Below are 47,791 nucleotides of genomic sequence, written 5' to 3'. Positions count from 1 at the left end.
CCCCCTCTCTTTTCTTATGCTTTTCAGCCACCCCCTCAATCAGAGCGCACCTACTTCTTTCAGAGCAGCGTTAGTCTTGTGAACGGCAGCGGCGCTGGCAGCAAATTTAGCCTTTTCGTCAGCATTCAGTTCCAGTTCTACAATCTTCTCGATACCATTCTTGCCAAGGATTACGGGAACACCGATGCAAATGTCCGATTCGCCATATTCGCCTTCCAGATATACCGAGCAGGGAATCATCTTCTTCTGGTTGTGGATGATAGACTCTACAACGTATGCGCCTGCCGCACCCGGAGCATACCATGCGGAAGTGCCCAGCAACTTAGTGAGCGTAGCGCCGCCTACCATTGTGGAAGCCACCACTTCGTCCAACTTCTCTGCGCTCAACAGCGTGCTTACCGGCTGACCTTTGTAAGTGGCAAGGCGAGCCAAAGGAATCATGGTAGTATCGCCGTGGCCGCCGATAACCATGCCTTCCACTTCGTTGGCATTGCAGCCCAAAGCCTGAGACAGGAAGTATTTGAAACGTGAGCTGTCCAAAGCGCCACCCATACCGATGATGCGGTTCTTGGGAACACCCAAAGACTTCAGAGCCAGGTAAGTCATCGTATCCATCGGGTTGGAGATAACTACGAGGATAGCGTTGGGAGAATATTTCAGAATGTTCTGTGCAACCGACTTGACGATACCTGCATTCACGCCGATCAGCTCTTCGCGGGTCATGCCCGGCTTACGGGGAATGCCTGAAGTGATTACCACAACATCAGAGTTGGCAGTCTTCTCATAATCGTTGGTACAGCCTACGACAGTGGTGTCGAAGCCCAACAGCTGAGCAGTCTGCATCATATCCATTGCTTTACCCTCTGAAACGCCTTCTTTCACGTCCAGCATTACCACTTCGTCAGCCACTTCGTTAAAGGCTAACACATTAGCGCATGTAGCACCTACGTTACCTGCACCTACTACGGTTACTTTTGACATAATTTCTAAAGTTTTTTGTTTATTAGTGTTTTATAAAGTTGCTGCAAAAGTACAACGACATTCCTGATTAAGGAAATATTTCCGTAATAATTTTAGTTAAATGAAGAAAGTGACGGGTGCCGGGTGATGAGTGATTGACGATTAATTCCTATTTTTGCAGCGATTTACAATGCAGGGGCATAGACGGCAGAGGAAGAACGTCCGCACTACGCTCCGGACAACGGTATAATAATAATTAACCATTCATTAGTTATAAAAAATGACCGACAACAAGAAAAATACGCTTCAAATCGCCATCGGAAGCATTTTGATGCTGTTGCTGATAGGCGTCACCGTGTTGCTGATTTCGGAAAAACGCACCAACAACGAATTGGTGCAGGAGTTCAACCTGGAGAAAGAAGACCTGGAGAACCAGTACACCGACTTCGCCAAGCAATATGACGAACTGAAGCTTACCGTTTCGAACGACTCCCTCTCCGTGCTGCTGGAGCAGGAGCAACTGAAGACACAACGCCTGCTGGAAGAACTCCGCACCGTAAAAAGCACCAACGCCGCCGAAATACGCCGACTGAAGAAGGAACTTGCCACGTTGCGCAAGGTGATGATAGGCTACATCAACCAGATAGACTCCCTGAGCCGCCTCACCAACCATCAGAAGGAAGTGATAGCCGATGTCACCCGCAAGTACAACGCCGCTTCGCAACAAATCAGCAGCCTTGCCGAAGAGAAGAAAAACCTGGATAAGCGGGTGACGCTCGCCGCCCAGCTGGATGCCACGAACATCAGCATCCTTGCCACCAACAAGCGGGGCAAGCAAGCCAAGAGGGTGAAAGACGTCGTCAAACTGAAAATCGACTTCACCATTGTCAAGAACATAACCGCCGAAACCGGCGAACGCACCCTCTACGTCCGCATCACCAAGCCGGACAACGATGTGCTGAGCAAAAGCGCATCCAACACCTTCCCTTACGAAAACCGCGAGCTGGCATACTCCATCAAGAAATACATCGAGTATAACGGCGAAGAACAACATGTAACGGTCTATTGGGATGTCGAAGAGTTTCTCTATGCGGGAAACTATCGGGTAGACATCTTCTCGGGCGGAACACTGATAGGTTCCCGGTCGTTCAGCCTGGACTAAGAGCCGCCCCCGACAACTCCCTCAAATGAAAGCCCGGTGAAACAAACCTTTTTCTCCTTTTTTCTGTTATATTTAGCATCCTGAAGCAACAAAAGGGCACAATTATTTTGCAATATCGCTAAAACCCTATACTTTTGCATCGTTGTTTATGCAATTATTGTTACTTTACAAAACAATACATTCACAATGTTTCTAATGTATAGATATAATGAAAAAGTTCTTCTGTTTCATCTACTTGACCAGCCTGATGCTGCCGGTTGCCGCACAGGATGCCTTGAGTTTGGATAGTTGCCGTGCATTGGCCATCGCCAACAATAAAGAGCTGCTGATAAGCCGTGAAAAAATCAAGGCGGCACATTATCAGAACAAGGCGGCATTCACCAACTACCTGCCCAAGATTTCCGCTTCCGGCGGATACATGCGCAACCAGAAAGAGTTCTCCTTGCTGAACGATGCGCAGAAAGGCGCAATCGGCTCCATAGGGACCCAAGTAAGCGGCGCGTTGCAAAACGGCATCCAGGGCATACTGGCGCAACATCCGGGACTGGCGCAGAACCCGCAATTCATGGCGCTCGTACAGTCATTGGGCAACATAGACATCGCCACCCCGCTGAATGGAATGGGGCAATCGCTTGTAGACGCCTTCCGCACCGACACGCGCAACATGTATGCCGGCACGCTGACCCTGACCCAGCCGCTCTACATGGGCGGCAAGATACGTGCCTACAACAAGATTACCAAATATGCCGAAGAGCTGGCACGCCAGCAGCACAACAGCGGCATGCAGGACGTCATCCTCAGCACCGACCAGGCATACTGGCAGGTGGTGTCGCTCGCCAATAAGAAGCGGCTGGCGGAAGGCTACCTCGAACTGCTGCAAAAACTCGAAAGCGACATAGACAAGATGATTGCCGAAGGAGTGGCAACGAAGGCGGACGGGCTGTCGGTAAAAGTGAAAGTGAACGAAGCCGAAATGACCCTGACCAAAGTGGACGACGGCTTAAGCCTCTCCAGGATGTTGCTATGCCAGTTGTGCGGCTTGGACCTCGGCACGCCCGTGACCCTGGCAGACGAACAGGAGAAAGACCTGCTCCCCGTTCCGGCAGCGAACGGCAGCATTGATATAAATAATGTATACGCCACGCGTCCGGAAGTGCGCAGCCTGGAGCTTGCCACACAAATCTACAGGCAGAAAGTGAACGTCACGCGTTCGGAGTTCCTGCCGTCCGTAGCCTTAGCAGGCAACTACATCGCCACCAACCCTTCCGTATTCAACAGCTTCGAGAACAAGTTCAAAGGCATGTGGAACGTAGGCGTCATGGTCAGCGTCCCCCTTTGGCATTGGGGCGAGGGAATCTACAAGGTAAAAGCCGCCAAGTCCGAAGCCCGCATCACCCAATATCAGCTGGACGATGCCAAAGAGAAGATAGAGCTGCAAGTCAACCAATCGGTTTTCAAGGTAAACGAAGCCGCCAAGAAGCTTGTCATGGCAGAAAAGAACCTGGAGAAGGCAGACGAGAACCTGCGCTATGCCACCCTCGGATTTGAGGAAGGAGTGATACCGGCAAGCAATGTGCTCGAAGCACACACAGCCTGGCTCTCTGCCCAATCGGAAAAGATAGACGCACAGATAGACGTGAAGCTGACGGAAATCTATCTGAAGAAGGCGACGGGGGAGTTGGGAAGGAAATAATTTGGAATTTTGAATTGAGAATTAGAAGTTTTGAATTGAGAATTTTGAATTAGGGATTTTGAATTAGGGATTTTGAATTAGGAATTGAGGGTTAAGGTTCGGAGGGTTAAAAGTTGACGTTTAGCGTTCTAAAGTTGAGGTTTAGTTCCGTAAAGTTGACGTTTAGCACGACAAAGGTCAACTTTAGGAAAACAGGAGTTATCCCTCTTTAATCCGTAATCCGCAACTCTAAAATTTGAAATTTGAAATTTGTAACTCTAAACTCTGAAATCTAAAATTTAAAATCTAAAAATGGATACAAAATCACAAAACACCAACATGTTACTGGCGTTCCTCACCCTGACGGGAGTAATCGCCATCGTTGCCCTGGTAGGTTTCTTCATGCTGCGCAAAGGACCGGAAATCATACAAGGCCAGGCGGAAGTAACGGAGTACCGCGTATCGAGCAAAGTGCCGGGACGCATCCTGGAATTCCGGGTGAAAGAAGGACAAAGCGTGCAAGCCGGAGACACCCTTGCCATCCTTGAAGCCCCCGACGTAGAAGCCAAACTGGAGCAGGCACGTGCCGCCGAAGCCGCCGCACAGGCACAAAACGAGAAGGCGCTGAAAGGTGCCCGCCGGGAACAGATACAGGCAGCCTACGAAATGTGGCAGAAAGCGCAGGCAGGACTTGCCATAGCGGAGAAGTCGTACAAACGCGTGAAGAACCTGCACGACCAGGGGGTGATGACGGCACAGAAGCTGGATGAAGTCACCGCCCAGCGCGATGCCGCACAAGCCACCGAAAAGGCGGCGAAAGCCCAATACACCATGGCAAAGAACGGCGCCGAGCGCGAGGACAAAGCCGCCGCGGCAGCCCTGGTGGAACGCGCCAAAGGAGCCGTTGCCGAAGTGGAGTCATACATCAAGGAGACTTACCTGATAGCCCAAACCGCCGGCGAAGTCTCCGAGATATTCCCCAAAAGGGGCGAGCTGACAGGCACCGGCGCACCCATCATGAACATCGCCATCATGGAAGACATGTGGGTCACCTTCAACGTGCGCGAGGACCTGTTGCAGGAATTGGGCATGGGCACGGAGTTCGAAGCCTTCGTCCCCGCACTCCGCAAGAACGTCCGCCTGAAAGTGTACTACCTGAAGGACCTCGGCACATACGCCGCCTGGAAGGCGACCAAACCCGCCGGACAGTTCGACCTGAAGACATTCGAAGTGAAAGCATCGCCGCTGGAGAAGGTGGAAGGACTGCGCCCGGGAATGAGTGTGATATTGAAACGATAACGAAAAGACATGAAAAAAGCAAAGGGAGTTCACAAGCATAACAACGAGGGATACCACCCAAACATAAGAGATAAGGAAATCAGACAATCATGAAAAAAAGCAATCCACATAGAGCATTATGGACGGTGATGAAGCGTGAGTTCCGCCGCCTCGTTTCGCGCCCGCTATACCTGTTCTGCATGGTGATAGCGCCCCTGTTCTGCTACCTGTTCTTCACAACGCTGATGGACTCCGGACTGCCCACCGACATGCCCGTGGGCGTGGTGGACCGCGACATGACCGCCACCTCGCGCCAGCTGGCACGCAACCTCGACGCTTTCGGGCAAACGGCAGTCGTAGCCCGCTATCCCGACATCGCCGCCGCACGCACCGCCATGCAGCAAGGAGAAATCTACGGCTTCTACTACATCCCCGAAGGGACCGGAGCCAAGGCGCAGGCACAGCGGCAGCCCAAAGTCTCTTTCTACACCAACAACACGCTGCTCATCGCCGGCTCGTTGCTCTTCAAGGACATGAAGATGATGAGCGAGCTGGCATCGGGAGCCGCCGCACGCAGCGTGCTCTATGCCAAAGGCGCCACGGAAGAGCAGGCGATGGCATTCCTGCAACCCATCGTCATCGACACCCACGCGCTGAACAATCCCTGGCTGAACTACTCCGTGTATTTGTGCAACACCTTTGCCCCGGGCATGCTGATGCTGCTTATCTTCATGATAACCGTCTACTCCATCGGAGTGGAAATCAAGGAGCGCACCGCCCGCGAATGGCTGCGCACGGGCAACAATTCCATCTGGATTTCCCTTGCCGGGAAACTGCTGCCTCATACCGCCGTGTTCTTTCTGATGGGCATATTATATAATGTGTACCTGTACGGCTTCCTACACTTTCCCTGCAACAGCGGAATAGCGCCGATGCTGCTTGCCACGCTCTGCCTGGTGCTGGCATCGCAGGGCATGGGCATCCTGATGATAGGCACCCTGCCCACGTTGCGGCTGGGACTGAGCTTCGCTTCCCTGTGGGGCGTGCTGTCGTTCTCCATGTGCGGGCTCTCTTTTCCCGCCATGGCGATGCACCCCGTGCTGCAGGCGCTTGCCAACCTGTTCCCCCTGCGCCACTACTTCCTTATCTATGCAGACCAGGCGCTGAACGGATACCCGATGATATATTCCTGGACCAACTATGTGGCGCTGCTTATCTTCATGATGCTTCCTTTCCTGGTGGCAAACAGGCTGAAAGCGGCATTGATATACTATAAATATTTACCCTGATGAAACAACCGACCTTCAAACAGAAAGTGGCACAAGGCATACACGACCTGTTCTACGTATGGAAGCAAGAGTTCCGCACCACCTTCCGCGACCAGGGCGTGCTGATATTCTTCGTGCTTGTCCCGCTGGTTTACCCGCTGATATACTCTTTCATCTATACCAACGAGACAATCCGCAAGGTGCCCGTCGCCGTGGTGGACCACTCGCACAGCTCGCTGAGCCGGGAGTATCTGCGGAAAGTGAACGCCAGTCCGGAGACGGACATCGTGTCCTATTGCGCCGATATGGAAGAGGCAAAACTCATGCTGAAAGAGCGCAAGGCATACGGCATCATCTACATCCCCTCCCACTTCAGCGACGACATCGTCCGGGGCAAGCAGACGCAGGTCAGCATCTTCTGCGACATGAGCGGGCTGCTCTACTACAAAGCATTGCTCACCGCCAACACCAACGTGTCGCTTGCCATGAATGCGGATATCAAGATGGAACGTGCCGGCAACACCACCGCCCGCCAGGACGAGCTGACCGCCTACCCCATCGAGTACGAAGACATAGCCCTCTTCAATCCGGCAAACGGGTTTGCCGCCTTCCTGATACCCGCCGTGCTCATACTGATTATACAGCAGACGCTGCTGCTGGGCATCGGGCTGTCTGCCGGAACGGCACGCGAGCAGAACCGCTTCAAGGAGCTGATACCCGCCGACCGCCACTACAACGGCACGCTCCGCATCGTCATGGGGAAAGGGCTGAGCTATTTCATGGTCTATTCGCTGGTGGCGGTGTACATCCTCTGTGTGGTTCCCCGCCTGTTCAGCCTCAACCAGATAGCCATTCCCGGTGTGCTCACCCTGTTCGCCCTGCCCTATCTTGCCGCCTGCATCTTCTTTGCCATGACGGCATCCGTCTTCATACGCAACCGCGAGACCTGCATGCTGCTGTTTGTCTTTACTTCCGTGCCGCTGCTGTTCCTGTCCGGCATCTCGTGGCCGGGATCGGCGATGCCCGGGTTCTGGAGGTATTTCTCCTACCTCTTCCCCTCCACGTTCGGCATCAACGGCTATGTGCGCATCAACAGCATGGGAGCCACGCTCAACGAGGTGGCTTTCGAGTATCGGGCGCTGTGGTTGCAGGCAGGCATCTATTTCCTTACGACGTGCGCGGTATACAGGAGGAGGGTTAAGAATTTTGAATTATGAATTATGAATTTTGAGTTGTAAATTAACCTGAGTTCTGAATCATGAAGTGCACCCCAAAAGTTTTTTGTCTAACTTTTGGGGTGCACTTCAATTGCAGGAAAATGTTTTTTGGGGAGAGGATGTCCGACATATCCCCCCCATAATTCAAAATTCAAAATTCATAATTCATAATTCAAAACTCCCCATACCCCGCCAAGTTATAGCAAACCGGCACGGTGCTGTTGCCCACGCGATAGATGCCGAACTTGAAGTAATAGCCGTCATCGTCGTTGCGCCCTATCAGGATTTCCTCGTTGTCCACGATATGCTTCTCTACGGTCTTCTTCTTGTCGGCATACGCCATCCGTACATCCAGTTTGCCCGGCTTCACGATGGTTTCGGTCTCCTTGCCATACACGGTCCAGTCGATATGGATACGGAAAGTCACCCAGCAATCTTTGGGAAAATCGGCAAAAGGCATCTTATAGGCTATCGTGGAAGCCTTGTAGCGTGAGGTGACAGGCTTCATCACCGGCGTCTTTTCCGGATTTGCGTTGCAGCGGTCGGTCTTGTCGGTCAGCCAGCGGCGGTCCGAATTAGCCTTGATGTAGAACCAGCCGCCGGAAAACCCGAATGCCAACGGCGGATAGCCGCCCTGCTCCACCAGCCAGCCGTTCTTCTTGCCGGCTTTGTAGACAGGATTTCCGTTTTTGTCCGTCACCGGGCGTCCCTGCTTGTCCAGCCTTGCCACCTTTTCGTATCCGGTGTCTTTCTTGAAGATAGTGGTCTTATCCAGCTCTACAAACTCGTCGATGGAGATTTTCTTCACTTCGCCTTCCGGGGTCTGCACCAGCGTGCGGTCGGGCATGCCGTGCCATTGGGCGAAGATGGTGCACACGCTTGCATCCAGTGCGGAGGGGATGTATACGGAAAACTCGTAGTCGCGCGACGCTCCCTGCGGGCAGATGCCCTTGCCGTGGTGATAGACGGTTTTCGTAACCTGCGCTTTCGGGTAAGCGTCTGCCGGCAAGGCGGCAAAGTCCGCCGCCGTGGCGTAGCAGTAAGAGAACTCGGCACGGCCTTTGGTCTCTCCCTGGGCATAGCCTTCCAGCGTGTTGTCTTCCTCGCGCAGTTCGAAGCGGTAAGAGGGTTTACCGTCGAACAGGCGAGTGAAGTCGCGCCGGATGGCATGCTTCTTTTTCGTGCCGACAGCCACCCAGCAGCCGTCTATAATCTGGTTGATACGCGCCGAATCGGCTTGGACGTTCACCCGTTCGGTCAGGGGAACCAATGCCCCGGCGCCTTTGGTCTGTGCGGTGAGCGTTGCCGCGCACCCTGCTGCCATTGCAATGCAAATAACAAAAATGTTTTTCTTCATTTTACTTCATATTACGGTTCTTTCATTTACAGGAGTCAGAGGGAGCCGGAAGGAGTTATCGCCCTTCGGGTCCAGAGTTAAAAGCCAAACTACACAATCACTGACATTATGCGCACAAAAGTACGAAAGTTCCCCTTCACCCCTGCCCATATTTGTTTCAGAAAACCCCATATTTGTGTAATTTGTCCTCAATATGTAGAAATTTGGAAAGATAATGCTTATCTTTGGTGCATCATAAATCTTACGGTATAATGAGTATCCTCAAAAAGATAACGATCAGCCTGTTTTTTTTATGTCTGACAGGAATCTCCTACGCTTATCCTGAAGCACGGGAAGAGATAAACTTTTCCTATATCTCCATCAACGACGGTTTGTCGCAGAGCACCATATTCTCCATAGCCCAGGACAAGCTCGGCAACATGTGGTTTGCCACGTATGACGGCGTGAACAAATACGACGGATACGCATTCACCGTTTACCAGCACGACGAGAACAACCCGAACAGCATAGCCAACGACATCGCCCGCATCGTCATGACCGACAGCAAGGGCCGCGTATGGATAGGCACCCGCGACGGGCTGTCCTGCTACGACGAGGAGAAAGACAAATTCCAGAACTTCTTCTACGAGAAGAACGGCAAGCACCTGCAGGTGAACGGCATCGTGGAGCTGTCGCCCGAACGGCTGCTCATCAGCACGCCGGAGGGGCTGGCACAGTTCGACATCGCCGCGTCCCGCTTCACCGACGGCGCGTTCGGCACGGCGATGCACAAGCTGATTGCATCCGCCCTGTACAGGCACGACGACCAAATCTACATCGGCACCCCGACGGACGGCATATACCGCTATTCCATCGCGCAGAACAAGCTCGAGAAGCTCACTTACATTCCCGACAGCAAACAGATACAAAGCATACTCCAACAATCTCCCACCCGCATCTGGGCAGGTACGGAAGGCTCCGGGCTGTTCCTTATCAACCCCAAGACCCAAGAGGTGAAGACCTACCGGCACTCACCTTCCGACCCGCAGTCCATCAGCTCCAACTACATCCGTTCGCTGGCGCTGGACGCGCAGAACCGTTTGTGGATAGGCACTTTCAACGACCTCAACATCTACCACGAAGCCGACGACTCGTTCACGTCCTACAGCAGCAATCCCGTAGAGAGCGGCAGCCTGTCGCAACGCTCGGTGCGCAGCATCTTCATGGACTCGCAGGGCGGCATGTGGCTGGGCACTTACTTCGGCGGGCTGAACTATTACCACCCCATTCGCAACCGCTTCAAGAACATAGAGAGCATCCCTTTCAGAAATTCGCTGAGCGACAACGTGGTAAGCTGCATCGTTGAAGACAAGCAGAAAAACTTGTGGATAGGAACCAACGACGGCGGGCTGAACCTATACGTCCCCGGCAGCCGGAAATTCAGCCACTACGCCCTGCGGGAGAGCCAGCGCGAAGACGGCTTCGGCTCCAACAACATCAAGTCCGTGTACGTGGACGAACCGCGAGGGCTGGTGTACATAGGCGCACATGCCGGCGGACTGAGCATCCTGCACCGCAACAGCGGCCGCATGGAGAACTTCAACCAGCGCAACAGCCGGTTGGTGAACGAAAACGTGTACGCCATCCTGCCCGACGGGGAGAACAACTTCCTTCTGGGCACATTGAGCGCGCTGGTACACTTCAACCCCGAGACGCGCAGCTTTACCACCATCACCCGCGAAGACAATGGAGTCCCCATCAGCTTCCAGCAAATCACGACCCTGTTCCGCGACTCCCGAAAGCGCCTTTGGATAGGCGGCGAAGAGGGGGTGTCCGTATTCAGGCAGCAGGGCACGAGCATACGGCGTATGGAAATCCTGCCCGAATCGACCGTAACCAAAGCATCCACAAACTACATCTACGAAGCCGCCAACGGGCTGATATGGGTAGGCACGCGCGAAGGCTTCTACTGTTTCAACGAGAAAGAGAAGCGGATAAAACGTTACACCACCGCCGACGGGCTGCCCAACAACGTGGTCTACGGCATCCTCGAAGACTCCTACGGCCGCTTGTGGATGAGTACCAACCGGGGCATTTCGTGCTTCAATCCGGAGACGGAGAAGTTCCGCAACTTCACCGAGACGGACGGGCTGCAGAGCAACCAGTTCAACACCTCTTCCTGCTGCCGCACCATCGAAGGCGAAATGTACTTCGGCGGCATCAACGGCATCACCACCTTCCGCCCGGAACTGTTGCTGGACAACCCCTACACCCCGCCCGTGGTCATCACCAAGTTGCAGCTTTTCAACAGGACCGTGCGCCCCGACGACGAGACCGGCATCCTGGACAAGAACATCAGCGACACGGAAAGCATCACCCTGAAATCGTGGCAGACGGCATTCTCGCTGGAGTTTGTCGTTTCCAACTATATCTCCGGCAAGCACAACACCTTTGCCTACAAGCTGGACGGATACGACAAAGAGTGGTATTACCTCACAGACCGCCGCACGGTGTCCTACTCCAACCTGCCGCATGGCACCTACCGCTTCCTGGTGAAAGCCGCCAACAACGACGGCAAGTGGAACACCACGCCCACCGTGCTGGAGGTGGTGATACTGCCCGTGTGGTACAAGACCTGGTGGGCAATCCTGCTGTTCCTCGCCTCCTCCGTCGGCTTCATCACCTTCGTATTCCGCTTCTTCTGGCTGCGCAAGAACATGGAAGCAAAGCTCGAGATAGAGCGCCGCGACAAGGAGCAGCGCGAAGAAATGAACCAGATGAAGATGCGTTTCTTCATCAACATGTCCCACGAACTGCGCACCCCGCTCACCCTGATTCTGGCACCGCTGCAAGAGGTCATCAGCAAGATAAGCGACCGCTGGACGCGCAACCAGCTGGAATACATCCAACGGAACGCCAACCGCCTGCTGCACCTCGTGAACCAGCTGATGGACTACCGCCGGGCGGAACTCGGGGTGTTCGAACTGAGGGTGAAGAAAGGCAACGCCCATCGCCTGGTATGCGAGAACTTCCTGTACTACGACAAGCTGGCACGCCACAAGCAGATAAACTATACGTTCCATTCCGAACTGGAAGAGAAAGAGGAACTGTTCGACCCGAACTACCTGGAGCTGATTCTCAACAACCTCCTGTCCAACGCCTTCAAATACACGGACAACGGCAAAAGTATCACCGTCACCCTGAAAGAGGAGAACAACTGGCTGGTGCTGCAAGTGAGCGACACCGGCGTGGGCATCCCCATCCACAAGCAAGGCAAGGTGTTCGAACGCTTCTATCAGGTAGAGAGCCGGCACATAGGAAGCGGCATCGGGCTTTCGCTGGTGCAACGCCTGGTGGACCTGCATCACGGCCGCATCGAGTTGGAGAGCGAAGAGGGCAAGGGAAGCACCTTCTCCGTCTACCTGCCGCAGGAGCTGTCCGTCTATAAAGCCTCCGAGCTTACCGGACCGGACACTTCCACGGAAGAAGAGCAGGTCTACTCCACCAACTCCAAAGAAATGTACTTCATAGACACGGAGAAGATAGAGAACGAAAGCATCGAGACAAGCGGCAAGAAGCGCGGCACCATCCTCATTGTGGAAGACAACCAGGAGATACGCCACTACCTCAGCAGCGGCCTCAATGGGCTGTTCAACATTCTGGAAGCCGAAAACGGGGAAGAGGCATTGGAAAAACTGAAAAGCAACGAAGCGGACATCATCATCACGGACGTCATGATGCCTAAGATGGACGGCATCAAGCTATGCAAGAACGTCAAGCAGAACCTGCGCACCTGCCACATTCCGGTTATCATCCTCTCTGCCAAGACCGAGATTAAGGACCAGCTGGAAGGCCTGCAAGTGGGCGCGGACGACTACATCCCCAAACCGTTCGCCCTCTCCGTCCTCACCTCCAAGATACAGAACACGATGCGTACGCGCCGGCACATGCTCGAGAAGTATGCCAAGTCGCTGGAAGTGGAACCGGAGAAGATTACCTTCAACGCCATGGACGAGGAGTTGCTGAAGCGTGCCATAAGCGTCATAGAGGCGAACATGGACAACCTTGAGTTCTCTACCGACGAGTTTGCGCAGCAGATGAACATGAGCCGCTCCAACCTGCACCTCAAGCTGAAAGCCATTACCGGAGAGTCCGCCATCGAATTTATCCGCAAAGTCCGGTTCAAAAAAGCCACAGAGCTATTGAAGAGCGGGCTACATTCGGTAACGGAAGTCAGCAGCATGGTAGGGTTCAATTCTCCGTCCTATTTTGCCACTTGCTTCAAGAAGTATGTGGGTTGCCTGCCGACGGAGTATATAAAGAAGGTGAAAGGGTAATGTTACCGTATCGTCTCTGACTTTTTACAAAAAAAACCTGTTTTTATCTCTGACTTTTCACAAAAAGGCATTGGAAGTATCTCTGTTTCTTCACAGAATCACTATCTTTGCATCATAAATAATTATTTTACAATGGTTAACTGATAAATTGTTTATACCATTTTATAAAAAAAAACAAGAGCATGAATATCTCAAAAATCGGAAATCTATTAGCCTATATATCATCTAAGGTCAAGGATATAAATCTTAGAAAACTAATTAAATTAGTCTATTTAATAGATGAAGAATCAGTATCTTCACGAGGATTATCCGTAACTTGGCTAACATATTATGTATGGGAAAAAGGTCCTGTCGCTCCATGTATCTATGATATAAAACAAAATGGGGGAAATTTTTCTAAATATATCAACATACATAGAAATAGAGAAGAAAAGGTTATCGTTACTCCATCTATAAATGAGAAAGAGAGTGCGCTTCAGTTCAGTAAAAAAGAACTGAAATTAATAGATGCTATTATCCATAAATACGGAAGTTTATCTGCAGATGAATTATCAGACATTACACATAGGCCAGGCGGGTTATGGGATATAGCAAAGAAAAAATACAATCCGAATTTCAAATCTTCCAATGGTTGTTCTGATATAGAATTGAATTTAATGGATTTATTACAAAAAGATGATGAAAAGATGAGCGTTTACAATGATGCTTATGAAATTGCTATCATGTGTTAATCCAATAAACAATGTTATCACCACAAAATGTGATTCGAGGTTTTTGCAAAAACACCAATCCACCCAAATATAAATATTTGATTTCTTTGTATCGAAGTGAAGAATTGAATATAATTGCTTGTTTCACTACATCGCAGAAACGTGCCGGAGTACCATCGGAACAAATAAAACACGGGATTATCCAAAATGAAAAAAAAGAAATTATTTCTTATGTCTTTTTACCGGATGTATGTGTAGGGATCACACCGAAGAACAAGGATTTCTATTTCCCGCTTCAAACAGTCATACGCTTTGATTATTGTTTTAAGGAAGGAAATCAAACAGAACTTCTATCAAATTTCCAATCACCTGTTATTGTTTGTAAACTGAATGACACTGAATATGAAGATTTGATTTATGCTATGTATAAAAGTGATGATACACCAGAAATATATAAACCTCATTTTGAAAAGATATTATTTGAATTAGGACTGAGAAAAACAGTTTCATAGATACATACTTGTTCAAATTATCAGGTAACTTATACTGCCTTACATATAGCAAAGCCCTCTATAAACAATCACAATGCTTATAGAGGGCTTTGCTGCTTAAAAAGATTTACACTGTAAGACAACTATATAGTTACCATTGATTATTATAGCCATAGTCATGAATTTTAATAAGTAAAAAAACTACTTTATTGCTACACAATAAATAGTGTACAGAATTTAACCGAAACAAGATTATGCCTATTCCTCGTTTCCAAGCGATGTTTTAAGTTTCGGGAGAGTATACACAGTGCTTTCATCCGGTGCTCCCCATCCACCCCCTACAGAAGCGCCCTGCGCAATCCCTTTAAACAAATCTGATATTTTATTCAACAAATTTGATAATAAAATTCGGATTTCTATAAAAGCAAAAACAAGACAGAATATCGCTTAGATATCAATGTAATATATTTGCATCGGGAAATTATAAACTATTACTAATAAAAAACAACTTAAGTATGAAGAACACTCTTTTTATTTGTTTGTTCGCATTATTTGCATTCTCCGGATGTGTTGACGATGAAGAAGACTTCGCAACAGGCGGAAACATCAGTCCGGAGCTGACCCCCGAAAACAAAGAAAATGCAGAATTGAACGCTGCCATTTTCGACCAACTGAACCTTGACTATCCGGGACTGGAAAAAGTGAAGCAATATTATGAGGCAGGCGAGAATTACCTTGCCGCAAGTGCTTTGCTGGAGTACTACCGCACACGTACTAACGTGGAAAATCCCAATCTCTCATTAGTAGATGTAACTTATACCGATGCTGATAAATCCAAAGCAGACTACGCGCTGGAATACCGCTTCTATGTGAACGGGCAGCTCGAGAATGCCGATACAGGACTGCCCTACTCCGTAGGAAAAGCGGGAGCCATCAATTGGACAATCACCCCCAAAGGCACCAACGCCGAATACCAGAAGCAACTGCACCGCCACCAATGGTTCATACCGCAGGCAAAGGTATACCGCACCACTCGTGACGAGAAATATATCAACTCCTGGATTGAAGTATATAGCGACTGGATTGCACAGAACCCGAAACCCGAAGCTGGTCCTACGGACGAGGGTCCCTGGTGGCAATTGCAGGCAGCTACACGCGTGCTCGACCAAGTGCAGCTGTTGGACTACTACAAAATCTCGTCCAACTTCACCCCCGAATGGCTCACTACATTCCTGGCTTCATTCAGCGAACATGCCGATTTCCTGGCAGCATATCCGTACAGAGACGGCAATATTCTCGTCACACAGGCCAATGCACTGGCAACTGCCGGCATCCTGATGCCTGAATTCAAGAATGCGGAAACGTGGAAGAACGAAGGTTACAAAATTCTGAACACGCAAATCGAGCAGTTCCTTGCAGACGGCTGGCACAAGGAGTTCTCCCTGCATTATCATATAGCGGCTATCGCAGACTTCAACGAAGCCATGAAACTTGCCAATGCCAACAACATGGCGGTAGACTTCAAGGAATCGCTCCGCAAAGCCGCCGAAGTGGTAATGCACTTCACCTACCCCAACTACTTCGCCGCAGGCACCAGCAAAGGCACTCCTGCCGAAATAGACCAAATCGTGCCGATGTTCAACGACTCATGGAACCGCGGCCGCAGCACGATGACAAACAACTTCAAGCTATATGCCAGCATGTTCCCCGACAGCGAAGAGTTCAAATACATGGCAACTGCCGGCAACAACGGCGCAGCCCAGGGAAAGACTCCCGGCAATGAAATGAAGCTGTTCGAAGATGCCGGTTTCTACATCCTGCGCAACGGCTGGGAACCATCGTCTACGGTAATGATTTTCAGCAACAACAAATTCAACGATGTGTCAAACAGCTTAAAATCATGGAGCCACAACCAGGCGGACAACGGTACTTTCGAGCTTTACATCAACAAGCGCAATTTCTTCCCCGACTCAGGCGTATACACTTACGAAAGCACCGACAAGGAGATACAGGAGTTCCGTTACTGGTTCCGCGGTATAGACAAGCACAACACCCTGTCGCTTGGCAATAAGAACATCACCAAAGCCGAAGGCAAATTGCTGAAAGCGGAAAGCAAGAACAACACCGAAACGCTTGTGTTCGAAAACCAAGGTTACGACGACATGAAGCACCGCCGTGCCGTGTTCTACGTAAACAAGAGTTTCTTTGTGCTGGTGGACGAAGGCATCGGTGCAGCAACCGGTTCTGCCAACTTAAGTTTCAATCTTTGCAGAAATACAGAAGACGTAGAATATGATGCCGACAAGATGGGTGCACACACCACATTTGCAGACGGCAACAACATCGTGGTACGTACTTTCCCCGTCGACGACTTCACTTTCGAGGGTTTCACAGGAAGAGTCGCTTTCGATTCAAAACCTGCCACGGGCTATGACGAACGCAAATCATACCGCATCAAGAAGCAGAAAGCAGCCGATGAGACGGTACGTTTCATCACCGTCATCCTGCCTTGTGGAGACACAAACGCACAAGACATCGAAGCCGAATTTACAGACGAAGGCTACAATGCCAATGGCGCTTCCGTGAAGGTGACGATCAATGGATCCGCATATAATCTATCTTACACATTATAACAAACCAATAACTTTCAGAATATGAAATCTAAATTGTTAAGCACATTCAGCCTGCTGCGCCTGTCCGTGATAGCCGCACTGGCAATGTTCTGCGTCTCCTGCGACAAGACAGAGACCACAGACTCTACGGGATTTATTCTCCACTACTACGGTGTGACGGATATAGGTCCCAGCATGTCCTATTCTTTACAGGCACCGTCCTATAAGGGTAGCGCTCCCTACGATTTTACAATTACGAAGGTTACGCTTAATGACGAAGCCTTCACCAATGCCGATAATTTCGTCATCGACCCGGAGACAGGAGCCATCGCCATCCAGAACACAGAGGCAATGTCTGCAGGTCTTTACAGCATCAGCGTAGGCTGCTACTCCAATGGCAAGTTCTTCGACTTCGAAGATGCCATACAGGTAAACATGCTGCTTGCCGTGCCCGAAGGCATAACGGTGGAGCCGGCAGAAGTCACGGTGAACCTGGATGAAGAGAACTGGGCAAAAACAGCCACTTCTCAAGTATCTACCGAAGCCGACAAGCATGTCACAATCACCGGCTATGCTTTTGCACAAGACGAAAGCAAACCCTACAGCCAATATTTCGCCATAAACGGAGACGGAAAAATCTCCATCAAATCGGGAGTCACGGAAGAGCAGCTGCCTGCAGGCGAATACACGCTCGACCTGAAACTGACTACCAAAGCCGGCGAACACCTGTATGCCAATGCCGTGACGTTCAAAGTCATTGCCCGCCCGCGCAACCTGTTCTATGCCGAACAGAGCGCATTGCCCGACCTCTTCGAGACCGGACAGGAAGGCAAATCGCCCGTGCCCACAGTAGGCGGTTCACAAGAAGGAGTAAAGTTTGCCATCAAATCCGTCACTCCCGAATCATCCGCTTTCGTCATTGACGAAACTACCGGACAAATCAGCTTGCCGGCAGGACACACACTTCCTGTAAGCACCGAACCTTATGTGTTTACCATCACTGTAAGCAACATCCACGGTTCCCAGGATTTCGAAGCAGCTTACGCTGCCAGCATTGTGGCTTTCATCGAACCTATCGATGCCGACAAGTTCCACTATACGGCTATAGACAAACTCTATCAGCTGGGTGGCAAGGTTGACGAACAGAAGCCTGATGAAGGATTTGTAGGCGGCGCCGTAACGTTCGCGTTCGATGAAGCCAACAGTGAAGAGGTGAAAGCGCAGATCGCAGCGGGTGTCATCACGCTGAATAGCGGCAACGGTGCAATCTCCATTGCTGATACACATACGCTGAGTGCAGCTACTCATGACATTATGGTTAAGGTTACCAATAAGAAGAATGAAGAAGGGGTGGTGAAAGCGCTTTCTGTAACGGTGCTCGAAAATCCGAATGACTTTACGTATGTAAGTTGGGGGACGAATATTGAGAACGTAATTACCATTAATGAGGGAAAAAACAAAACAATTCCTATTTCAACAGAAACTATTGAGGAAACCAAAGCAGAAAACCGAAATCAATTCCGGTATATTCAAGGTAGAGATGTTCGGGATATCCCTCTTCAAAAAATACAAATGGCTAAAGAAGGTACAACTGCAACGTTTACATATAAGATAATAAAAGATAACTATATAGGTCATCCAAACATTATTAAAGGAGCAGAAATAAAAGAAGACGGAACTATTTATTTCACGAACTTAACCGCAAAGAAAAACTTTGCAGATGGTTCCAACAATGCTAAAGGTTGTGTTTTCCAAATCAAAGTTACAGCCAGTGGAAATAATGCACCTACTGTAAGTAGAAACATACCTATTTTCATTAGTACACCTAAACCGGGTTCGATTGCATATCCAATAATCACAGAAACAAAAGATAAACTTAACTATACATTACTTTGTACACCATTCGTTGTAAAAGTTAATCCTAAAACAGGCAAATGTGCTTCGTTTACAGCAGAAATGCACACTATTGGAGCCAGCGATGTTAATGGCGTACAGACGAATTATAGTATGTGGAAAGATGTTTTAGATGCATACCAATCTACTTTCATTTGGGATTATAGAGACGATTTTACCTATTGTAATTTGGATGATAATGAAAAGCATATAACAGGAGATAGATCTGACAATACTTTGTTAAATCAGATTTGGAGTAATATGGGTGTTGCTACAACAACCAACTCTCCATTCCGTTACTATGATCAAGTTAATGGTGTACCTGATAAACAAAGTATTAAAGCTCTATATATTAATGCCGATGACCATCAAATAGTAATTAATCCGGATGTATGGAAAGCAGCTGATGGGAAATATCCATATGGAGCTATCTTGGGTAGTACAAGATTTACTATAGAAAACGCACCAAAGAATCTTGAAACAAATACTCGCGTTACCACGCAATATCCGCTTATTCTTTGGCTTGATGAAAATTTTGAATAATACTAAAAGATAATACAATTATGTATAAACCAACATATCATACACTGAGCAAAAGAGGGTACATTACCCTCTTAGCTCTCCTTGTCTCCATCATCACCTTTGCGCAAGGTGTGACAATAAAAGGAACTGTGCTCGATGAAAACCAAGAGCCGCTGATTGGTGCCACCGTACAGGTGAAAGGCGAAACTACAGGTGCCGCCGCCGACCTGGACGGTAATTTCACCCTGAAAGCCAAGAAAAACGCTACCTTGGTAGTGAGCTACATCGGCTACCTGACACAAGAAGTACGTCTGCAAGGCAAAACGCAGATAACCGTCCAACTGACTCCCGACAGCAAGACGCTGGACGAAGTGGTCGTAGTGGGCTACGGCACGATGAAGAAAAGCGACTTGACCGGTTCGGTAGCTTCCGTTGCCGCCAAGGACATCGAAGGATACCAAACCAGTTCCATAGCTGGAGCACTGGGAGGTCAGATTGCCGGTGTGCAAATCACCTCTACCGACGGTACTCCGGGTGCAGGCTTCAACATCAGCATCCGTGGTGTAGGAACATTAACGGGTGACGCTTCTCCGCTCTACATCGTGGACGGTTTTGAAGTTTCGAGCATCGACCACCTCTCCGGTTCGGATATCGAATCCGTAGAAGTACTGAAAGACGCTTCTTCTTCGGCTATCTACGGTGCACGTGCCGCCAACGGTGTGGTATTGATTACTACCAAATCGGCTAAAGTAGGCAAGACTACCATTTCTTACAACGGCTCTGCCACTTACCGTAAAATCTCGAAGACGCTGGATTTGCTTTCTCCGTATGAGTTTGTAAGATTACAAGGAGAGGTTAATAGCAATTACAGCAGTACTTACTTCAAAGAAGGAGAGGATGAAGACGGCGTTCCTTACAAATACCAGACACTCGACGACTATATCGGTGTGGTCGGAGTAGACTGGCAAGGTGAAACATTCAACCCCACATGGTCTCAAGACCACAACGTGACTATCATGGGCGGTACGGACAACACCAAGTACAACGGTTCGCTTTCGCGCTACGTGGAAAACGGTATCTTCAAGAACAGCGGTTTCGACAGAACCACCGCCAAGTTCCGTTTGGATCAGAAAATCAACAAGAAACTCTCTTTCAACCTCACAGTGAACTACGCCATGACCAATCGCCAAGGTGTAGGTACATCCGGTGACTCCGGCCGTTTCAACATGTTGGCACAGATATTGAGCGCACGCCCTACCGGCGGCTTGAAGATGACAAACGAAGAACTGCTGGACGCCGCTATCGACCCCGAAATGCTGAGTTCGGGCGAAAGCTTGGCACAGGTGAACCCCGTGAAGCAGGCAGAATCGGTGACGAATGACAAACGTGCCGAAATGTGGTCGGCAAACGCTTCCGTAAACTGGCAGATTGTCAAAGGACTGACTTTCAAAACCAGCGGTTCTTACAATACTACCAATAACCGTACGGACATATTCTATAAAGACGGCTCGAAAGAGGCTTACCGTAACGGCGAGAAACCTTACGGACGCACACAAATGGGACGCGATGTGCGCTGGACCAATACAAACACGCTGACTTGGAAAGACAAAGTGAAAAAGCATAACTACGATGTGATGCTGGCTCATGAAGTCTCTTTCAGAAGCAGCGAGTACCTGCTCGGCGAAGCCATGGACTTCCCGTTCGACAACTTGGGCAACGACAATTTAGGTTTGGGAGCCACTCCGAGTAAAGTGAACACGAACTATTATGACAAGACGCTGCTCTCGTTCTTTGCGCGTGCCAACTACAACTACGACAACCGCTACCTGCTGACAGCTACGGTGCGTACCGACGGTTCTACCGTATTCTCCAACAAGAACAAATGGGGTTTCTTCCCCTCGTTCTCTGCCGCATGGCGTGTATCGGAAGAGGCTTTCATGAAAGACCTCAGATGGCTGTCCAACTTCAAAGTACGTTTCGGTTGGGGTATCGTGGGTAACGACCGCATCAGCAACTACCTCTCTATGGACTTGTATGCGGACAGCAAATTCGGTATCGGCAATAATACAGTGACCGTACTAACCCCGAAGCAGCTGAAGAACTCCAACCTGAAATGGGAAGGTTCAAGCTCCGTCAACTTAGGTTTGGACTTAGGCTTCTTCGAAAACCGCCTGAACGTTACTGCCGACTTCTTCATCAAGAACACCAAAGACCTGCTGCTGGCACAATCGCTGGCACAAGCCACAGGTTTCTCCTCGCAATGGCAGAACATCGGTAAAATCCAGAACAAGGGTATCGAATTGAGCCTTTCATCGACCAACATACAGACGAAAGCCTTTACATGGAACACCAGTTTCAATATCTCATTCATCCGCAATGAACTGAAAGCATTGGCGGACGGTGCCAGCCACATGTATGCACGTTCCGGTTTCGACAGCAACTTTACCGGCTACGACTACATTGCCAAAGTGGGCGAGTCGCTGGGTTTGATTTACGGTTATGAATTCGACGGTGTTTACCAGAATGATGATTTCTATACCGACACTAACGGTAACCTGATATTGAAGCCGGGCATTACCCAAAACTCACGCTACAGCAAAGACAAAGTGGTAGGCGCACGTCCCGGTGTCGTGAAGTACAAAGATATAGACGGCGACGGAGACATCACGACCAACGACCGTACCGTAATCGGCAACGCCATGCCCAAGTGGTTCGGCGGTATCACCAATACGTTCGAATACAAAGGCATCGACCTGAGCTTTATGTTCCAGTTCAACTACGGCAACGACGTTTACAACGCCACCCGCCTCTATGCTACACAGAGCCGCAGCGGTCGCCGCAACATGCTTGCCGAAGTGGCAGACCGTTGGAGTCCTACCAATGCTTCCAGCTTAGTTCCGGCATACGATGGTTACATTACTAACGATGTGTACTCACGTTTTGTGGAAGACGGTTCGTTCCTGCGCCTGAAAAACCTGACGCTGGGATATACCCTGCCGAAAAAGTGGACCGGCAAATTCCATGCTTCACGACTCCGTGTTTACGTCAGTGGTCAGAACCTGTTCTGCCTGAACAACTACAGCGGCTATGATCCTGAAGTGAACAGTCTGAACAGCCCGATGATGCCGGGATTGGACTGGGGTGCTTATCCTAAGAGCCGAGTATTTACAGTGGGACTTGACCTTCAATTCTAATTCATAAAATAAAGATAACATGAAAAAGTTTATATACTATATAGGAATTTTAGCTTTATGCCTTCTTCCTGCCGCGTGTTCGTTGGAAGAAGAAAGCAACACCGAAGTAGAGAAGAACAAATACATGAATAATGCCAAAGAGGCACAAGATGTATTGCTCGGTGTGTATCGCTCCACCATAGAAGATGGTATGTATGGCTATAACCTTTCCATCTATTTCTCCATGGGTACTGACCTTTCACAAGTGGAAGGAAGCAGTACAGAGAATTTCCGTATTCTTCCTACCAATGCCTACCCCACTTCGCAGGCGGAGGTACAAAGTTCCTGGTCTTCACTCTATTCCGGCATCTATAATGCCAATGATTTTCTGGAACGTGTTTCTGTGAAAATGGAGTCGTATAATGAAGCAGACAAGAGACTTGCCACTATATACATAGCCGAAGCAAGAGCTCTGAGAGCATTGTATTACTTCGAGTTGGTGCGTCGTTGGGGTAATATTCCGTTGATGACCAGCACGGCGATGTCCGACCAACATCCAAGTACTTTTGTACAGGCAGACCCGGTGGATGTATATAAGTTTATTGAAGAAGACCTGCTGTATGCTTGCGACATTCTGCCGTATTCTACAGAACCGGACTACCGTAGCGATAACTCCTACCGTTTTTCCAAAGGTGCAGCCTTGGGATTGCTCACTAAAGTGTACGCCACTTGGGCGGGCTATCCTCTGCAAGACGCCAGCAAGTGGGAAGCCGCTGCAAAAACCGCACGTATCTTGGTGGAATCGGGCAAGCACGACTTATTGGACGATTACACACAATTATGGAGAAACACTTGTAACGGTATCTGGAACCCGGAAGAAAGTTTGATTGAAGTATCATTCTACTCTCCTACTTATTCAGGCGGTAGCGACCCTGTAGGGCGTATCGGTAAATGGAACGGAGTGAAAACAACAGTTCAAGCCGGTAAGAGCGGAAGTTGTGCAGCTAATGTACAGGTTGTACATTCATTCGTACTTGACTGGAGAACTGATGCCGAGCCGAATCCGGAAAACGGCATAAGCCCTGACAGACGCCAAAATATATCTATTGCCAACTATAAGCATGGACATAATGACAACAAAAACAATATAGTCTATAAAGGTGACTTCTATTTGGCAGCCAGCATTCCAGCCGATAATGCAGCTACCGCATTAAGCAAAGACTTGGATCCTGAAAAATCTCAAAAAGCCAAACAAACATACACGCCGGCAAAGTGGGACATTGATAGATATATGGAAAATATTCCTTTCATCAACAATGACAAATCAACTGTCAACTGGTATGTGTTGCGCTATGCGGATGTATTGTTGCTCTATGCGGAAGCCTTGAACGAATGGAAAGGCGGTCCGACTACAGACGCTTACGCAGCCATCAACAAGGTCCGCAAACGCGGATACGGCAATACCGGAAACTATCAGCTGCCGGAAGGTATGGACCAAACCGATTTCCGGAAAGCCATCCAGAAAGAACGTGCCTATGAACTTGCTTTCGAAGGACATCGCCGTCTTGACCTGGTGCGCTGGGGCATCTACTATGAAACCATTCAGGAAACATACGACAAATTAGTCGACTGGTGGATTCCGACAAATGATCTTCCCAAACCCAACTATGTAGTATACGACTACACCGAAAAAGGCAAGCACGAACTGATGCCCATCCCGCAACGCGAAATGGACTTGTGCAGCCAGTTCAAACAAAACCCGAAGTGGTAATTTTTCCCCCCGAATATTTCTCCAATATGCCCCGGAAAGGGGTGTATTGGAGAATATCTAAACTCTTTTCAACAAAAGTGACATTCAAAAGACGCGGATTTATCGCCTTTTCAACATTCTTATCATAAGAACCATAAAAAATCCGTTAGCTTTGCTTTCGTTACAAACTCTACTAAAATCAATCACATTTAAAGACAAATAACATGAAGAAAAACCTTGTTCTCTTAGCTTTGGGTGCACTGACGTTCGCATCATGCCAAACACAACCTAAAGAAGACTACAGCTGGATTAAAAAAGGACTGGACGTAGCTTCCGCACAACTGCAACTGACCGCAGAAGAAATCTCATCCACCAATATGTTGCCGCGCTCCATCCGCACAGGCTACGATATGGATTTCTTGTGCCGCCAGTTGGAAAGAGACTCATCGACCTTTAAAGATTCACTGCGCGCACAACCCACAGCCGAACAGTTGGGCAACCGCCGCTTATGCAGCGTTTACGACTGGACCAGCGGTTTCTATCCGGGTTCTTTATGGTATGCCTACGAACTGACAGGCAACGACACGCTGAAAACATGGGCCATTCAATACACCAACCTGCTGAACCCAGTACGTTACTATACCGGCACGCACGACTTGGGCTTCATGGTGAACTGCAGCTATGGCAATGCAAAACGCCTGGCTCCTAACGACACCATTGCCGCCGTAATGCAAGAGACTGCCGACAACCTGTGCGGACGCTTCAACGACTCTATCTCGGCTATCCGTTCGTGGGACTTCGGTACCTGGAACTTCCCCGTCATCATTGACAACATGATGAACCTGGACCTGCTGTTCAACGTGGCGAAAGCTACCGGAAACAACGCTTACAAGGAACTTGCCGTGAAGCATGCCATGACTACCATGCACAACCACTTCCGTCCGGACTACACCTGCTGGCACGTAGTGAGCTACAACAACGACGGCACGGTAGAAAAGAAGCAGACATTCCAGGGCAAGAACGACGACTCTTCATGGGCACGCGGACAGGCATGGGCGGTATACGGCTATACTTCCTGCTACCGCGAAACGCAAGACACTGTTTTCCTGAACTTTGCCGTGAAAGTGGCAGACATGATTATGGACCATGTCAAGACGGACGACGCCATTCCTTACTGGGATTACAACGCTCCCGTGGCCGAAGAGACTCCGCGCGATGCTTCTGCCGCTGCCATAACCGCTTCCGCACTGGTGGAACTGAGCACCATGCTGCCCGACGGAAAGAAGTATTTGGACTATGCAGAGAAAATCCTGAAGAACTTGTCGGGTGACGCTTATCTGGCAAAGGTGGGCGAAAACCAGGGCTTTATACTGATGCACTCTACCGGTTCATTGCCTAACGGTTCGGAAATAGATACCCCGCTGAACTATGCGGATTATTACTACATGGAAGGCTTGAAGCGCTTCATGGACCTGAAAGGTATCAGCTACAAGAACCTCTAATATCCCCTAACAGCAAATAGAAAAACATTATGAATAAGAGTTTCAGATATATCATCCTGCTGGCGCTTGCCTGCTTCGTCGGAAAAGCAAACGCCCAGGAGTTGAAAACCGAAGCTTTCACGCTCCTCAACCTGGATTATCCCGGGCTGGAGAAGGTAAAGACTTTGCATCAGCAGGGTAAAGATGCCGATGCCGCCAAGGCACTACTCGACTACTACCGCGCACGTACCAATGTGAAGACTCCCGACATCAACCTAAAAAAGGTGACCATCGGCAAGGACGAACAGAAGATGGCGGACGAAGCCTTGCAGCATACATTCTTCGCGCACAAGGGTTACCAACCGTCGTTCAACTATGGCGAGGACATCAACTGGAAGCACTGGCCAGTGAAAGACAACGAACTGCGCTGGCAGCTGCACCGCCACAAATGGTTTACCCCCATGGGTAAGGCTTACCGTGTGAGCGGCGACGAGAAATATGCCGCGGAATGGACCAAGCAGTATATCGACTGGGTCAAGAAGAACCCGTTGGTAAAGGTAGACAAGCAAGAGTATGAAATGACCGGCAACAGCCAGTTGAAGGAGGATGCCGAGAATGCACGCTTTGCATGGCGCCCGCTGGAGGTGAGCCACCGCCTGCAGGACCAGACTTCGCAATTCCAGCTGTTCCTGTCGTCTCCATCTTTCACGCCGGAATTCCTGACCGAGTTCCTTGTGAACTATCACAAGCATGCCATCCACATCTTGGGCAACTATTCCAAGCAAGGCAACCATCTGCTGTTCGAAGCGCAACGCATGATTTATGCCGGTGCCTTCTTCCCCGAATTCAAAGAGGCGGCGGCATGGAGAAAGAGCGGCATCGACATCATGAACCGTGAAATCAACGTACAGGTGTACAACGATGGCGGACAATTCGAACTCGACCCGCACTATCACCTTGCGGCAATCAACATCTTCTGCAAAGCCCTGAACATTGCCGACCTGAACGGTTTCCGCAACGAGTTCCCGCAGGAATACCTGGATACGATTGAGAAAATGATTGTGTTCTATGCCAATGTTTCCTTCCCCGACTACACCAACCCGTGTTTCAGCGATGCCAAGCTCACCGACAAGAAAGAGATGTTGAAGAACTACCGCAGCTGGAGCAAGATGTTCCCGAAGAACCAGTTTATCAAGTACCTGGCAACGGATGGCAAGGAAGGCGCATTGCCCGACTACCTCTCCAAAGGTTTCCTGAAATCGGGCTTCTTCGTGTTCCGCAACTCCTGGGGAACGGATGCTATGCAAATGGTTGTGAAGGCAGGTCCGAAAGCATTCTGGCACTGCCAGCCGGACAACGGCACGTTCGAACTCTGGTTTAACGGCAAGAACCTCTTCCCCGACTCCGGCTCGTATGTATATGCCGGCGAGGGTGAAGTAATGGAACAACGCAACTGGCACCGCCAGACTTGCGTGCACAACACCGTAACGCTGAACAACAAGAATCTGGACCAGACGGAATCCGTAACCAGACTGTGGCAACCGGAAGGCAACGTACAGATATTGGTTACCGAAAACCCGAGCTACAAGAACCTGAAGCACCGTCGTTCCGTATTCTTTGTAGACAACAGCTATTTCGTAATCGTAGACGAAATGACAGGAAGCCAGAAGGGTTCCGTCAACCTGCACTACCAGATGCCGAAAGGCAAAATCGCCAACAGCCGCGAAGACATGACTTTCGTCACTCAGTTTGAGGAGGGAAGCAACATGAAGCTGCAATGCTTCGGTCCGGAAGGCATGACGATGAAAAAAGAACCGGGTTGGTGCTCTACCGCTTACCGCAAGCGCTATAACCGCATGAACGTCTCTTTCAATGCAAAGAAAGAGAGCGAAGATGCCGTACGCTACATCACTGTTATCTGTCCGATAAAGAACAGTGCGGATGCCCCCCAGCTATCTGCCAAGTTCAAGAACAAAGCATTCAATGAAAACGGACTGGAAGTGGAAGTGAAAGTAAATGGCAAGAAACAGTCTTTGAATTATAAATTATAAATGCAGCAAACAAGTTGGCGGGTTGACAAGCCTACAAGGTATTCCCCTTGTCAACCCGTCTCTTGTAACCTCCTCTACTAAAAATTTTATATATTATGAAAAATAATCTTCCTAATCTGCTTCTTCCGTTAGCTACGTTAAGCCTTGCCTCTTGCGCCGGGCAGCAAAAAGAAGAGTCCAGGCGTCCGAACATTATCTTCATGATGACGGACGACCATACTACACAAGCCATGTCTTGCTACGGTGGCAATCTCCTGCAAACTCCCAATATGGACCGTATAGCCGGTGAAGGCATCCGCATGGACAACTGCTATGCCGTCAATGCGCTTTCGGGACCGTCGCGTGCATGTATCCTCACCGGCAAGTTCAGCCACGAAAACGGCTTTACGGACAATGCAAGCACATTCAACGGCGACCAGCAGACATTCCCCAAGTTGCTCCAACAAGCAGGCTACCAGACTGCCATGATTGGCAAGTGGCACCTTATCAGCGAACCGCAGGGTTTCGACTACTGGAGCATTCTTAGCGGACAGCATGAACAGGGAGATTATTACGACCCCGATTTCTGGGAAGACGGCAAGCATATCGTGGAGAAAGGCTATGCCACAGACATCATCACAGACAAGGCTATCAAATTCCTGGAAGGCAGGGACAAGAGCAAGCCGTTCTGCATGATGTATCACCAGAAAGCCCCGCACCGCAACTGGATGCCGGCTCCGCGCCATTTGGGCATATTCAACAATACCACATTTCCGGAGCCCCCCAATCTGTTTGACGACTACGAAAGACGCGGCAGGGCCGCCCACGAACAGGATATGTCCATCGAACATACCCTGACCAACGACTGGGACTTGAAACTGCTGACCCGCGAAGAGATGCTGAAAGATACCACCAACCGCCTCTACAGCGTGTACAAACGTATGCCTGCCGATGTACAGGACAAATGGGATTCAGTGTACGCACAACGCATTGCCGAATATCGCAAGGGCGACCTGAAAGGCAAAGCGTTGATCAGCTGGAAATACCAGCAATACATGCGCGACTACTTGGCTACCGTATTGTCCGTAGACGAGAATATCGGCCGCCTGCTGAACTACCTGGAGAAAAACGGCGAACTGGACAACACAATCATTGTCTACACTTCCGACCAGGGATTCTTCCTCGGCGAGCACGGTTGGTTCGACAAACGTTTCATGTACGAAGAGTGCCAGCGCATGCCGCTTATCATCCGCTACCCCAAAGCCATCAAGGCGGGCAGCACAAGCAATGCCATCTGCATGAATGTGGACTTCGCTCCCACTTTCCTTGATTTTGCCGGTGTGGACATCCCCGAAGACATCCAGGGCACTTCCCTGAAAACCGTATTGGAGAATGAAGGCAACACGCCCGCCGATTGGCGTAAGGCTGCCTACTATCACTATTATGAATATCCGGCAGAGCACTCGGTGAAGCGCCACTACGGCATCCGCACGCAAGACTTCAAACTGATACACTTCTACAACGACATCGACGAATGGGAAATGTATGACATGAAAGCCGACCCGCGCGAAATGAACAACGTGTTCGACAAACCGGAATATGCCGAAAAACGGAATGAGTTGATGCAACTGCTGCAAGAGACTCAGAAACAATATAAAGACTATGACCCCGATGAAAAAGTAAAAGAACTTTTCAAAGGCGACAGAAGATTGATGAAAGACAGATAAAACCATTAAATATATTATCATGGACAGAAGAAGTTTTCTAAAAAACACAGGCTGGTCTTTTCTCGGACTGGCAGCTTCGGGAAGCCTGCTCGGCTCATGCGTAGCAGGAAGCAAAGAAGCCAAAAAGATTATGCCGTCGGCAAGTAACCTCAAAGTATTCTGGGGCGACTTACATAACCACTGCAACATCACTTACGGACACGGCGACATGCGCGATGCCTTCGAGGCAGCCAAAGGACAGCTGGACTTTGTCAGCGTAACTCCCCATGCCATGTGGCCGGACATTCCGGGTGCGGACGACCCGCGCCTGAAATGGGTAATCGACTATCATACGGGAGCCTTCAAGCGCCTGCGCGAAGGCGGTTATGAGAAGTATGTGAAGATGACCAACGAGTACAACAAGGAGGGCGAGTTCCTTACCTTCGTGGGATATGAGGCACACAGCATGGAGCATGGCGACCACGTGGCACTGAACTACGACCTTGATGCGCCGCTCGTGGAATGCACTTCCATCGAAGACTGGAAAGAGAAAGCCAAAGGACACAAAGTATTCGTCACTCCGCACCACATGGGTTACCAGGGCGGTTATCGCGGCTACAACTGGAATTGCTTCACCGAAGGCGACGTCACTCCGTTCGTAGAGATGTACTCCCGCCACGGTCTGGCGGAAAGCGACCAGGGCGACTATCCGTACCTGCACGATATGGGTCCCCGCCAATGGGAAGGCACCATTCAGTACGGTCTGGACCAGGGACACAAATTCGGTATCATGGCATCCACCGACCAGCACTCCGGATATCCGGGCAGCTACGGCGACGGCCGTATCGGTGTATTGGCTCCGTCATTGACGCGTGACGCCATCTGGGAAGCCATGCGCACCCGCCATGTATGCGCCGCCACCGGTGACAAGATAATCATCGACTTCCGCCTGAACGATGCTTTCATGGGCGATGTGGTTCGTGGCAACAGTCGCCGCATCTACCTGAACGTAACCGGCGAAAGCTGCATCGATTACGTGGATATCGTAAAGAACGGACAGATATTGGCACGCATGAGCGGTCCGTTGACTCCGGTGGCACCGGAAGGCGACACCGTCCGCTGCAAAGTAAAAGTGGACTTCGGCTGGAACCGCGAGGAACGATATGTGCACTGGCAGGGCAAATTGTCGGTAAACAAAGGACGCATCATAAACGTGACTCCCTGTTTCCGTGGCGCCGCTTTCACTTCTCCGCAAGAGGGCGAAACAGAGTTCAACACGCATGTCAACCGCATCCTCTCCGTCGGCGAGAAAGAGACGGAACTGGATTTGTACAGCAGCAAGAACCCGAACACCACGACCGCAGCCATGCAGGCAGTCATCCTCGACCTGGAAATGCCGAAGGACGGAGTGCTGACCGCAGACTTCAACGGCAAGAAGTTCGAACACACGTTGGGCGAACTGCTCGAAGGTTCCCGCTCGCACTTCATGATCGGCTGGTTGAGCGAAGCCATTCTCTTTAACCGTGCCATGCCCGAAAGCTGCTTCACCGTAGAGCACTACATGGAAGACAAAGAGCCTCAGCGCGATACGGACTATTACTATGTACGCGTGCGCCAGCGCGACGGACAATGGGCATGGAGTTCTCCGATATGGGCTGAAAGAGTTTGATAATCATGAAAAAATACGCTATAGGAATTGACCTTGGCGGCACTTCCGTGAAATACGCCCTTATTGACAATGAAGGCGTATTTCACTTTCAAGGGAAGCTGCCGTCGAAAGCCGATGTATCCGCCGAAGCGGTAATCGACCAGTTGCTGACCGCCTGCAAAGAGGTGATGGCTTCGGCACAACAGCTCGGAGTGGCGGTAGAAGGCATAGGCATAGGCACTCCCGGCATTGTGGACGAAACAAACCGCATTGTGCTGGGCGGCGCCGAAAACATCAAGGGTTGGGAGAACCTGAACCTTGCCGACCGCATCGAAGCGGAAACCTGCCTGCCCGTGCAAATGGGCAACGATGCCAACCTGATGGGATTGGGAGAGACGATGTATGGTGCCGGACAAGGCGCGCGCAACGTGGTGTTCCTGACCGTGGGAACCGGCATCGGCGGCGCAGTGGTCATCGACAGCAAGCTGTTCAACGGTTTTGCCAATCGCGGTACCGAGTTGGGACATGTGCCCCTGATAGCCAACGGCGAACCTTGCGCATGCGGTTCCGTAGGCTGTCTGGAACATTACGCTTCCACTTCGGCACTGGTACGCCGTTTCAGCAAGCGTGCCGAAGAGGCAGGTATCTCATTCCCGGATGAAGAGGTCAACGGAGAGCTTATCGTGCGGCTGTACAAAGAAGGCAACCCGTTGGCAACGGAGTGTCTGGACGAGCATTGCGACTTCCTGGGACACGGCATCGCCGGGTTTATCAACATCTTCAGCCCGCAACGCATCGTAATAGGCGGCGGATTGTCCGAAGCCGGAGAATTCTATATCCGGAAAGTCAGCGAACAAGCACATCGCTATGCCATAGCCGACTGTGCCGTGAATACCGAAATCATGGCGGCATCCTTGGGCAACAAGGCCGGAAGCATCGGTGCCGCGTCATTGGTCTTCTCATTAAACACGAAATAGTATGAAAAAGAATTTAGGAATGCTGGCGCTGATTATGGCGTTCTGGTTTACCATATCATTTATCACGAATATCCTGGGTCCGCTCATCCCCGACATTATCCATAACTTTAATTTGAGCGACCTGGCAATGGCGGGATTTATCCCGACCTCTTTCTTCATCGCATACGCCATTATGTCCATACCTGCCGGGCTGATGATTGACCGTTTTGGCGAGAAACCGGTGCTGTTCTTAGGCTTTCTGATGCCGTTTGCCGGCACAACGTTGTTTGCCTGCGTGCACACCTACCCTATCCTGCTTGCCTCATCGTTCATCATCGGCTTGGGCATGGCTATGCTGCAAACGGTGATTAATCCGTTGCAACGCGTCGTAGGCGGAGAAGAGAACTATGCTTTCGTGGCGGAAGTCGCCCAGTTCGTATTCGGCATCGCCTCGTTCCTGAGCCCGCTGGTATATGCGTACCTGATTCGCGAACTCAACCCGGAGATATACACGGAAGGCAAGAGCTTCTTTATCGATCTTTTGGCGGGCATTACGCCCACCGACCTGCCGTGGGTATCCCTCTACTGGGTGTTCACGCTGCTGTTGCTGGTGATGCTGGTTGCCGTGGCGCTCTCCCGTTTCCCGAAAATCGAACTGAAAGAGGACGAAAAGGGCGGTTCGAAAGATTCTTACCTGGCACTGTTCAAGCAGAAGTACGTATGGCTGTTCTTCCTCGGCATCTTCTGCTATGTAAGTACGGAGCAGGGAACGTCCATCTTCATGAGCACGTTCCTTGAGCAGTATCACGGAGTAAACCCGCAAGTGGAAGGTGCGCAAGCCGTAAGTTACTTCTGGGGACTGATGACTGCCGGCTGCCTGGTGGGCATGCTGCTTTTGAAACTGATTGACAGCAGACGGTTGCTCCGGATATCGGGCGTATTGACCATTGCCTTGCTGCTGATTGCGCTTTTCGGCAATAAAGCCGCAGCTGTCATCGCTTTTCCGGCAATCGGTTTCAGTATCTCCATGATGTATTCCATCGTCTTCTCATTGGCACTGAACTCGGCATCGCAACATCACGGCTCGTTTGCAGGTATCCTGTGTTCGGGCATTGTAGGCGGGGCCGGCGGACCGATGATTATCAGTATGCTTGCCGATGCCACTTCATTGCGTACCGGCATGCTGATTATCCTAGTATTTGTGGGCTACATCACCTTCATCGGTTTTTGGGCACATCCGCTGATTAACAACAAGACGGTAAGCCTGAAAGAACTTTTCAAGAAGTAAGCACATCGCGAAGCTGACGTAGAACTTCACGGAAGCTAAAGTTGAGGTTTAGAAAGCTAAAGGTCAACTTTAGGAAACTAAAGGTCAGGTTTACGAAGCCAAAGTTCAGGTTCAGGAAACTAAAATAAGGCGCGGGTTTCACGTGGCTGTACGGAGTTGTATTTTACAAATCCTCCGCATAGGCACGCGAAATCCGCGCCTTATTTTCGGATATTGAAATAAAAATCCAAATGATTGAGATAATTCTAAAACCGAAAGCTGAAAATTCCCCGTACTTTTGCTTGCAAAGAAACATCACAAGCTAAAAAACACATTATGAAAACAGCATGCTTGATAACCGGATTATGCCTGTTGCTACTGACAGGTTGCAACTCCGCCGACCGGACAAATAAGAAACTACAAGCCAGTACACTGTTTATCGAACTGCCGGAATATTGCCCCACTCCGGACGGCATGGCGATAGCCCCCGATGGAAACCTGATATTGGCATGTCCCAACTTTGCCGACCAAACCATGCCCGCCTGCCTGATGCGAATTACTCCCGACAAACGGATTTCCAAATGGATAGACGTGCCAGTGCTGCCCGAAACGGGCGTTGCCTGCCCCATGGGGATTGCATTCAATGAAAAAGGAGATTTATACGTATGCGACAATCAAGGCTGGACGGGAAGCGAGCAGGGACGCGGCAAAGGACGCTTGTTAAAATTAATATTCGATGCCCGGGGAGAATTGCAAGAGACGGTAACCGTGGCATGCAACATGGAACACCCCAACGGAGTACGGGTGCATCGCGGGAAAGTATATGTCACCCAAAGCTCCCTGTCCGCCATCCCGTCGGAAAAACTGGTGAGCGGCGTATATTGCTTCAACGAAGATGACCGTGACGTAGAGATTACCAATACGCTGGAGGATAAAAACCTGCTGGCAACAGTAGTCACCCGAAACCCGCAAGTGCAATACGGGCTGGACGGCATTGTGTTCGACAAGGCAGGCAACCTGTATGTAGGCAATTTCGGCGACGGCGCCATCCACAAAATCACTTTGAATAAAAAGGGAGAGGTATTGTCCAATGCGGTATGGGCGCAAGACAGCACCCAACTGACCACTACGGACGGCATCTGCATGGACGAGAAAGGGAATATGTATGTAGCGGATTTCTCCGTAAACACCATTGCCCGCATCACGCCCGACGGGCAGATTACCCGAATTGCCCAAAGCCCCGATTGCGACGGCAGCAACGGCGGGCTCGACCAACCCGGAGAACCCATCGTATGGAACGGGAAGCTGATTGTGTCCTGTTTCGACATAGTGACAGGTCCGGACAAGGTAAACACCGGGCACGACAAACCCTACACGCTGGCACAGCTGGAATTGGAAAGCGAATGACAAGCATTCACGACAAAACATATCATAAATATATTCGGAACATGAAAAAGATTTGGATACTGCTTTTTTGCTTAGGCAGTCTAACCGTTCAAGCAAAAGATTACTACCTGACACCTGCCGAAAGCGGCAAGCTGAAAGAGATTCTAAACAACGGCACCCTGCAACCGGGCGATGAAGTGGTGCTACGCGACGGAGTGTATGACAGTTTGGAAGAGTTGGACTTCTTTGCCCACGGCACAAGCACCGACTCCATTACGTTGCGCGCAGAGCATGCGGGAAAGGCGGTCATATCGGGAGCACTGAAAATGAGGGTATGCGGAGAGTACCTGCAAATAGAGGGGCTGTTTTTCCACAAGGCATGGGCGAAAGATTTCTCCATGATCGAGTTCAAAGAGAAGAACGGCGTATATGCTTCCCATTGCCGGCTGACCAACTGTGTGATAGACGACTGCAACGACCCGAAGAAAAGCGAAAAATCGGTGCAAGGGGTATTGCCCATGACGGTAAGCGAGTACTGGGTATCGCTGTATGGGACAAACAACCGCGTAGACCACTGCTATTTTGCCAACAAACGCGTCGGCGGGCTGGTGCTCCAGCTATGGTTGAACGAGGATGTCCACTTAAACAACCACTTGGTGGACCACAATGTGTTCGGAACACGCCAACCCTACGGAGGAAACGGCGCCGAGATTATCCGTATCGGCCACTCCTGGTCTTCCCAATTGGAGTCTCATGCAATAGTAGAAAACAACATATTCCTGCATTGCGACGGGGAGAATGAAATCATATCCGTCAAATCCGGTCATAACATCCTGCGCCGCAACCTCTTCTTCGAGTCGCGCGGCGGCTTGGTCTGCAGGCACGGGCACGATAACGTAATAGAATCCAACACGTTTGTGGGCAATGACATCCCGGGCACCTGCGGCATCCGCCTTATCAATCAGGGACACACGGTGTATGACAATCTGATATGCCGTACGGGCGGTTTCGGACTGCTGGTACGCATGGGAGTGTACGAACGTCCCGATGCCAATACCGATATCAAAAAAGAGCCGCTCACCTCTTATCACAGAGCCGAAAACATCGACGTAGCACACAATGCCTTTGTAGACTGCAAGATAATAGACTTAGGTTCGGGAAGGGGAGACAAAGAGCCCCGCAATGTCCGCCTGGCATATAACTATTTCGGCAACAAGACCAACAATATCCGGATTTCCAGTCCCGAGAAGACATTGCCGGGTTTCAACTTCATGGATAACCGTTACTTCTGGGCAGACCGCTCCACATACGGGCAGTACGGATTTATCTCCCTGCCGCAAGCGGAAGATTATAGCGCAAAAGAGCGGACAAGAGTCTTGGAAAGCCTGAAAGAGACGGGAGCGGCGTGGTACTCCGGCAATGCGAAAGACATACGCTACATTGCAGGCAAATACCGGTAATGCAGTCATTTCACTTATACAAAGCAGAGTTCATACAGAATAAGAAACAGGGTAATTGAAACTCTCACTACTGCTCTCAATTATTCCAATAATTTCTATTCCAAAGGATAAAAACAATTACCGTACTGTCATTCTTCGCTGCGCCCTGAATGACAGTACGGTATGATAGAATATTCTCTCCTTACCTATTTCATATATTTCTTCAACACCGGATACAGCATTTCCGCATAGCGCGTAAATCCCAAATCCGTAAAGTGCACCCCGTCTACGGTTGCCTCTCCGTCATGCCCTATCATCTTTTCGGAAGAGAGCAGATGGATGTTCTTCTCGCCACGCGCTTTCAGAGAGCAGAAAACGGCATTCAATACCGCGTTCTTATCTTCCACCTCTTTGGCAACGCTCCTGTTGAAACGGGAGTGGGTGAACAGCGGGTTTTCCACAAAAAGTATGGGAGTATGCGGATGTTTGCTGCGGATAATGGCGTAGAACTCACCGGCACGCTCCTTTATCTGCTCCACGGTGGCATTCGGAACGAAATCGAGTACAAACACCGAAGCATCCACCTCCGCCATCACGCGGGCAATCTCCAAATCCAGCAAGGCATTGCCGCTAAATCCTAAGTTGATGCACTCGCGGTTGAGCCGGCGTTCCAGAATATTGGTGTGTGCCATTCCGGGACGCGAAGCACAGCCGCCTTGCAGGATGCTGGTGCCGTAGAATACCAGCGGCTTTTTGCGTACCGGCAAATCCACTGCCGGACCGCCAATCAGAGACAACGAATCGACACCGATAGAGAGAGAAACCACCCCGTCATATAAGGAGAGATACAGGAGGTATTCCCGTTCCTCGGGCAGCATATCTTTCACGATTGTTGCCTGGTTGACCTTTCCTTGCGGGCGTCCGCTGCCTGCAAACACCCATTTGCCGTCTTGCAGGCAATACAAGTCGAGTCCTTTGATGCCTGTGGCAGTCATGTGGTTCATATTCATGTTGCGCAGCACTTCCCATTTGGCGGCAATACGGGTGGAGTTGGAGCGGAAACGTATGGCAAGCCCGGCGCTGTTGCGTCCCAATTCCCACAAAGGTTTGCGGGAAATATGCTGCAAGGAGTCGGGCAGGCGTTCGTAGCGCGTAAGGGTATTCCCGGTGGCTTTCCCCAAAAGGGGGAAAGCCGAAGCATCGTGAAAAACGGTTTGCGCCTGGACGGACAAAGCCAGCAGCAGGTTCAGAAGAATGAACGTTATTTTCATACTACGGATGATGTTAGTTGGTCACTTTCGTACTACGGAGACGTTAAATGCCGCCCTGCCCTTTCAGCCTGGCAGTAAACGCTTTCGCCTTTTCCATAGCGGCGGCTTCTTCTTCGGGACTTGCATAAGCATGCTTGTAGCCCTTTATCACATTCCACTCGCCACGGGTAAAGTCGGGGAATGCCACCGGAGCGCAATTATTGTCCATGGAAAGTTCGCCCAGTTCCGCCAAACTGCACCACTCTGCCAAATCGTAGACATCCATGTCCAAAGGCAAACCGTTTTGCAGGCAGTAGACCAAGCGGCTGTCCATGATGAAGTCCATACCGCCGTGTCCGCCGACCTCCTTTGCCATTTCACCGTATTTCTTCAGAATAGGATGTTGGTATTTGGCGACAAGCGCTTCCATTTCCGCTGCCGGCAGGAAACCGTGCGAGTCCAAATCGTCCACCTTGGGCTCCACGCCCGAAGCAGCCAGCTGGTCGGCATCGAGGGCATAGCCTTTGACGGGATATTTATTGGCAAAACCTTTGGAACCGGTCAACTGGTACAGACGGTTATAAGGCTGGGGAGTCATCACATTATGTTGTATCTCGATTACCTTGCCGTTGGCAGTACGGATGAGCGTTGTGGTGTGGTCGCCGTTGCGGAAGCTGTTGCAAGCCGTATCCGTGCGCGCCTCGACCAAAGCCTTTCCTACGACCGATTTGGTATCCATAGCAACCAATGTCTGCATCCGGTCGCCACGATGGATGTCGAGCGCCTGCGCCACAGGACCCAGCCCGTGGGTGGCATACACATCGCCACGATGCCGCATGTTATAGTCCAGGCGCCAGCCCAGTTTGTCGCCTTCGCCGTTTTTCCAATAATGGTTCCAGAACGGGCTCAGGTTATGGATATAAGCGCCTTGTGCCCGGATCACCTCGCCGAAGACGCCTTGCTGCGCCATGTTCAGCGTATTCATTTCGAACCAGTCGTAGCAGCAATTCTCCAAAATCATGCAGTGCTTGCGGCTCTTCTCGCTCATGTCAATCAGTTCCCAGCACTCTTTCAGGTTCATGGCGGAGGGCACTTCGATAGCCACATTCTTCCCGTTCTCCAACGCACACATCGCCACGGGGAAATGGTGCAGCCAGTCGGTAGCGATATACACCAGGTCGATATCATCGCGCTTGCAGAGTTCCTCGTATCCCTTCTCGCCGGAATATACCGCCGCTTCGGGCATGGATGCCTGCCTCAGGTATTTCTGGCATCTGTCGGCACGCTCCTGTTCGTAATCGCAGAGCGCCACGACCTGCGTGCCGGGAATGTGCGTGAAACGTTCCACAGCCCCGGGACCACGCATCCCCAGACCTACGAAGCCTACGCGCACCACTTCCATTTTAGGAAGTGCCAGCCCTATCACACTTTTCTGCCCTGCCGGACGTTCGGGAGTCTCCACGACAATCGTTCCATTCTCCCACTGCCACCGGGTCCCCTTGTCGTTGGTCTGCACGGTGGATGTCTGCGACGAACATGCGCATAACGCCACGCACATGCCTGCCAATAAAACCTTTAAACTTTTCATACTTACTTGGATTTAGAGCCTGTTTAAATTTTGTCCGGCATCCTTTTGAGCGTCCTTTTCGAGAATGTTTTCCTCTTTTCATTCGTCACATAGCCCGCTATGCTCTTCATAAAAAGAAGGAAACAGACCGGAAAGAGGTTCAAAAGAAGCTGAAGAAAATCTTTTTGAAGAAAATTCAAACAGGCTCTTAAAGTTAACAATACGGATATCTTTCTACTTATGTGTCTCCACAATCCTGGTGGGTGCCATTTCCATGTTCCGGCGGTCTACCTGGCGGACTACGGCGGCAGCCAGTTGCAAGAAAGCGCGTCCGGTCATGGTGTTCTCGTCCAAAGCCACGGGAGTGCCCTGGTCGCCACTCTCGCAGATGCCTTGCACAATGGGGATTTGTCCCAGCAAAGGAACATCCATCTCCTCTGCCAGCCGTTTGGCTCCCTCTTTGCCGAAGATGTAGTACTTGTTCTCGGGCAATTCGGCAGGCGTGAACCATGCCATGTTCTCAACCAGACCGAGAATAGGCACATTCACCTTGTCGTTGATGAACATGTTGATGCCTTTACGGGCATCCGCCAAAGCCACCGCCTGCGGCGTGCTGACCACGATGGCACCGGTCATGGCAAGTGTCTGCACCACGGTAAGGTGGATATCGCTGGTTCCGGGCGGAAGGTCTATCAGGAAGTAATCCAGTTCGCCCCAATCGGCATCGGCAATCAACTGTTTCAGCGCATTGCTTGCCATGCCGCCACGCCACAGGGTGGCTTGGTCGGGGTTTACAAAGAAACCGATGGACAACAGTTTGATGCCATATTTTTCAATCGGAACAATCAAATCACGTCCGCCGATATTCTCGGCATACGGGCGGGCATCTTCCTCGCAGAACATCTTGGGCATGGAAGGACCGAAGATATCGGCATCCAGCAAACCTACCTTATAACCCAACTTGGCGAGCGAGACAGCCAGGTTTGCCGAAACGGTAGACTTGCCTACACCGCCCTTGCCGGAAGAGACACCGATGATGTTCTTCACCTGCGGCAGCAGTTTGCCAACCTCGGGCCGTGCCGCCTGACGGCTTTCCGTGGCAATCGTCACTTCCACTTCCGGCGATACATACGTATGTATCGCAACCTCGGCAGCTTTTACCACCGATTTCATAAAGGGGTCTGTCGGTTTCTCGAAAATCAACGAGAAGCTGACTTTCATCCCGTCGATACGCAGATTGTCGGCAACCATTTCAGCCTCCACAAGGTTCTTCTTGTTGCCGGGATAACGCACCGTTGCCAGTGCATCCAATATTAATTTAGGGTAAAGGGTCATGTTGAATTTTGAATTATGAATTTTGAATTTAAGAGGGGGCGGCTTCTGTCAGACACGGCTGAGGAACAATCACGGACAGGCGCTTTCCATACGTTTCATTCATTTACTGATTTGCATTCGTTTGCCTGCCTACATTCATTTGCCTGCATTCATTTACCGGTCTGCATTCATTTGCTGGTCTGAAGCCCGCTACGCTTGCTGCGGTTGTAGCTGCGATACTCATCGAACTCTATCTCCACATCGGGCTCTTGCAGCTCTCCGCTTTGCGGAAGCCGGAACTTGATGTACTTTATGGTCAGCCCGCGGTCCAGCCACTGTTGTTCGTAATAGGTGCGGATGCCAAGGATGTCGTCCACCAGTCTGGAGTGATAGAGGTCATCGGTGATAAACTCTACCGGAAGCCCGTTCTTCTCTATCATATACTTGGTGTAAGTGAACATGAAGTTACTGTCGGTCTTTACGTGGACAATTCCGCCATCTTTCAGGAATTTGCGGTAACGCTCCATAAAGTAGGTGGACGTAAGGCGTTTGGTGGCTTTCCTCATCTGCGGGTCGGAGAAGGTGAGCCATATCTCGCTCACTTCGCCCGGCGCAAAGAAGCGGTCGATGATTTCGATGTTGGTACGCAGAAAGGCTACGTTCTTCATATCCGACTGCAAGGATTCCGTGGCTCCCGTCCACATGCGGGCGCCTTTTATGTCTACGCCGATGAAGTTCTTGTCGGGGAACATGCGCCCCAGTCCTACGGTATATTCTCCACGGCCGCAACCCAGTTCCAGCACAATCGGATGGTCGTTCTTGAAGAACTGTGAGTGCCAATGCCCTTTCATGTCAAACGGAACGTTGTCCACAGCCGAGTACGGATATTCGAACACATGCGGATAACCCGCCATATCGGCAAATTTCTCTAACTTGTTTTTTCCCATTTCAATCCTGATTAGGCCGTAAAGGTACTGATTTTGGTGCAACCGGCAAAAAGAAATGGAGCACAGATTTCTCCATGCTCCATTCTTCTATGATATTGGACGATGCGTCCCGATTAAACCGCAGCGCTTGCTTCCGCATTGGCACCTTGCTGAGCTTTCAGATCTTCATAGAAAGCTGCATGGGCAGTATGCACGTAAGGCAACAGGAAGAATAGACCGATACCGAGCGTGAGGATAGACAGGAAGAACCAGCCGATAAAGCTCAAATCAAGCGTGAACAGTTTCATTCTGTTGTTCTCCATCATAGCCATACTCTTTTCGATAGCCGCGTTGTTTTTCATTTCCGGCTCTTCTTTCAAGATATAGTCGGTCATTGCATAAGAGTAATACTTCATAACTCCCGGAACAATCAGCAACATTGTCCACAATGCTGTGTAGATTTGCTGAAGCAACTTGGTTACCAGAATACGCGCATAGTCATGGAAACCTTCGAACAGCACCTCGATATCGACTTGTTTGCCTTTGAGCACACCAAACATCAGGATAGCCAAACCGTATGCAAGCGGCAGTCCGACAAACAATGAAGCCAACCGGCCTACGTAAGGAACAGCAGACAAAGCACCGATAACAAAGCAATAAATAAGTGCAGCAACAGCTGCCATAAGCCACTTTCCTTGAAGTGACTCACGTGCCTGGGCACGCAATTCAGAATTTTGTTTTAACATAGCGAATAATATTAATTAAATGTGTTATTTATAAGATAAATGGTTATTCTACAATCGTCACCCAACCATGCGTATCGGGTTCGTCGCCATACTGGATGGCACGCAACTTATTATACAGCTTCGTGCAGACAGGTCCCGGTTTGCCATCTTTGGCAATCACGTATGACTTACCGTTCTCCACATCGTCGATGCGTTCTATCGGGCTGATGACAGCGGCAGTGCCGCAAGCACCCGCCTCCTCGAACGTCAGCAGCTCCTCTTCGGGCACCGGACGGCGCTCTACCTTCATGCCCATATCCTCTGCCAGTTGCATCAGGCTCTTGTTGGTGATAGAGGGAAGGATGGAAGTGGATTGCGGAGTAATGTATGTATTGTCCTTGATGCCGAAGAAGTTGGCGGCACCGCACTCGTCGATATATTTCTTCTCTTTGGCATCCAGATAGAACTCGCAGGCATAACCCAGGTCGTGCGCTTTCTTATTGGCACGCAGGCTTGCCGCGTAGTTGCCGCCTACCTTATAGACACCTGTGCCCAAAGGCGCGGCACGGTCGAACTCGCGGATAATGACGTACGGATTGGTTGAGAAACCGCCCTTGAAATAAGGACCTACCGGAGTTACAAACACTACAAACAGGTATTCGTTTGCCGGATGCACGCCCACTTGCGCGCCCGTACCAATCAGCAACGGACGGATATACAGGGAAGCTCCCGACTCGTAAGGCGGAATGAAACGTTCATTCAACTTCACGACCTTGAGAATCGCCTCTTTAAAGCGCTCCGTCGGCAGTTCGGGCATCAGGATGCCACGACAGGTGGACTGCAAACGGGCAGCATTCTCTTCCAAACGGAAAACGCGTACCTTGCCGTCTTTGCCGCGAAATGCCTTCAGGCCTTCGAAAGCTTCCTGGCCATAGTGCAGACACGTGGCAGCCATGTGCATAGGGATAGTCTCCTCGCTGCATACTTCCAATGCGCCCCACTGTTCGTTACGATAGTAAATTCTCACATTGTAATCTGTCTTCATATAGCCGAACGGCAGATTAGCCCAATCCAGTTCTTTCATATCTCGCTCGTATTAGTTGTTCTCTTTTGTTATTATCCGATATATTACAAGTACACCGAAACTAAAAAAAGCCTGTTTTGGTCTTTCTTTCAAATATTTCGTCTGCTTCTTTGGGAATTTCTCAAAGCAATACTGAACAAAAAACGAACAGGCGCTTACTATTTGCCACAAAAGTAGTGGTAATTCTCCATACTTCCTAAAGAAACGCCGTTTTTTGTCGACAAAAGATTAAAAACACGGCTTTTTCCCGTACATGCCTGCCATGACAAAAGCATGACCCGCAAGAACTTTATAGAAAGGTGTCGTATGCTCAATGTGGTGGAATACCTCTTGTTGTGCCTCCGTGACCGAAAGCGCCATATCCGCCTATTCCTCCTGCCTGTCCGCCAAGAGTTTCTTGACTTCACAGTCTGCCTTTGTCAACTTATCGTTACAAAATGCAATGATTTCGTTCGCTTCTTTTATCTTTTCGGCAAGTACGTCTATTTCCAGTTCATTGTTGTCTATCTGGCTTACTATTCTCTCCAACCGTTCCATTGCTTGGGAATAGGTTTCTTTTTTCTTGGGTGTAGGCATAGGATTATTTATTTTTTGACTTTTGACAATTCATCGGTTACTACCGAAACCACTTCTCCTTTGTATAGGCGAGTGGTGATTCTGTCTCCCTCGTTCAGAAGAGTGGCATCTTTTACAACCTTACCGTTTTTGAGCGTAATGCTGTAGCCGCGCGCCAACTGTTTTTCGGGAGAAGCATCCGCCAACCGCTGCCGGAGCAGTTCCAGCCGATGTTGGCGATGAGACAAAAAGGCGGTAGCAACCTGCACAATATCTTTCCGGACAGTGAGCAAGGAGAGTTTGGCATCCGATATGCGACTATAAGCGGCAGAAGGGATGCGGTTCTTACAGGATACCAACCGCTGATGCTCTTGCACCAGCAGATTTCGGACACCGTCGTATAAACGGCAAGCCAGCGATTCCAAACCATCGGCAGCGTCATTCATGCGGTTTATCAGAAATTCTGCGGCAGCGGTAGGAGTCTTGACGCGGGTATGGGCTACGGAATCAATCACCGTGTCGTCACGTTCATGGCCGATACCGGTGATGACAGGCAAAGGAAACTGTGCGCAAGCAGCCGCAAGCAGGTAGGTGTCAAATCCGGAGAGGTCGGAAGTAGCCCCTCCGCCACGGATAATCACAACCACGTCAAAACTGTCCGGACGGGAGTTTATCTTATCCAAAGCAGCCAATACAGACTCTTCCACACGGTCGCCCTGCATCAATGCCGGAAACAATTCCGTATGGAAGTAAAAACCTCTCGGATTATTTTGCAACTGATGGCAGAAGTCACCGTATCCGGCAGCTGTCGGGGAAGAGACCACTGCAATGCGTTGCGGCAGGAGGGGGATTTCCAATTCCTTGTTCAGCGTGAGCACTCCTTCCTCTTCCAGTTGCCTCAGTATCTCTTTACGGCGGCGCACCATGTCGCCCAAAGTATAAGTAGGGTCTATATCCTGCACCGTAAGGCTATAACCGTAAAGCTCGTGGAAACTGACAGTGACCTGCACCAGCACTTTAATGCCCGAAACAAACGCCTGCCCCGTAGCTTCCTCGAAATAAGGCTTCAACAGGCGGAACACATTCGACCAGATTGTCCCTCTTGCCTTTGCCACCAGGCTATTGCCGCGGACATCTTTCTGCACAAACTCCAGGTAGCAATGCCCGGTACTGTTGGTACGCACATCACTCAACTCCGCCTGTATCCAATAGGTGTCGGGCAGGCACTGTTCCAAACTACGGCGAACCAAAGCATTCAGTTCATACAAAGACAAGGTTTCCATATCACCATCCTTCAGTTTATTACCGATTTAATCCGCTTATTATCAAATCAATCCGATTATTACCAGTTCAATCCGTCACTCGCCTTTTCCGGACAGATACATCCGATACGCTTTCCACATGTCGGGCACACCGTAACCGTAGATATTATCCGGACAGTCGGCACGGTCGCCGGAAGCGCGGACCAGTTCAAGCAGCTCTTTCGCCGTGAGCCGGGGGCATGCCTGCCACAAGCAAGCCACCATCCCGCATACGACAGGCGAAGAAAAGGAGGTCCCGTTCGCCTTGCCCTGATTTCCGTCCGTACGGATTACATCCGTTCCTTCGCCTACCGCCACGACATCCGGTTTGATCCGGTTATCGGCGGTATTGCCGATAGAGGAAAACGGAGCCAATAGCGCCCGCTTGTTTACGGCACCCACGGTCAGCACATTCTCCGCATCGCCCGGCGGGGTTATCTTCTTCCAAGAACCCATGCCCGAATTGCCGGCGCTGCACACCAGCACCATGCCCTTGTCGGCTATGCGCGAAGCCTGGCGAGACATCAAGGCATGACGTCCGTCCAAATCGCGGTATGTATAGTTCTTCGACTTATCATCGAAAGCATAATATCCCAAAGAGGTGTTAATCACATCAACGCCCACGCTGTCTGCAAACTCCACGGCGGCAGCCCAATAGTCCTGCTCCACCAGATGTTCGGAATATTCGTCTTCGCTGCGAAGCAACCAGAAAGAGGCTTCGGGCGCGGTGCCCGTCATTACCCCCGGCAGATTCATGCCTATGCAGGAGAGCACGCTCAACCCGTGACTGCTTTCGGCAAACAGGTCCGCCCGGGGATTAACAAAATCCTTTACGCCCAACACGGTGATATTCCGCATTGCCGTTATCCTGTCCAGGTTATGAAATCCGGCATCAATCACCGCAATCGTCATTCCCTGCCCTCTGAATCCGGCATCATGCAATTTATCTCCATTGCTCAACCGGATTTGGGTGATGGCGGGCCCGTAAATACTGTCGGCATATAGCTTCGGCGCATTCATCACAGTATCACGCGTTGCAGACATCGTCTCTCCGCCCGTTTTCGGAGCACTCCACACCTTCTCCGTGGCGCGCACGAAAGGCAATGCGGCGATACGGCCTATCAAAGCAGTGTCATTGCAGGACACCGTAACAAAATTGTCCCACTTTCCGGCAACCACAATCTTCACCCCCTGCCGGCGTATCTCGTCGACATACTTACGGCACACCGGAAGGTCGGTAGAGTCGATTGCCAGATTTTGTTTCTGGCGCCTTGCAATGGCTTTCTCCGAAAGAAACCGTTCCGGATGTTGCAAGGAGTATGCGGTGGCAGCCTTGTCCTTTAAACTAATGCGATATTTCAACGTATCTTGTTGTGCCGCCACACTTGCCGCAAGCAGCACCAAAGCCGAAAGAATAGTCAATCTCTTACTCATCAAATCTCTCTTATTTTCTAAATTTCAGTCTTCTAATTTCCTATATACATGCCGATGCCGCGTTGCGAAGCGATAAACGAACCGCCTGCCACCCGCTTCCCGATATAGAACACGGCAGACTGCCCGGGCGCAATGGCAGACGCTTCCGATTGGAAATGCACCAGCAGGCGCCCGTCTTCCAGGCGCTTCACCGAACAGGGAATCGGTTTGCTGCGATAACGGATGCGCACCGTCAGTTCCTTGCTTCCGAAAACCTCCGCCTCGTCAACCAGGCTGTCCTGCTCCGCAAGCATATATTCCGTCCGGAGCTGTTCGGCATCTCCCAGCATCACCGTATTTTTCTGCGGATTGATTTTCAGCACATAAGCCGGTTTTCCCAATGCTATTTCAAGCCCTTTACGCTGCCCGATGGTGTAGTAAGGAAAACCTTTATGCTCTCCCAGCTTCACCCCTTCCGCATTGACGAACCATCCCGGACCGACTTCACGGTCTATTTCCGGAGAGTGTTCGCGCAGGAAATCCCTGTAATCTCCCTTTATGAAGCAGACTTCCATGCTCTCTCCCGACTCGGCTTTCAGCGCATAGCCCTTGTCGCGCAGGTAATCGCGCACTTGCAACTTGGTATACGTCCCTAACGGAAAAAGGCAACGCCGCAACACGTCCTGCCCCAGCCGCCAAAGAAAATAGGACTGGTCCTTCTTGTCGTCGTTGCCGGCAACTATATATACCTTCCCGTCCCGCTCTTCCAGGCGGGTATAGTGTCCGGTGGCAATGTAGCGGCAATCCAGCCTGTCCGCCCACTCCGTAAGGATACGGAACTTGAACAGCGGATTGCACATCACGCAGGGATTGGGCGTCCGTCCCCGGCGGTACTCATCGATAAAGTTGCGGACAATCACATCGCGAAAAGCTTCCCGCTCGTCCGCCACATGATGCTCAATGCCCATGTTTCGGGCAAGTTGGCACGCTTCCGACGGCTCGTCTCCCCACACCCACATCGTAAGGCCGATTATCTCGTAGCCTTGCTCCTTTAGCATCAGACATGTAGCGGTACTGTCGATGCCGCCGCTCATGCCAACCAGCACTCGCTTTTCTGCTTTGTTCATATCATTCATCGTTTAGCTTGCAAAAATAGGGGTTTTCAAGTAGAAGACAGAGAAACGGCATGCCTTTTTAGTAAGACTTCACATAGCCGCATACAGTTTTCCATAGTCAGGCAGGATTGAATTACGATTTTTCAGGAGCCATCAACCGATATACCGGCTGCTTATGCCATTGGACTTTAAAAGCCTGTTTAAATTTTGTCCGGCATTATTTTGAGCGTTCTTTGCGAGGATGTTT

General features: G+C 50.4%; 32 protein-coding genes. 20 read left to right on the top strand and 12 right to left on the bottom strand.

The window, feature by feature from the left end:
• Positions 1-39: 39 nt before the first annotated feature.
• The gene (gene mdh, locus QZ327_RS08745) at positions 40-981 is read right to left on the bottom strand and encodes a malate dehydrogenase (RefSeq protein ID WP_294618690.1); all 942 of its coding nucleotides are present in this window, start codon (positions 979-981) and stop codon (positions 40-42) included.
• Positions 982-1,240: 259 nt separating this feature from the next.
• Between mdh and QZ327_RS08740 the strand changes: the two genes are divergently transcribed.
• The 5 genes from QZ327_RS08740 to QZ327_RS08720 all read left to right on the top strand — a co-directional run bounded on the left by QZ327_RS08740 (position 1,241) and on the right by QZ327_RS08720 (position 7,557).
• Positions 1,241-2,122, top strand: coding sequence for a hypothetical protein (locus QZ327_RS08740; protein ID WP_294618689.1), 882 nt, complete (start codon positions 1,241-1,243; stop codon positions 2,120-2,122).
• Positions 2,123-2,330: 208 nt separating this feature from the next.
• The gene (locus tag QZ327_RS08735) at positions 2,331-3,815 is read left to right on the top strand and encodes a TolC family protein (protein WP_294618688.1); all 1,485 of its coding nucleotides are present in this window, start codon (positions 2,331-2,333) and stop codon (positions 3,813-3,815) included.
• A gap of 291 nt (positions 3,816-4,106) precedes the next feature.
• Positions 4,107-5,093 (top strand): HlyD family secretion protein, encoded by a 987-nt coding sequence (locus tag QZ327_RS08730; RefSeq protein WP_294618687.1) that lies wholly within the window; start codon positions 4,107-4,109, stop codon positions 5,091-5,093.
• Between the two features lie 89 nt (positions 5,094-5,182).
• On the top strand, positions 5,183-6,361 hold the full coding sequence (locus QZ327_RS08725; RefSeq protein WP_294618686.1) for an ABC transporter permease: 1,179 nt from the start codon (positions 5,183-5,185) through the stop codon (positions 6,359-6,361).
• On the top strand, positions 6,361-7,557 hold the full coding sequence (locus QZ327_RS08720; RefSeq protein WP_294618685.1) for an ABC transporter permease: 1,197 nt from the start codon (positions 6,361-6,363) through the stop codon (positions 7,555-7,557). The genes QZ327_RS08725 and QZ327_RS08720 overlap by 1 nt, the downstream gene beginning before the upstream one ends.
• Before the next feature lie 172 nt (positions 7,558-7,729).
• Here QZ327_RS08720 and QZ327_RS08715 read toward each other — a convergent pair whose 3' ends face one another.
• On the bottom strand, positions 7,730-8,914 hold the full coding sequence (locus tag QZ327_RS08715) for a heparin lyase I family protein (RefSeq protein ID WP_294618684.1): 1,185 nt from the start codon (positions 8,912-8,914) through the stop codon (positions 7,730-7,732).
• A 251-nt stretch (positions 8,915-9,165) separates the two neighbouring features.
• Here QZ327_RS08715 and QZ327_RS08710 point away from each other — a divergent pair, with 251 nt between their 5' ends.
• The 15 genes from QZ327_RS08710 (at position 9,166) to QZ327_RS08640 (ending at position 36,315) form a co-directional block, all read left to right on the top strand.
• Complete coding sequence (locus QZ327_RS08710; RefSeq protein ID WP_294618683.1) at positions 9,166-13,230, top strand: hybrid sensor histidine kinase/response regulator transcription factor; 4,065 nt, start codon at positions 9,166-9,168, stop codon at positions 13,228-13,230.
• Positions 13,231-13,412: 182 nt separating this feature from the next.
• Positions 13,413-13,961 carry a Panacea domain-containing protein gene (locus QZ327_RS08705; RefSeq protein ID WP_294618682.1) on the top strand — a complete coding sequence of 183 codons (549 nt, stop codon included), beginning with the start codon at positions 13,413-13,415 and terminating at the stop codon, positions 13,959-13,961.
• An 11-nt stretch (positions 13,962-13,972) separates the two neighbouring features.
• Entirely contained in the window at positions 13,973-14,452 is a 480-nt protein-coding gene (locus tag QZ327_RS08700; RefSeq protein ID WP_294618681.1) for a hypothetical protein, read from the top strand.
• Positions 14,453-14,946: 494 nt separating this feature from the next.
• Positions 14,947-17,064, top strand: coding sequence for a heparin-sulfate lyase HepC (gene hepC / locus QZ327_RS08695; RefSeq protein WP_294618680.1), 2,118 nt, complete (start codon positions 14,947-14,949; stop codon positions 17,062-17,064).
• Between the two features lie 21 nt (positions 17,065-17,085).
• On the top strand, positions 17,086-19,479 hold the full coding sequence (locus tag QZ327_RS08690) for a surface glycan-binding family protein (RefSeq protein ID WP_294618679.1): 2,394 nt from the start codon (positions 17,086-17,088) through the stop codon (positions 19,477-19,479).
• 20 nt (positions 19,480-19,499) lie between these two features.
• Positions 19,500-22,652 carry a TonB-dependent receptor gene (locus tag QZ327_RS08685; protein WP_294618678.1) on the top strand — a complete coding sequence of 1,051 codons (3,153 nt, stop codon included), beginning with the start codon at positions 19,500-19,502 and terminating at the stop codon, positions 22,650-22,652.
• A 19-nt stretch (positions 22,653-22,671) separates the two neighbouring features.
• Positions 22,672-24,402, top strand: a complete 1,731-nt coding sequence (locus QZ327_RS08680; RefSeq protein WP_294618677.1) for a RagB/SusD family nutrient uptake outer membrane protein — start codon at positions 22,672-22,674, stop codon at positions 24,400-24,402.
• A gap of 203 nt (positions 24,403-24,605) precedes the next feature.
• Positions 24,606-25,883, top strand: coding sequence for a DUF4995 domain-containing protein (locus tag QZ327_RS08675; RefSeq protein ID WP_294618676.1), 1,278 nt, complete (start codon positions 24,606-24,608; stop codon positions 25,881-25,883).
• A 29-nt stretch (positions 25,884-25,912) separates the two neighbouring features.
• The gene (gene hepC, locus QZ327_RS08670) at positions 25,913-27,913 is read left to right on the top strand and encodes a heparin-sulfate lyase HepC (protein ID WP_294618675.1); all 2,001 of its coding nucleotides are present in this window, start codon (positions 25,913-25,915) and stop codon (positions 27,911-27,913) included.
• A gap of 95 nt (positions 27,914-28,008) precedes the next feature.
• On the top strand, positions 28,009-29,619 hold the full coding sequence (locus QZ327_RS08665) for a sulfatase (protein WP_294618674.1): 1,611 nt from the start codon (positions 28,009-28,011) through the stop codon (positions 29,617-29,619).
• 19 nt (positions 29,620-29,638) lie between these two features.
• Entirely contained in the window at positions 29,639-31,267 is a 1,629-nt protein-coding gene (locus QZ327_RS08660; protein WP_294618673.1) for a Tat pathway signal sequence, read from the top strand.
• A 2-nt stretch (positions 31,268-31,269) separates the two neighbouring features.
• The gene (locus tag QZ327_RS08655; protein WP_294618691.1) at positions 31,270-32,223 is read left to right on the top strand and encodes an ROK family protein; all 954 of its coding nucleotides are present in this window, start codon (positions 31,270-31,272) and stop codon (positions 32,221-32,223) included.
• A gap of 1 nt (position 32,224) precedes the next feature.
• On the top strand, positions 32,225-33,490 hold the full coding sequence (locus QZ327_RS08650) for a sugar MFS transporter (RefSeq protein WP_294618672.1): 1,266 nt from the start codon (positions 32,225-32,227) through the stop codon (positions 33,488-33,490).
• A gap of 315 nt (positions 33,491-33,805) precedes the next feature.
• A complete protein-coding gene (locus QZ327_RS08645) occupies positions 33,806-34,876 on the top strand; it encodes an SMP-30/gluconolactonase/LRE family protein (RefSeq protein ID WP_294618671.1) in 1,071 nt (356 codons plus the stop codon).
• A gap of 41 nt (positions 34,877-34,917) precedes the next feature.
• Positions 34,918-36,315 carry a polysaccharide lyase 6 family protein gene (locus QZ327_RS08640; RefSeq protein WP_294618670.1) on the top strand — a complete coding sequence of 466 codons (1,398 nt, stop codon included), beginning with the start codon at positions 34,918-34,920 and terminating at the stop codon, positions 36,313-36,315.
• Positions 36,316-36,500: 185 nt separating this feature from the next.
• Here QZ327_RS08640 and QZ327_RS08635 read toward each other — a convergent pair whose 3' ends face one another.
• The 10 genes from QZ327_RS08635 to mnmA form a co-directional block, all read right to left on the bottom strand.
• Entirely contained in the window at positions 36,501-37,565 is a 1,065-nt protein-coding gene (locus QZ327_RS08635; RefSeq protein ID WP_294618669.1) for an SGNH/GDSL hydrolase family protein, read from the bottom strand.
• 43 nt (positions 37,566-37,608) lie between these two features.
• A complete protein-coding gene (locus QZ327_RS08630; RefSeq protein ID WP_294618668.1) occupies positions 37,609-39,132 on the bottom strand; it encodes a Gfo/Idh/MocA family oxidoreductase in 1,524 nt (507 codons plus the stop codon).
• Between the two features lie 213 nt (positions 39,133-39,345).
• Positions 39,346-40,446 carry an Mrp/NBP35 family ATP-binding protein gene (locus tag QZ327_RS08625; RefSeq protein WP_294618667.1) on the bottom strand — a complete coding sequence of 367 codons (1,101 nt, stop codon included), beginning with the start codon at positions 40,444-40,446 and terminating at the stop codon, positions 39,346-39,348.
• Positions 40,447-40,613: 167 nt separating this feature from the next.
• The gene (trmB, locus tag QZ327_RS08620; RefSeq protein ID WP_294618666.1) at positions 40,614-41,372 is read right to left on the bottom strand and encodes a tRNA (guanosine(46)-N7)-methyltransferase TrmB; all 759 of its coding nucleotides are present in this window, start codon (positions 41,370-41,372) and stop codon (positions 40,614-40,616) included.
• Positions 41,373-41,485: 113 nt separating this feature from the next.
• Entirely contained in the window at positions 41,486-42,097 is a 612-nt protein-coding gene (locus tag QZ327_RS08615; protein WP_294618665.1) for a DUF975 family protein, read from the bottom strand.
• Between the two features lie 43 nt (positions 42,098-42,140).
• Positions 42,141-43,160 (bottom strand): branched-chain amino acid aminotransferase, encoded by a 1,020-nt coding sequence (locus QZ327_RS08610; RefSeq protein WP_294618664.1) that lies wholly within the window; start codon positions 43,158-43,160, stop codon positions 42,141-42,143.
• 366 nt (positions 43,161-43,526) lie between these two features.
• A complete protein-coding gene (gene xseB, locus QZ327_RS08605) occupies positions 43,527-43,736 on the bottom strand; it encodes an exodeoxyribonuclease VII small subunit (protein ID WP_294618663.1) in 210 nt (69 codons plus the stop codon).
• An 8-nt stretch (positions 43,737-43,744) separates the two neighbouring features.
• Positions 43,745-44,998 carry an exodeoxyribonuclease VII large subunit gene (gene xseA / locus QZ327_RS08600; RefSeq protein WP_294618662.1) on the bottom strand — a complete coding sequence of 418 codons (1,254 nt, stop codon included), beginning with the start codon at positions 44,996-44,998 and terminating at the stop codon, positions 43,745-43,747.
• A gap of 75 nt (positions 44,999-45,073) precedes the next feature.
• A complete protein-coding gene (locus QZ327_RS08595) occupies positions 45,074-46,450 on the bottom strand; it encodes a S8 family serine peptidase (protein ID WP_294618661.1) in 1,377 nt (458 codons plus the stop codon).
• Between the two features lie 32 nt (positions 46,451-46,482).
• Positions 46,483-47,556: a tRNA 2-thiouridine(34) synthase MnmA gene (gene mnmA / locus QZ327_RS08590; protein WP_294618660.1), complete on the bottom strand. Its 1,074-nt coding sequence runs from the start codon at positions 47,554-47,556 to the stop codon at positions 46,483-46,485.
• Between the last annotated feature and the right edge of the window lie 235 nt (positions 47,557-47,791).

The sequence above is a fragment of the uncultured Bacteroides sp. genome (genome assembly GCF_910578895.1).
Classification (GTDB): Bacteria; Bacteroidota; Bacteroidia; order Bacteroidales; family Bacteroidaceae; genus Bacteroides.
This window is presented reverse-complemented; position numbering and strand designations above follow the sequence as displayed.

Coding starts and splice junctions, on each gene's coding strand:
- mdh (WP_294618690.1), bottom strand. CDS start 981: ATGTCAAAAGTAACCGTAGTAGGTGCAGGTAACGTAGGTGCTACATGC.
- QZ327_RS08740 (WP_294618689.1), top strand. CDS start 1,241: ATGACCGACAACAAGAAAAATACGCTTCAAATCGCCATCGGAAGCATT.
- QZ327_RS08735 (WP_294618688.1), top strand. CDS start 2,331: ATGAAAAAGTTCTTCTGTTTCATCTACTTGACCAGCCTGATGCTGCCG.
- QZ327_RS08730 (WP_294618687.1), top strand. CDS start 4,107: ATGGATACAAAATCACAAAACACCAACATGTTACTGGCGTTCCTCACC.
- QZ327_RS08725 (WP_294618686.1), top strand. CDS start 5,183: ATGAAAAAAAGCAATCCACATAGAGCATTATGGACGGTGATGAAGCGT.
- QZ327_RS08720 (WP_294618685.1), top strand. CDS start 6,361: ATGAAACAACCGACCTTCAAACAGAAAGTGGCACAAGGCATACACGAC.
- QZ327_RS08715 (WP_294618684.1), bottom strand. CDS start 8,914: ATGAAGAAAAACATTTTTGTTATTTGCATTGCAATGGCAGCAGGGTGC.
- QZ327_RS08710 (WP_294618683.1), top strand. CDS start 9,166: ATGAGTATCCTCAAAAAGATAACGATCAGCCTGTTTTTTTTATGTCTG.
- QZ327_RS08705 (WP_294618682.1), top strand. CDS start 13,413: ATGAATATCTCAAAAATCGGAAATCTATTAGCCTATATATCATCTAAG.
- QZ327_RS08700 (WP_294618681.1), top strand. CDS start 13,973: ATGTTATCACCACAAAATGTGATTCGAGGTTTTTGCAAAAACACCAAT.
- hepC (WP_294618680.1), top strand. CDS start 14,947: ATGAAGAACACTCTTTTTATTTGTTTGTTCGCATTATTTGCATTCTCC.
- QZ327_RS08690 (WP_294618679.1), top strand. CDS start 17,086: ATGAAATCTAAATTGTTAAGCACATTCAGCCTGCTGCGCCTGTCCGTG.
- QZ327_RS08685 (WP_294618678.1), top strand. CDS start 19,500: ATGTATAAACCAACATATCATACACTGAGCAAAAGAGGGTACATTACC.
- QZ327_RS08680 (WP_294618677.1), top strand. CDS start 22,672: ATGAAAAAGTTTATATACTATATAGGAATTTTAGCTTTATGCCTTCTT.
- QZ327_RS08675 (WP_294618676.1), top strand. CDS start 24,606: ATGAAGAAAAACCTTGTTCTCTTAGCTTTGGGTGCACTGACGTTCGCA.
- hepC (WP_294618675.1), top strand. CDS start 25,913: ATGAATAAGAGTTTCAGATATATCATCCTGCTGGCGCTTGCCTGCTTC.
- QZ327_RS08665 (WP_294618674.1), top strand. CDS start 28,009: ATGAAAAATAATCTTCCTAATCTGCTTCTTCCGTTAGCTACGTTAAGC.
- QZ327_RS08660 (WP_294618673.1), top strand. CDS start 29,639: ATGGACAGAAGAAGTTTTCTAAAAAACACAGGCTGGTCTTTTCTCGGA.
- QZ327_RS08650 (WP_294618672.1), top strand. CDS start 32,225: ATGAAAAAGAATTTAGGAATGCTGGCGCTGATTATGGCGTTCTGGTTT.
- QZ327_RS08645 (WP_294618671.1), top strand. CDS start 33,806: ATGAAAACAGCATGCTTGATAACCGGATTATGCCTGTTGCTACTGACA.
- QZ327_RS08640 (WP_294618670.1), top strand. CDS start 34,918: ATGAAAAAGATTTGGATACTGCTTTTTTGCTTAGGCAGTCTAACCGTT.
- QZ327_RS08635 (WP_294618669.1), bottom strand. CDS start 37,565: ATGAAAATAACGTTCATTCTTCTGAACCTGCTGCTGGCTTTGTCCGTC.
- QZ327_RS08630 (WP_294618668.1), bottom strand. CDS start 39,132: ATGAAAAGTTTAAAGGTTTTATTGGCAGGCATGTGCGTGGCGTTATGC.
- QZ327_RS08625 (WP_294618667.1), bottom strand. CDS start 40,446: ATGACCCTTTACCCTAAATTAATATTGGATGCACTGGCAACGGTGCGT.
- trmB (WP_294618666.1), bottom strand. CDS start 41,372: ATGGGAAAAAACAAGTTAGAGAAATTTGCCGATATGGCGGGTTATCCG.
- QZ327_RS08615 (WP_294618665.1), bottom strand. CDS start 42,097: ATGTTAAAACAAAATTCTGAATTGCGTGCCCAGGCACGTGAGTCACTT.
- QZ327_RS08610 (WP_294618664.1), bottom strand. CDS start 43,160: ATGAAAGAACTGGATTGGGCTAATCTGCCGTTCGGCTATATGAAGACA.
- xseB (WP_294618663.1), bottom strand. CDS start 43,736: ATGCCTACACCCAAGAAAAAAGAAACCTATTCCCAAGCAATGGAACGG.
- xseA (WP_294618662.1), bottom strand. CDS start 44,998: ATGGAAACCTTGTCTTTGTATGAACTGAATGCTTTGGTTCGCCGTAGT.
- QZ327_RS08595 (WP_294618661.1), bottom strand. CDS start 46,450: ATGAGTAAGAGATTGACTATTCTTTCGGCTTTGGTGCTGCTTGCGGCA.
- mnmA (WP_294618660.1), bottom strand. CDS start 47,556: ATGAACAAAGCAGAAAAGCGAGTGCTGGTTGGCATGAGCGGCGGCATC.